The sequence below is a fragment of the Conexibacter sp. JCM 18997 genome (assembly GCF_055391915.1).
In genome coordinates this window covers 772578-827011 of sequence record NZ_AP043885.1, presented here as the reverse complement: position 1 = coordinate 827011, position 54434 = coordinate 772578, and the positions used below count along the sequence as shown (strand labels likewise).

Annotated in this window: 59 protein-coding genes (2 of these 59 cut by a window edge); 14 read left to right on the top strand and 45 right to left on the bottom strand. The window is 72.0% G+C overall.

Annotation, left to right across the window (positions count from 1 at the left end):
• A protein-coding gene (locus ACZ5UI_RS04265) for a tyrosine recombinase (RefSeq protein ID WP_464194562.1) crosses the window boundary here: on the bottom strand, positions 1 to 537 show its 5' portion. It extends 396 nt beyond the left edge of the window; 537 of the gene's 933 nt are visible here — the first part of the coding sequence; it begins with the start codon at positions 535 to 537; the stop codon falls past the left edge of the window.
• On the opposite strand from ACZ5UI_RS04265, the gene ACZ5UI_RS04260 reads away from it, so the two are divergent.
• On the top strand, positions 521 to 802 hold the full coding sequence (locus tag ACZ5UI_RS04260; protein WP_464194560.1) for a hypothetical protein: 282 nt from the start codon (positions 521 to 523) through the stop codon (positions 800 to 802). The genes ACZ5UI_RS04265 and ACZ5UI_RS04260 overlap by 17 nt on opposite strands.
• On the opposite strand, the gene ACZ5UI_RS04255 is transcribed toward ACZ5UI_RS04260, so the two are convergent.
• Genes ACZ5UI_RS04255 through ACZ5UI_RS04240 form a run of 4 tightly spaced genes read right to left on the bottom strand, consistent with a single transcriptional unit; the run spans position 790 to position 4537 of the window.
• Complete coding sequence (locus tag ACZ5UI_RS04255) at positions 790 to 1836, bottom strand: L,D-transpeptidase family protein (RefSeq protein WP_464194558.1); 1047 nt, start codon at positions 1834 to 1836, stop codon at positions 790 to 792. The two genes, ACZ5UI_RS04260 and ACZ5UI_RS04255, sit on opposite strands and share 13 nt — an antisense overlap.
• 57 nt (positions 1837 to 1893) lie before the next feature.
• Positions 1894 to 3051 carry an NAD-dependent epimerase/dehydratase family protein gene (locus ACZ5UI_RS04250; protein ID WP_464194556.1) on the bottom strand — a complete coding sequence of 386 codons (1158 nt, stop codon included), beginning with the start codon at positions 3049 to 3051 and terminating at the stop codon, positions 1894 to 1896.
• 4 nt (positions 3052 to 3055) lie between these two features.
• The gene (locus ACZ5UI_RS04245; protein ID WP_464194555.1) at positions 3056 to 3958 is read right to left on the bottom strand and encodes a lysophospholipid acyltransferase family protein; all 903 of its coding nucleotides are present in this window, start codon (positions 3956 to 3958) and stop codon (positions 3056 to 3058) included.
• A 12-nt stretch (positions 3959 to 3970) separates the two neighbouring features.
• Positions 3971 to 4537 carry a 5' nucleotidase, NT5C type gene (locus ACZ5UI_RS04240; RefSeq protein ID WP_464194554.1) on the bottom strand — a complete coding sequence of 189 codons (567 nt, stop codon included), beginning with the start codon at positions 4535 to 4537 and terminating at the stop codon, positions 3971 to 3973.
• A gap of 36 nt (positions 4538 to 4573) precedes the next feature.
• Here ACZ5UI_RS04240 and ACZ5UI_RS04235 point away from each other — a divergent pair, with 36 nt between their 5' ends.
• A complete protein-coding gene (locus ACZ5UI_RS04235; protein ID WP_464194552.1) occupies positions 4574 to 5485 on the top strand; it encodes an alpha/beta fold hydrolase in 912 nt (303 codons plus the stop codon).
• A complete protein-coding gene (locus ACZ5UI_RS04230) occupies positions 5482 to 6378 on the top strand; it encodes an alpha/beta fold hydrolase (protein WP_464194550.1) in 897 nt (298 codons plus the stop codon). Before ACZ5UI_RS04235 ends, ACZ5UI_RS04230 begins: the two co-directional genes overlap by 4 nt.
• On the opposite strand, the gene ilvD is transcribed toward ACZ5UI_RS04230, so the two are convergent.
• The 6 genes from ilvD to ACZ5UI_RS04200 all read right to left on the bottom strand — a co-directional run bounded on the left by ilvD (position 6365) and on the right by ACZ5UI_RS04200 (position 12460).
• Complete coding sequence (ilvD, locus tag ACZ5UI_RS04225; protein ID WP_464194548.1) at positions 6365 to 8053, bottom strand: dihydroxy-acid dehydratase; 1689 nt, start codon at positions 8051 to 8053, stop codon at positions 6365 to 6367. The genes ACZ5UI_RS04230 and ilvD overlap by 14 nt on opposite strands.
• Entirely contained in the window at positions 8050 to 8676 is a 627-nt protein-coding gene (locus ACZ5UI_RS04220; protein WP_464194546.1) for a hypothetical protein, read from the bottom strand. The genes ilvD and ACZ5UI_RS04220 overlap by 4 nt, the downstream gene beginning before the upstream one ends.
• A 14-nt stretch (positions 8677 to 8690) precedes the next feature.
• Entirely contained in the window at positions 8691 to 8882 is a 192-nt protein-coding gene (locus ACZ5UI_RS04215; RefSeq protein WP_464194544.1) for a hypothetical protein, read from the bottom strand.
• Between the two features lie 71 nt (positions 8883 to 8953).
• Complete coding sequence (gene thiD / locus ACZ5UI_RS04210; protein ID WP_464194542.1) at positions 8954 to 9778, bottom strand: bifunctional hydroxymethylpyrimidine kinase/phosphomethylpyrimidine kinase; 825 nt, start codon at positions 9776 to 9778, stop codon at positions 8954 to 8956.
• A 16-nt stretch (positions 9779 to 9794) separates the two neighbouring features.
• Complete coding sequence (gene dprA, locus ACZ5UI_RS04205) at positions 9795 to 10943, bottom strand: DNA-processing protein DprA (RefSeq protein ID WP_464194540.1); 1149 nt, start codon at positions 10941 to 10943, stop codon at positions 9795 to 9797.
• Positions 10940 to 12460 carry a YifB family Mg chelatase-like AAA ATPase gene (locus ACZ5UI_RS04200; protein ID WP_464194538.1) on the bottom strand — a complete coding sequence of 507 codons (1521 nt, stop codon included), beginning with the start codon at positions 12458 to 12460 and terminating at the stop codon, positions 10940 to 10942. The genes dprA and ACZ5UI_RS04200 overlap by 4 nt, the downstream gene beginning before the upstream one ends.
• A 178-nt stretch (positions 12461 to 12638) precedes the next feature.
• Here ACZ5UI_RS04200 and ACZ5UI_RS04195 point away from each other — a divergent pair, with 178 nt between their 5' ends.
• Complete coding sequence (locus tag ACZ5UI_RS04195; protein ID WP_464194536.1) at positions 12639 to 13007, top strand: YraN family protein; 369 nt, start codon at positions 12639 to 12641, stop codon at positions 13005 to 13007.
• Positions 13008 to 13021: 14 nt separating this feature from the next.
• Here the strand turns inward: ACZ5UI_RS04195 and ACZ5UI_RS04190 are convergent, their stop codons facing one another.
• The 8 genes from ACZ5UI_RS04190 to ffh all read right to left on the bottom strand — a co-directional run bounded on the left by ACZ5UI_RS04190 (position 13022) and on the right by ffh (position 18019).
• Positions 13022 to 13720, bottom strand: a complete 699-nt coding sequence (locus tag ACZ5UI_RS04190; RefSeq protein WP_464194534.1) for a ribonuclease HII — start codon at positions 13718 to 13720, stop codon at positions 13022 to 13024.
• Entirely contained in the window at positions 13671 to 14303 is a 633-nt protein-coding gene (gene lepB, locus ACZ5UI_RS04185; protein WP_464194532.1) for a signal peptidase I, read from the bottom strand. Before lepB ends, ACZ5UI_RS04190 begins: the two co-directional genes overlap by 50 nt.
• Positions 14300 to 14905, bottom strand: a complete 606-nt coding sequence (gene rplS / locus ACZ5UI_RS04180) for a 50S ribosomal protein L19 (protein WP_464194530.1) — start codon at positions 14903 to 14905, stop codon at positions 14300 to 14302. Before rplS ends, lepB begins: the two co-directional genes overlap by 4 nt.
• A 96-nt stretch (positions 14906 to 15001) precedes the next feature.
• Positions 15002 to 15679: a tRNA (guanosine(37)-N1)-methyltransferase TrmD gene (gene trmD / locus ACZ5UI_RS04175; RefSeq protein ID WP_464194528.1), complete on the bottom strand. Its 678-nt coding sequence runs from the start codon at positions 15677 to 15679 to the stop codon at positions 15002 to 15004.
• 8 nt (positions 15680 to 15687) lie between these two features.
• The gene (gene rimM, locus ACZ5UI_RS04170; RefSeq protein ID WP_464194526.1) at positions 15688 to 16113 is read right to left on the bottom strand and encodes a ribosome maturation factor RimM; all 426 of its coding nucleotides are present in this window, start codon (positions 16111 to 16113) and stop codon (positions 15688 to 15690) included.
• 55 nt (positions 16114 to 16168) lie between these two features.
• Positions 16169 to 16402, bottom strand: a complete 234-nt coding sequence (locus tag ACZ5UI_RS04165; protein ID WP_464194524.1) for a KH domain-containing protein — start codon at positions 16400 to 16402, stop codon at positions 16169 to 16171.
• Between the two features lie 12 nt (positions 16403 to 16414).
• A complete protein-coding gene (gene rpsP, locus ACZ5UI_RS04160; protein WP_464194522.1) occupies positions 16415 to 16654 on the bottom strand; it encodes a 30S ribosomal protein S16 in 240 nt (79 codons plus the stop codon).
• A 24-nt stretch (positions 16655 to 16678) separates the two neighbouring features.
• Entirely contained in the window at positions 16679 to 18019 is a 1341-nt protein-coding gene (gene ffh / locus ACZ5UI_RS04155; protein WP_464194520.1) for a signal recognition particle protein, read from the bottom strand.
• Positions 18020 to 18083: 64 nt separating this feature from the next.
• On the opposite strand from ffh, the gene ACZ5UI_RS04150 reads away from it, so the two are divergent.
• A complete protein-coding gene (locus tag ACZ5UI_RS04150; protein WP_464194518.1) occupies positions 18084 to 19310 on the top strand; it encodes a sensor histidine kinase in 1227 nt (408 codons plus the stop codon).
• 42 nt (positions 19311 to 19352) lie between these two features.
• Here ACZ5UI_RS04150 and ACZ5UI_RS04145 read toward each other — a convergent pair whose 3' ends face one another.
• From ACZ5UI_RS04145 to ftsY, 3 genes are read right to left on the bottom strand one after another with little or no spacing between them, the layout of a single operon-like run.
• Complete coding sequence (locus tag ACZ5UI_RS04145) at positions 19353 to 20321, bottom strand: SPFH domain-containing protein (RefSeq protein ID WP_464194516.1); 969 nt, start codon at positions 20319 to 20321, stop codon at positions 19353 to 19355.
• 21 nt (positions 20322 to 20342) lie between these two features.
• Positions 20343 to 20771: an NfeD family protein gene (locus ACZ5UI_RS04140; RefSeq protein WP_464194514.1), complete on the bottom strand. Its 429-nt coding sequence runs from the start codon at positions 20769 to 20771 to the stop codon at positions 20343 to 20345.
• 36 nt (positions 20772 to 20807) lie between these two features.
• Complete coding sequence (ftsY, locus tag ACZ5UI_RS04135) at positions 20808 to 21815, bottom strand: signal recognition particle-docking protein FtsY (protein ID WP_464194512.1); 1008 nt, start codon at positions 21813 to 21815, stop codon at positions 20808 to 20810.
• Between the two features lie 21 nt (positions 21816 to 21836).
• Here ftsY and ACZ5UI_RS04130 point away from each other — a divergent pair, with 21 nt between their 5' ends.
• Both ACZ5UI_RS04130 and ACZ5UI_RS04125 read left to right on the top strand, forming a co-directional pair.
• Positions 21837 to 22292, top strand: a complete 456-nt coding sequence (locus ACZ5UI_RS04130; RefSeq protein WP_464194510.1) for a GNAT family N-acetyltransferase — start codon at positions 21837 to 21839, stop codon at positions 22290 to 22292.
• A gap of 1 nt (position 22293) precedes the next feature.
• A complete protein-coding gene (locus tag ACZ5UI_RS04125) occupies positions 22294 to 23142 on the top strand; it encodes a transglutaminase family protein (RefSeq protein ID WP_464194508.1) in 849 nt (282 codons plus the stop codon).
• 188 nt (positions 23143 to 23330) lie between these two features.
• Here the strand turns inward: ACZ5UI_RS04125 and ACZ5UI_RS04120 are convergent, their stop codons facing one another.
• From ACZ5UI_RS04120 to rpmF, 5 genes are read right to left on the bottom strand one after another with little or no spacing between them, the layout of a single operon-like run.
• Positions 23331 to 26564, bottom strand: a complete 3234-nt coding sequence (locus ACZ5UI_RS04120; RefSeq protein ID WP_464194506.1) for a chromosome segregation SMC family protein — start codon at positions 26562 to 26564, stop codon at positions 23331 to 23333.
• Complete coding sequence (locus ACZ5UI_RS04115) at positions 26564 to 27250, bottom strand: ribonuclease III family protein (protein WP_464194504.1); 687 nt, start codon at positions 27248 to 27250, stop codon at positions 26564 to 26566. Before ACZ5UI_RS04115 ends, ACZ5UI_RS04120 begins: the two co-directional genes overlap by 1 nt.
• Positions 27250 to 27504 carry an acyl carrier protein gene (gene acpP, locus ACZ5UI_RS04110; protein WP_464194502.1) on the bottom strand — a complete coding sequence of 85 codons (255 nt, stop codon included), beginning with the start codon at positions 27502 to 27504 and terminating at the stop codon, positions 27250 to 27252. Before acpP ends, ACZ5UI_RS04115 begins: the two co-directional genes overlap by 1 nt.
• A complete protein-coding gene (plsX, locus tag ACZ5UI_RS04105) occupies positions 27504 to 28535 on the bottom strand; it encodes a phosphate acyltransferase PlsX (RefSeq protein WP_464194500.1) in 1032 nt (343 codons plus the stop codon). The genes acpP and plsX overlap by 1 nt, the downstream gene beginning before the upstream one ends.
• Positions 28536 to 28544: 9 nt before the next feature.
• Positions 28545 to 28745: a 50S ribosomal protein L32 gene (gene rpmF / locus ACZ5UI_RS04100; protein WP_464194498.1), complete on the bottom strand. Its 201-nt coding sequence runs from the start codon at positions 28743 to 28745 to the stop codon at positions 28545 to 28547.
• Positions 28746 to 28790: 45 nt separating this feature from the next.
• On the opposite strand from rpmF, the gene ACZ5UI_RS04095 reads away from it, so the two are divergent.
• Positions 28791 to 29633 (top strand): GNAT family N-acetyltransferase, encoded by an 843-nt coding sequence (locus ACZ5UI_RS04095; protein WP_464194496.1) that lies wholly within the window; start codon positions 28791 to 28793, stop codon positions 29631 to 29633.
• On the opposite strand, the gene ACZ5UI_RS04090 is transcribed toward ACZ5UI_RS04095, so the two are convergent.
• From ACZ5UI_RS04090 to ACZ5UI_RS04080, 3 genes are read right to left on the bottom strand one after another with little or no spacing between them, the layout of a single operon-like run.
• Entirely contained in the window at positions 29630 to 30157 is a 528-nt protein-coding gene (locus ACZ5UI_RS04090) for a YceD family protein (RefSeq protein ID WP_464194494.1), read from the bottom strand. The two genes, ACZ5UI_RS04095 and ACZ5UI_RS04090, sit on opposite strands and share 4 nt — an antisense overlap.
• Positions 30158 to 30186: 29 nt before the next feature.
• On the bottom strand, positions 30187 to 31815 hold the full coding sequence (locus tag ACZ5UI_RS04085) for an acyl-CoA synthetase (protein ID WP_464194492.1): 1629 nt from the start codon (positions 31813 to 31815) through the stop codon (positions 30187 to 30189).
• An 18-nt stretch (positions 31816 to 31833) separates the two neighbouring features.
• Positions 31834 to 32715: a hypothetical protein gene (locus ACZ5UI_RS04080; RefSeq protein WP_464194490.1), complete on the bottom strand. Its 882-nt coding sequence runs from the start codon at positions 32713 to 32715 to the stop codon at positions 31834 to 31836.
• A 61-nt stretch (positions 32716 to 32776) separates the two neighbouring features.
• Between ACZ5UI_RS04080 and ACZ5UI_RS04075 the strand changes: the two genes are divergently transcribed.
• Complete coding sequence (locus ACZ5UI_RS04075; protein ID WP_464194488.1) at positions 32777 to 34072, top strand: hypothetical protein; 1296 nt, start codon at positions 32777 to 32779, stop codon at positions 34070 to 34072.
• Between the two features lies 1 nt (position 34073).
• Here ACZ5UI_RS04075 and ACZ5UI_RS04070 read toward each other — a convergent pair whose 3' ends face one another.
• From ACZ5UI_RS04070 to rpmB, 7 genes are all read right to left on the bottom strand, one after another.
• Entirely contained in the window at positions 34074 to 34493 is a 420-nt protein-coding gene (locus ACZ5UI_RS04070; protein WP_464194486.1) for a hypothetical protein, read from the bottom strand.
• A gap of 83 nt (positions 34494 to 34576) precedes the next feature.
• Positions 34577 to 35041, bottom strand: a complete 465-nt coding sequence (locus tag ACZ5UI_RS04065; RefSeq protein ID WP_464194484.1) for an ATPase — start codon at positions 35039 to 35041, stop codon at positions 34577 to 34579.
• 17 nt (positions 35042 to 35058) lie between these two features.
• Positions 35059 to 35544, bottom strand: a complete 486-nt coding sequence (gene coaD / locus ACZ5UI_RS04060; RefSeq protein ID WP_464194482.1) for a pantetheine-phosphate adenylyltransferase — start codon at positions 35542 to 35544, stop codon at positions 35059 to 35061.
• Positions 35541 to 36071, bottom strand: coding sequence for a 16S rRNA (guanine(966)-N(2))-methyltransferase RsmD (rsmD, locus tag ACZ5UI_RS04055; protein WP_464194480.1), 531 nt, complete (start codon positions 36069 to 36071; stop codon positions 35541 to 35543). The genes coaD and rsmD overlap by 4 nt, the downstream gene beginning before the upstream one ends.
• Positions 36071 to 38017, bottom strand: coding sequence for an ATP-dependent DNA helicase RecG (locus ACZ5UI_RS04050; protein WP_464194478.1), 1947 nt, complete (start codon positions 38015 to 38017; stop codon positions 36071 to 36073). Before ACZ5UI_RS04050 ends, rsmD begins: the two co-directional genes overlap by 1 nt.
• 109 nt (positions 38018 to 38126) lie before the next feature.
• Positions 38127 to 39728: a DAK2 domain-containing protein gene (locus ACZ5UI_RS04045; RefSeq protein WP_464194476.1), complete on the bottom strand. Its 1602-nt coding sequence runs from the start codon at positions 39726 to 39728 to the stop codon at positions 38127 to 38129.
• Between the two features lie 61 nt (positions 39729 to 39789).
• The gene (gene rpmB, locus ACZ5UI_RS04040) at positions 39790 to 39981 is read right to left on the bottom strand and encodes a 50S ribosomal protein L28 (RefSeq protein WP_464194474.1); all 192 of its coding nucleotides are present in this window, start codon (positions 39979 to 39981) and stop codon (positions 39790 to 39792) included.
• A gap of 70 nt (positions 39982 to 40051) precedes the next feature.
• Between rpmB and ACZ5UI_RS04035 the strand changes: the two genes are divergently transcribed.
• A complete protein-coding gene (locus ACZ5UI_RS04035) occupies positions 40052 to 41470 on the top strand; it encodes a serine/threonine-protein kinase (protein WP_464194472.1) in 1419 nt (472 codons plus the stop codon).
• On the opposite strand, the gene ACZ5UI_RS04030 is transcribed toward ACZ5UI_RS04035, so the two are convergent.
• From ACZ5UI_RS04030 to ribD, 5 genes are read right to left on the bottom strand one after another with little or no spacing between them, the layout of a single operon-like run.
• Complete coding sequence (locus ACZ5UI_RS04030; RefSeq protein WP_464194470.1) at positions 41467 to 41805, bottom strand: hypothetical protein; 339 nt, start codon at positions 41803 to 41805, stop codon at positions 41467 to 41469. The genes ACZ5UI_RS04035 and ACZ5UI_RS04030 overlap by 4 nt on opposite strands.
• Positions 41806 to 41818: 13 nt before the next feature.
• Positions 41819 to 42247 (bottom strand): 6,7-dimethyl-8-ribityllumazine synthase, encoded by a 429-nt coding sequence (ribH, locus tag ACZ5UI_RS04025; protein WP_464194468.1) that lies wholly within the window; start codon positions 42245 to 42247, stop codon positions 41819 to 41821.
• Entirely contained in the window at positions 42244 to 43518 is a 1275-nt protein-coding gene (locus tag ACZ5UI_RS04020) for a bifunctional 3,4-dihydroxy-2-butanone-4-phosphate synthase/GTP cyclohydrolase II (protein WP_464194465.1), read from the bottom strand. The genes ribH and ACZ5UI_RS04020 overlap by 4 nt, the downstream gene beginning before the upstream one ends.
• Complete coding sequence (locus ACZ5UI_RS04015) at positions 43515 to 44099, bottom strand: riboflavin synthase (protein WP_464194463.1); 585 nt, start codon at positions 44097 to 44099, stop codon at positions 43515 to 43517. Before ACZ5UI_RS04015 ends, ACZ5UI_RS04020 begins: the two co-directional genes overlap by 4 nt.
• Positions 44099 to 45217 (bottom strand): bifunctional diaminohydroxyphosphoribosylaminopyrimidine deaminase/5-amino-6-(5-phosphoribosylamino)uracil reductase RibD, encoded by a 1119-nt coding sequence (gene ribD / locus ACZ5UI_RS04010; RefSeq protein WP_464194461.1) that lies wholly within the window; start codon positions 45215 to 45217, stop codon positions 44099 to 44101. Before ribD ends, ACZ5UI_RS04015 begins: the two co-directional genes overlap by 1 nt.
• 131 nt (positions 45218 to 45348) lie before the next feature.
• Between ribD and ACZ5UI_RS04005 the strand changes: the two genes are divergently transcribed.
• Positions 45349 to 46899 (top strand): TolB-like translocation protein, encoded by a 1551-nt coding sequence (locus ACZ5UI_RS04005; RefSeq protein ID WP_464194459.1) that lies wholly within the window; start codon positions 45349 to 45351, stop codon positions 46897 to 46899.
• 3 nt (positions 46900 to 46902) lie between these two features.
• Here the strand turns inward: ACZ5UI_RS04005 and ACZ5UI_RS04000 are convergent, their stop codons facing one another.
• From ACZ5UI_RS04000 to ACZ5UI_RS03990, 3 genes are read right to left on the bottom strand one after another with little or no spacing between them, the layout of a single operon-like run.
• Positions 46903 to 48402 carry a hypothetical protein gene (locus tag ACZ5UI_RS04000; RefSeq protein WP_464194457.1) on the bottom strand — a complete coding sequence of 500 codons (1500 nt, stop codon included), beginning with the start codon at positions 48400 to 48402 and terminating at the stop codon, positions 46903 to 46905.
• Complete coding sequence (locus ACZ5UI_RS03995; protein ID WP_464194455.1) at positions 48399 to 49952, bottom strand: ArnT family glycosyltransferase; 1554 nt, start codon at positions 49950 to 49952, stop codon at positions 48399 to 48401. The genes ACZ5UI_RS04000 and ACZ5UI_RS03995 overlap by 4 nt, the downstream gene beginning before the upstream one ends.
• Positions 49949 to 51673: a glycosyltransferase family 39 protein gene (locus ACZ5UI_RS03990; protein ID WP_464194453.1), complete on the bottom strand. Its 1725-nt coding sequence runs from the start codon at positions 51671 to 51673 to the stop codon at positions 49949 to 49951. Before ACZ5UI_RS03990 ends, ACZ5UI_RS03995 begins: the two co-directional genes overlap by 4 nt.
• Before the next feature lie 31 nt (positions 51674 to 51704).
• On the opposite strand from ACZ5UI_RS03990, the gene ACZ5UI_RS03985 reads away from it, so the two are divergent.
• The 3 genes in view from ACZ5UI_RS03985 to ACZ5UI_RS03975 are tightly spaced (each overlapping or abutting the next) and all read left to right on the top strand, a layout consistent with a single transcriptional unit that may run on beyond the window.
• The gene (locus ACZ5UI_RS03985) at positions 51705 to 52697 is read left to right on the top strand and encodes a glycosyltransferase family 2 protein (RefSeq protein WP_464194451.1); all 993 of its coding nucleotides are present in this window, start codon (positions 51705 to 51707) and stop codon (positions 52695 to 52697) included.
• Positions 52694 to 53317 carry a class I SAM-dependent methyltransferase gene (locus tag ACZ5UI_RS03980; RefSeq protein WP_464194449.1) on the top strand — a complete coding sequence of 208 codons (624 nt, stop codon included), beginning with the start codon at positions 52694 to 52696 and terminating at the stop codon, positions 53315 to 53317. Before ACZ5UI_RS03985 ends, ACZ5UI_RS03980 begins: the two co-directional genes overlap by 4 nt.
• A protein-coding gene (locus ACZ5UI_RS03975; RefSeq protein ID WP_464194447.1) for a lipopolysaccharide biosynthesis protein crosses the window boundary here: on the top strand, positions 53304 to 54434 show its 5' portion. Its footprint extends 111 nt past the window's final position; 1131 of the gene's 1242 nt are visible here — the first part of the coding sequence; the start codon lies at positions 53304 to 53306; its stop codon lies beyond the right edge, outside the window. The genes ACZ5UI_RS03980 and ACZ5UI_RS03975 overlap by 14 nt, the downstream gene beginning before the upstream one ends.

Sequence of the window (54434 nt, the reverse complement as noted above, 5' to 3'; positions counted from 1 at the left end):
CTGCTCGGAGTCGAACTCCACCGCCTCCACGTCCAGGCGGATGATCTCCTCGGCCCGCAGGCCACAGGCGTAGGCCAGCTCGAACAGCGCGCGGTCGCGCAGCTCCAGCGGCGTCGACGTGGGGATCCGGTCCAGCAGCGCGGCCAGCTCGTCGGGCTTGAGCACCCGCGGCAGCTTCTGCGCCTTCTTGGGCGACTGGACGAGGTCGGCGGGGTTCTGGGCCACGTGCCCGTGTTCGCGCATCGTTCGGTAGAACGCGCGCAACGCCGCGAGCTTGCGGGCCGTGGAGGTCGGCGCGAACCCGCGCTCGGTCAGCGTGGCCGCGTAGCGGCGCAGGATGCGCGTCGTCACCGCGGTGGGCTCGACCTGGGTCCCGGTCGCCCAGTCGGCGAACTGGGCCACGTCGGCGCCGTACTCGGCGCGTGTGCGCTCGGCCACGCCGCGGCGGCGCAGGTCGGCGTCGAACAGCGCGCGGGCGTCCAGCCAGGCCGGGCTGCCGGCACCCCTAGGCTGGTGCGTCGTGGCCGTCTTCTTCATCGACACCGGCACCGGTCAGGTCGCCACCCAACGCCAGCTCATCGAGGCGCACGTCGCCTCCGAGGATGGGCAGGTGCCGCGACCGTGGCATCGCATCCAGGGCACGGACGACGCGACCACCATGTGGTACGCCGTGATGCGCAAGCAGGAGAAGGGGATCTTCATCGGCAGCCTGGTGTTTCGCCACACGCCCCACCATGCCCTGCTCCTGGAGCGCGGCTGGCAGGAGGTTCCCGTCGAGGAGATGCGGGATCAGTCGATGTAGATCGGAGCGCCGACCGGGACCTGGTCGTAGAGCTCTTCGACGTCGGGGATCCGCATTCCGACGCAGCCGTGTGACGCCGCCGATCCGATCGTGCCGTAGGCCGACGGGTCGATGCCGTGGATGCCGGCGCCGTCGAAGATGCCCATCCAGCGCGCCTTGAGCGGGTTCTCGGGCGTGCCGCCCGGGACGACGGTGCCGGCCAGATCGCCGGTCCAGTCGGAGTAGGGCACGTTCCAGGCCGGGTTGACGGCCTTGTTCTGGATGTGGTACAGCCCGGCCGGGGTCTCCAGGCCCTGCTGCCCGACGCGCACGTCGTAGGTCTTGGACAGCTTCAGGCCCTTGAACAGGCGCAGCTTGAAGTTCGCGCGGTCGACGGTCAGCACCACCGGGTAGCTCTCGGCCAGGTCGGCGGTCGACGTCTTCGGGGCGACCTCGGCCACCTTCGCGGTGAAGGTGCGCTTGCCGCCGGGCTCGGTGATCGAGCGGCTGATCTTGCGCGTCAGCTTGTTGGAGCGCAGGACGGCGCCGTCCTTGCTCTGCGTGCCGGTCAGGCTCGTGTCGGAGTACTCGAGCGTCGCGTCGACGGGCTCGGTGTCGACCTTGTCCTTGATCCCGGCGACGAAGTCCGTGACCGCCGACTCGTCGTAGGTGACCTGCGCGGCGATCGTCGCGTTGACCTTGCCGCCGGTGGCCTCGCGCCACGCGTGCTGGATGACGTTGCCCTCTTCGCTGCGGCTGACGGCCTCGTCGACCCACTCGTCCACGTTGGCCTGGATGCCGGCCTGCTTGGCGGTGAGCTTGAACTTCTCCCCGTCGTACTTGACGGTGATCGGCTTGTCCAGCGGCGCGACCATCGCGTCCTGCACGGCGGTCCGCGCCTCGGCGGCGGTCATGCCGCTCACGTCGACGGTTCCGATCTTGACGCCGTCGGCGATCTTGTCCTTGGACTTGGCCGAGAAAACGGCCACGGCAACGGCCAGTCCACCGAGCACAAGCACGGCAACAGCGGTGACGATCATCAACGGTCGGCGCATCCCGCTGCGCAGGATAGATAAGCCGGAGGCCGCCTTACCAGGTTTGCAATCCGGTCGTCAGTCCGATTGGGCGCGTTCGGACTCTCGCTCCGGAATTGCGGCCTCGCGTTCGAGGGCGTCCAGCGACCGGCGCAGCTCGGCGATCTGCTCGCGCGACGGCCGCCAGTCGGCGTCCGCGTCGCGGCGCACGCTCGGGCTCCAGCGCAGGAAGTCCTCGACCTCGCGCTCGTAGCGGTACGGGCCCAGGCCGTCGCGCAGCAGGGGCGCCAGGCGCTGGTGCTCGCGCAGCTGCTCGACGGTCTCGCGGCTGGTGTGGCGCAGGCGGTAGCCGGTCGCCTTGAAGCGCCGGTTGTCCAGGCCGCGGCCGAAGCGCAGCTCGCTGAGCAGCTCCGGCGGGATGCGCACGCCCAGGCGCTTGGCGATGGGCAGGGCCAGGCTGGTCCCCCAGGGCGGCAGCAGCGGCGCGACCGGCTTGCCCAGCAGGCCGGCCACCTCGCTGAGCGCGAGCACGCCGTCGCCGGCGACGTTGAAGACGCCGGGCAGGTCGTCGGTGACCGCGTGCGTCAGGGCGCCGGCGACGTCCTCCTCGTGGACGAACTGCAGGCGCGGATCGAAGCCCAGGATCATCGGCACCACCGGCAGCGACAGCAGCTGCCCCAGCGACGTGCGCATGTCCGGCCCCAGCCCGTGGGCGAAGCGCAGCACGGTGACCGTCGTCTGCGGGTGCTTGGCGGCGAAGTCCCCGACCGACGCCTCGGCCTCGACGATGTCGCGCTCGATCGGCGTCTGCGGCGCGCGCTTGCGGCGCACGTCCTCGGTGAAGAACGCGGGGTCGTCCTGCTGGGCGCCGTAGTACAGCGCCGAGGAGCGGAACACGACCTTGCGCACGGTCGTGTCCGGCCCCGTGCACGAGGCCAGGATGTTCATCGTCCCGATCACGTTGTTCTCGTGCGTCTTGCGCGACGAGGTGGTGATCGAGTCCGTGACCAGGCGGGTGTCGACGACCGTGTCGATCTCGGCGCCCTGGACGATGCGGCGGATCAGCGTGTGGTGATCGGCGACCTGCACGAACTCCGTGCGCTCGAGCTCGACCTTGGGCGGCGTGCGGTCGATCCCGATGATCGCCTCGATGCTCTCGTCGGCCTCCAGGGCCTGGGCCATGCGCCCGCCCCAGAAGGTCGACAGGCCGGTGATGAGGACGCGACGCGAGGGCATCCAGTCAGCCGAGCCAGACGCTCTTGCGCTTGGCCAGCATGTCGAACAGCTCTTCCTGGATGCGCACGCGGATCTCCTGGGCGACCTCCTGGACCAGGCCGGTGTCCTCCCACGGCTCGCTGCCCATGTCGTCGGTGCGGATCGGCTCCAGGAAGCGGATCGAGAACTTCGCCGGCAGGAACGTCAGGCCCGCCGCGGCGCCCAGCCACGGGAACGTCGGCGTGATCGGGAAGTAGATCAGCCGGGTGAGCTTCTGGAAGGCGCCGACGTGGGCGAAGATCGGCTGGGCCTCCTCGGCGCCGACGACGGCGATCGGCACGATCGGCACGCCCGCCTTCATCGCCGTCTCCACGAAGCCGCCGCGGCCGAAGCGGCGCAGGCGGTAGCGGTCCTTGTAGAGCTTCTCGGAGCCCTTGCGGCCCTCGGGGAAGACGAGCGCGAGCTGGCCCTCGTCGGCCAGCAGGCGATGCGCGTTGGCCGGGTGGGCGGGGACGCAGCCGATCTTGCTGACCAGCATCGACAGGCCCGGGTAGCCCTTGAAGAAGTTCTCCACCAGGGGGCGCACGAGGCGCGGGTGCGGGTGCTCCTCCTTGATCGCCTTGGTGATCATGGCCGCGTCGGGCGGGAGCGCGCCGGCGTGGTTGGAGACGAGCAGCGCGCCGCCCTCGGAGGGCACGTGCTCGATGCCCTCGACCGAGACCCGGAACCAGATCCGGTAGTAGAACTCGAACAGGGTCTTGTCGAACAGATCCTCGATGCGCTCGGACTTGCCCCAGTCGTCCAGCTGGCGCTCGGGCTCGATCCCCGGCAGCAGGTCGCGCGGGTCGACGGTGGCCAGCGCGGCGCTCTGCGACGGGGCGTCGATGCTGCCGGTGGGCTCTTCGTAGACGGGCGTGTCCTGGGCCATCAGGCCGCGAGCCTACCCGCGAACGGCCGATCCGAGTACCGGCGCGAGCTTCGTCTCCAGCTCCGACCAGTCATCGGCGGCGATCACGTCCTCGACCTCGCACAGGTCGTGGTTCCACGGGTGGCGCAGCGTGGCGACGACGATGCCGACCTCCAGCGCCTGCTCGATGTTGCGCGGCGAGTCGTCGATCAGCACGTCGATCGCGATCTCCTGGCAGCGCGAGACCTTGTCGAAGGAGCAGTGCAGATCGTCGAAGGGCAGGTCCAGCTTGGTCAGCCACTGCTCGGTCGCCTGGTGGCAACCCTCCTGGCGGTGGCTGGTGATGTGGATGAAGTGGCCGGCGTCGTGCCAGCGCCGGACGGTCTCCACGGCTCCCGGGTACGGGTCGCCGGCCAGGATCGCCGCGTCGCTGTGCGTCTCGGCGATGCACACCTCGAGCTGCTTGGGCTTCAGGCGGGTGACGCCCCAGTCGAACTGCTCCTCGTAGGGCAGCTCGATGCCGAAGCGGCGGCGGGCCGCGTCGGACAGGCGGTCCCAGTAGTGGTGCAACGTTGAGTCGATGTCGATGGCGATGCGCATGTGTGGCGGCTCCCAGGGCGTATTCTAGAAGCGCGTATGAGCGGCTCCTGGCTGGACGTCGATTGGGCGCAGCACACCCGCTGGGTCGAGGTCGCCGGCGCGCCGGTCAACGTCGTCGAACTGGGCTCCGGCGACCCCGTGGTCCTGATCCACGGGCACTCGGGGGCCTGGCAGAACTGGCTCGAGCAGATCCCGGTCCTGGCCGCGTCCGGACGCCGCGTGATCGCCCTGGATCTCCCAGGCTTCGGCGCCTCGCCGCTCCCGGTCGAGCCGATCACCATGTCCGGGTACGCCCGCATCGTCGACGCGCTGCTGGCCCAGCTGGAGGTCAGCGCCGCGGCCGTCGTGGGCAACTCGATGGGCGGCTTCGTGGGCGCCGAGCTGGCGATCCAGTTCCCCCACCGCGTCGAGCGGCTCGAGCTGGTCTCCGCGGCGGGCGTGGCCACGAAGTACATCGGCTTTCCGCTGGCGGTCATGGCCCGCTACTCCGAGACGGTGATCGGCCGCGTCGGACCGCTGCTGACGCCGGAGGCCGCCCGCACCGAGCGCGTCGCCCGCCGCCGGCGGCTGCGGCGCCTGGGCTTCACGCTGCTGTCCCCGCATCCGGAGCTGATCGACCCGCGCCTGTTCTACGAGAACACGCTGGCCTCGGGGGCCAAGCCGGGCGCGGGACGCGCCGCGGCGGAGATCGCCCGCTACGACTTCCGCGACCGGCTGCCCGAGATCGCCTGCCCGACGCTGATCGTGTGGGGCGACCGCGACCGCATCGTGCCGCCGTCCTCGGCCGAGGAGTTCGCCCGGCTGATCCCCGACTCGCGCATCGTCGTCTTCGAGGACACGGGCCACGTCCCGATGATGGAGGAGCCCGATCGCTTCAACCAGCTGACGATCGACTTCCTCGACGAGCAGCCGGGCGAGGACGTGGACGACACCTCGGAGGCCGCGTGAGCGGCGAGTGGCTGGGCGTCGACTGGCACGCCCATCAGCGCTGGGTCGAGGTGGACGGCGCGCCCGCCGACGTGATCGAGCTGGGCGACCCGGACGGGGCGCCGGTGGTCTTCGTCCACGGGCTGGGCGGCCGCTGGGCCAACTGGCTGGAGAACCTGGTGCCGCTGGCCGACAGCGGGCATCGCGTGATCGCGATGGACCTGCCCGGCTTCGGCGCGTCCCCCATGCCCCGCGAGGACATCTCGATCCCCGGCTACGGCCGCTGGCTGGCGGCGCTGCTGGAGACGCTCGGCGTGCGCTCGGCGGCGCTGGTGGGCAACTCGATGGGCGGGTTCATCGCGGCGGAGGTGGCGATCCAGCAGCCGGCGCTCGTCGACCGGCTGGTGCTCGTGTCGGCCGCGGGCATCACGTCGGAGAAGCAGCGCTCCGATCAGCTGCTGGGCGCGCTGTACCGGGCCGAGGCGCTGTCGGCCTACCTGACCGGCGCCGTCGTCGCGCGGGCCGCCTGGCTGGCCCGCCGGCCCGCGTTGCGGCGCCGGGCGATGTGGTTCGTGGCCCGCCATCCGGAGAGCCTGTCCCCCGCCCTGGCCTACGAGCAGATCGCCGGGCTGGGCACGCCGGGGTTCCTGCCCGCGCTGGACGCCTGCAGCGACTACCCGATCCGCGACCGGCTGCCCGAGATCGCCTGCCCGACGCTGATCGTGTGGGGTCGCGACGACATGATCGTTCCCGTCCGCGACGCCGACGAGTTCGCGCGGCTGATCCCCGACGCGCGCAAGGTCGTGTGGGACGACACCGGTCACGTGGCGATGCTCGAACGGCCCGACGAGTTCAACGCGCTGCTGACCGAGTTCCTGGCCGGCGCGGTGCCGGCGGCCGCTACGCCGTCGTGACGGCGCCGCGCGAGGCGGTCGAGACGAGCTTGGCGTACTTGGCCAGGACGCCCGTGCTGTCGGGGCTGACCGGGGCGTCGTAGGCGGCCACGCGGGCGGCGATCTCCGCGTCGGAGAGGTCGACGTCGAGGCGCCGGTTGTCGACGTCGATCGTGACCATGTCGCCCTCGCGCACGGCGGCGATCGGGCCGCCCTTGTGCGCCTCGGGTGAGACGTGGCCGACGGTGAAGCCGTGGGTGGCGCCCGAGAAGCGGCCGTCGGTGATCAGCGCGACGCTGTCCCCCAGGCCGAGCCCGTTGATGGCGGCGGTGACCGCGAGCATCTCGCGCATGCCGGGGCCGCCCACCGGGCCCTCGTTGCGGATGACGACGATGTCGCCTTCGTTGAGGGTGCGGTGCGTGACGGCCTCCATCGCGTGCCCCTCGTCCTCGAACACGCGCGCCGGGCCGGTGTGCTTGCGGCGCTTGTGGCCGGCCAGCTTGACCACGCAGCCTTCGGGCGCGAGGTTGCCGCGCAGGATGGCCAGGCCGCCGGTGGCCTTCAGCGGCTGGTCGAGCGGGAGGATCACCACCTGTCCCTCGGTCTCGACGGAGGCGTCGGCCAACGCGCCGATCGTCGAGCCCAGCACCGACGGCGTGTCGCGGTGCAGGACCCCGAGCTCGTCCAGGCGCTTGGCCAGGACCGCGGTGCCGCCGGCCTGGTACATGTCGACGGCGTTGTAGCGGCCGCCGGGGCTGAGGTCGCAGATCAGCGGCGTGGACTCCGAGATGCGGTCGAAGTCGTCGATGTCCAGCTCGACGCCCATCTCGTGGGCGACGGCCAGCAGGTGCAGCACGCCGTTGGTCGAGCCGCCGCTGGCGGTGATCGCGGCGATCGCGTTCTCGATCGACTGCCGGGTGATCAGGTCGTGCGGGCGCAGGTTGCGGCGCAGCACGTCCATCACGAGCACGCCGGTGTCGTAGGCCACCTGGGCCTTGCTGGCCTCCTGGGCGGGCACGCCGGACGGGCCCATCGCGCTGATGCCCATCATCTCGAAGGCCATCGCCATCGTGTTGGCGGTGAAGTGACCGCCGCAGGCGCCGGCACCGGGCGAGGCGACGGACTCCAGCTCGTTGAGCTCCTCCGGGGTCATCGTGCCGGCGGCGACCTTCCCGACCGCCTCGAAGACCTCCATGATCGACACGTCCTGGCCCTGGAAGCGGCCGGGCGGGATCGAGCCGCCGTAGAGCATCACGCTGGGGACGTCGAGCCGCGCCAGCGCCATCACCGTGCCGGGGATCGTCTTGTCGCAGCCGCTGAGCGCGACGACCGCGTCGAACAGGTAGCCGCGCGCGGTCAGCTCGATCGAGTCGGCGATCACCTCGCGGCTGATCAGCGACGTCTTCATGCCCGACGTGCCCATCGTGATGCCGTCGGAGATGGCGATCGTGTTGAACTCCATCGGCGTGCCGCCGGCCGCGCGGATGCCCTCCTTGACCTTGGCGGCCAGCGCGCGCAGGTGGAAGTTGCAGGGCATCGCCTCGATCCACGTCGAGGCGACGCCGATGATCGGCTTGCCCAGGGCCTCGTCGTCGAAGCCGATGCCCTTCAGGTAGGTGCGCGCCGCCGCCCGCTCCGGGCCTTCGGTCAGCGCACGCGAGCGGTGCTTGAGGTCGAACGCGTCCGGCGGGCTCACGGAGCGGAGACGCTGCCGTGGCCGGTGCGGCGTTCGCGCGCGGCCCGCTGGCGCTCCCACTCCGACAGGCGCCACAGATCCCGCGCGACCTGCTTGGGATCGACCTGGCGCCCGGGCAGGTGCATGTTGGACTCGGAGATCAGCCGCCGCTCGTCGCCGGTCAGCGCCATCCACTTGGCCAGCGCGTCGTCGGAGTCGGGCAGGCGGGCCGAGCCGTACGGGCGCGTCTGGTCGGGGAACTCGACGCAGTACTCGTTCAGCAGCCGCCGCGTCTGGGGCAGGAAGGCCACGATCGGCTTGTGCGGGTAGATCAGGTAGGCGTACGGCGCGCCGTCCAGCGGCTGACGGGCCGCGCCGCGCCGCGGGCCGTCGGACATCGTGCCCCACACCCGGATGAACCCGAGCTCGCGGTACATGTCCCATTCCTCGGCGTTGACGCACGAGCGCAGCAGCTCACGGGCGCGCTGCTCGGCCCGCCGCTCGCGACCGGGGTCGTAGTCGAAGGAGGGCACCCGCGCCCGCCGCGCCTTGTGGCGCTCGATCGCCTCGGAGATCGTCGGCCACGACACCTCCCACAGCAGCGCGATGATCACGATGCCGGCTGCGCAGAGGGCCAGGATCATGACGCGGGGACGGCCTAGCGGCCGCCGGAGGCCTTCGGGAAGAAGATCACGCGCTCGGCGTCACGCGGCACCTCGGCGAAGTCGCGCACCATCTGCGCCTGTCGCCGTCCGGACCGCCCCGACGTGGGCACCGCGGCCCACATGCCCTGGTCCAGCTGCTCGCGGAAGGCGTCGATCAACGCGCGCTCCTCATCGGGCACTTCCACGTCACCTTCAGCGAGGAGAACCTCACCGTGACCGGGCTTCATCCTGAGCAGCCGCATACGCCTTGCCGCGATTATGACAAAGGGTCCAAGGGTTCACGCGTCAACCCGAGCACGTCGACCGGACCCGGACCGTGGCCGATGTCGCGCAGCCCGTCGCGCACCGCCTCCCCCGCCAGCCGCCGCGCGGTCCGCGCGGCCTCCACCAGCGCGTCGCCGTGCGCCAGCCGCGCCGCCAGGACCGACGAGTGCGTACAGCCCGATCCGTGCGCCGCCCCGCCCGGGTGGTGCTCGCCCGGGATCACGGTCAGCGTCTCCCCGTCGAACAGCAGGTCGCTGACCGTCTCGCGATGGCCGCCGGTGATCACCACCGCCCGCGGCCCGAGCGCGTGGATCGCCCGCACCAGCGCCTCGGCGCCCGCATCGTCCAGCGGCGCATCGGTCCTCGGCGCCCGGGCCAGCACCCGCGCCTCGGCCACGTTGGGCGTGACCACGGTGGCCAGCGGCAGGATCTGGTCGCGCAGCGCCTGCTCGGCGTCGGGTTCCAGCAGTCGCCCGCCCGACTCGGAGACCATCACCGGATCGACGACCACGGGCGTCCCCGCCGGCAACGCGCGCAGCGCCGCCGCGACCGCCTCGATCGTGGCCACCGAGCCGAGCATCCCGACCTTGACCGCGTCGACGCCGATGTCCTGGACCACCGCGTCGACCTGCCCGCGGATGATCTCCGGCGCGACCGCCGCGACCGCCCGCACCTCGACGGTGTTCTGCACGGTGATCGCCGTGATCGCGGTCATCCCGTGCACCCGGCAGCGCGCGAACGCCTTGAGATCGGCCTGGATCCCGGCGCCCCCGCCGGAGTCAGAACCGGCGATGGACAGGACGCGGGGAATCGCCATGGGGCGCGCAGCGTAGTCACGCCTGCTCCCCGAGCGTCGGCTCGTAGCGCCCGCCCACCACCCGCCGCACGTGCCCGGCGAGCTCGAGCTCGGCGAGCCCGGCCAGCGCGACCGTCACCGGGAAGCCGGCGGCGGCCAGCGCGTCCGCGGTCTGCGCGCCGCCGGCCAGGGCCTCGTGCAGCGCGCGCAGGTGCGCGGGCACGCCGGCGCCGGCCGGCCGGCGCCGCTGCCACGCGCCCACGCCACAGGCGACGTCCAGCGCGTCCTCGGCGTGGCGGATGACGTGGGCGCCATCGGCCAGCAACGCGTTGGGCCCGCGCGCCAGCGGCGACGTGACGTGGCCGGGCACCGCGCCCACGTCGCGGCCCAGATCCCGCGCGAACTCGGCCGTGATCAGCGACCCCGACCGTTCCATCGCCTCGACGACCACCGTCAGCCGCGACAGCGCGGCGATCACCCGGTTGCGCGCCGGGAAGCACCACCGGTGCACGGCGCTGCCCGGCGGCAGCTCGGAGATCACCGCGGCGCACCGGCGGAGGTCGCGGTGCAGTCGCTGCTTGCTGGGCGGATAGGCCCGCTCGGCGCCGGAGGCCAGCACCGCCACCGTGCTCGCGCCGCCCTCGAGCGCCCCCACATGGGCGGCGGAGTCGATGCCCAGGGCCATGCCGCTGACCACCGTCACGTCGGCGACGGCCAGCCCCCGGCCCAGCCCGCGCGCCACCTCGAGACCGTAGGAGGACGACCGCCGCGCCCCGACGACCGCGACGGCCGGCTGACCGGGAGCGGTCAGGGCGACGAACCGATCGACGTCGCCGGCGACGTGCAGCATCGCCGGTGCATCGGGCAGCTCGGCCAGCGTGGCCGGGTAGCGCGGGTCGTGGCGGCAGATGGCGGTCAGCCCGGTCGCCGTCAGGGCCGCCAGCGCCTCCTCCCGCCGAAATCGCCGGTAGGCCACGCCCACCGCCGCTGGTGCCGAGGCCGCCTGCATCAACCCGGCGTCGTCGAGCGCGAGCAGCAGCGGGATGCGCCCGCCGCGGGCGTGGCGGGCGATCTCGATGCGTCCGGCCAGCGCGCCCACGAGCCAGGTGCGCCGCAGGCACGGTCCGCAGGGCAGGTCCGTGTCGGGGTGGGGTCCCGAGGATGCGACCAACGCGAGCACGGTCATGCGGCCGCCTGGGCGTCGGAGACCTGCAGCTGCCGCAGGTTGATGGCCAGCAGGATGTCCGCGGACTCCACGCGCGCCCGTCCGTTGATGTCCGCGATCGTCCGCGCCACGCGCAGGATGCGGTCGTGCCCGCGGGCGCTGACGTAGTCGCGCTCGTAGGCGCGGGCCAGCACGTCGCGCGCCCGCGCCCCCAGCGGCACGAGCCGCCGCACCATCGACGGGTCCATGTGGGCGTTGCAGCTCACCCCGGTCCCCGCCAGGCGTTCGGCCTGACGCTCGCGTGCGGCCAGCACCGACGCGCGAACGGTCGCGGAGTCGGTCGTGGGCCCGCCGGCCAGCTGCGCCGCCGTCGGGCGCTGGACGTCGACGACCACGTCGAGCCGATCGAGCAGCGGACCGCTCAGCCGGCGGCGATGCCGCGCGTGGTCGCTCTCGGTGCAGCGGCAGCGCGCCTCGTCCGGGGCGAAGCCGCACGGGCACGGGTTCGTCGCCGCCACGAGCATCATGCGGGTCGGGAAGATCGCCGTGCGCTGCCCGCGGACGATCGCCACGTGGCCGTCCTCCAAGGGCTGACGCAACGCCTCCAGCGTGCCGCGATGGAACTCGCTCAGCTCGTCCAGGAACAGCACCCCATGGTGGGCGAGCGTCGCCTCGCCGGGTGTCGGCCCGATCCCCCCGCCGACGAGCCCGGACGGCGAGATCGAGTGGTGCGGCGCGCGGAACGGCCGGGCGGCGATCAAGCCACCGCCCCAGCGCGCGCCGACGACGGAGTGGATGCGCGTGACCTCGATCGCCTCCTCCTCGGTCAGCGCCGGCAGGACGCCCGCGATCCGGCGGGCCAGCATCGTCTTCCCCGTTCCCGGCGGTCCCTGCATGAGCAGGTTGTGCCCGCCCGCCGCGGCGATCGTCAGCGCCTCTACCGCAGCGCGCTGACCGAGGACGTCGGCCAGGTCCGGCGTGTCGTCGCGCTCGGGCGCCGGCGCGTGCGGGATCTCCGGCGCCGGCTCGAGGCCGCCCAACACACGGGCCAGCTGGCTGAGGCTGTCGATCGCCACGACCTCCAGCCCGCCGACCAGCACCGCCTCGGCCGCCCGCTCGCCGGCGACGATCAACCCGTCCAGACCGTGGCGGGCCGCGGCCTGGGCCACGGCGAGCGTCCCGCGGCAGCCCCGCACCGACCCGCTCAGCGACAGCTCGCCGTAGACCGCGTGCCGAGCGACCGCCTCCGCGCTGACCTGCCCGCTGGCCGCGAGCACCGCGCAGGCGATGGGCAGGTCGAACCCCGACCCGTTCTTGCGCAGATGCGCAGGCGCGAGGTTCACGACGATGCGTCGAAGCGGAAACTCGAAGCCCGAGTTCAGCAGCGCGCCGCGCACCCGCTCGCGCGCCTCGCGCACGGCCAGGTCGCCGAGTCCGACGATGACGAACGCGGGCAGCCCCGGACGGACGTCGACCTCGACGGCCACGGGCCGCGACTCGAGGCCGTCGATGCAGTAGGTGGTGGCACGAGCAAGCACGACGGCGACGCTAGATCGGCGCGTGTTACGGCGCACCACCAATCAGCCACGAAACACGCACGAAACCGCGACGACTTTCCGCGGCCGGCCGGGCTGCGCAAAGTCGTGGCACTTTCGTGCGCCTTCTGGCGCACTCTGGTGGTCCGCCGTAACACGAACACACGTACGGTCGCTGGGCATGTCCGACGACCCCCGACACCGCCTCGGCCGCCTCGGTGAGGACCTCGCCGCCGCCCATCTGCAGCGCCGCGGGTACGCGCTGGTCGCCCGCAACCACCGCACGCGCTTCGGCGAGCTCGACCTGATCGGCTACGACGGCCACACGTTGGTCTTCGCCGAGGTCAAGACACGGCGGGCCGGCTCGGGAACGCCGTGGGACGCGCTGGGCGAGACCAAGCGCCGACAGGTGCGGCGCATGGCCAGCGCCTGGTTGGCCGAGACCACGGACCGACCGCGTTCCGCGGAGCTGCGCTTCGACGCGATCGGGATCGTCATCGACGGCCAGGGCCGCCTCGTGCGCCTCGACCATCTCGAGGGCGCGTTCTGATGAGGATCGGACTCCTACAGCGCGAGCTGCTGGTACGCGGCCGACTGGAACGACAGTCGGTGCAGCGGCGAGACGCCAAGCCGCTGGATCGCCTCACGATGCTCGGGCGTGGAGTAGCCGACGTGCTCGTCGAAGCCCCAGCCGGGATGCGTGTGCGCGGCGCGGTGCATGAAGCGGTCGCGCGAGACCTTGGCGACGATGGAGGCCGCCGCGATCGCGGCGCTGGTGGCATCGCCGTCAACGATGTGCCGGCACTCCAGCTCGAAGTCCGCGCCCAGGGAGAAGCCGTCGCTCAGGCACAGGCACCCGGGCACGGCCACCCCGCGCAGCGCGTCGCGCAGCGCCGCGAGGTTCGTGCGATGCAGCCCGCGCTGGTCGATCCCGCCGGCGCAGCGCGACACGACGTGGACACGCGTGGCGATGCGCATGACCCGCGGGTAGAGCTCCTCGCGCGCCTCGTGGCTGTGCTGCTTGGAGTCGTTCAGCAGCGAGAGCGCGCGGACGTCCGACGGGCGCAGGCGCTCCAGGTCGAACAGCACCGCGGCAGCCACGAGCGGGCCGGCCAGGCAACCGCGACCGGCCTCATCCGCGCCCGCGACGAAGCGCCGCTCGAAGCGGCGATCGTGCTGGAACAGCCGCCGGCCACGCTTGGCCGGAGTGCGCTTAGAGGAGCCCGATGCGGTCTGGCGGCCAGTACGTCGCGAAGGCGCCACCGATGATCCAGTCTCGGGGGACGGGCCCCCAGAAGCGGCTGTCGTCGGACTCTCCACGGTTGTCGCCCATCATGAACCAGTGGTCGGGCGGAACCGTGATCTCGTCCATGAAGGTGCAGTCGCCGCCCACGCCGCATTCGTTGATGAACGGCTCGTCCTGGCGCTTGCCGTTGAGGATCACGTGACCGTTCTCGATCGCGATCTTGTCCCCGGGCCCGGCGACGACGCGCTTGATGTAGTTCGTGTCGAGCTTCTGCGCGGTCGGCTTGTCGCAGGGCCTCTCGGTCCCGCGACCGGCCTCAGGATCGCCGCACGTGTCCGACTCCGCCCCCTTGGGCGGGTGGAACACGAGGATCTCGCCGACCGACGGATCGCCGAAGTTGTTGCCGATGCGGTTGACCAGCACGCGCTGGCCGACCTCGAGCGTCGGAACCATCGACGGAGAGGGAATGCGATACGGCTTGACCAGGAAGGCCTGGATGCCCAGCGCAAGGCCGAGCGCTACCGCAATGATGATCGCCAGTTCGAGGAACCACGCGCCCGACCAGGGCTCGCGCTTCTTCTTCTTGGCGCTCGTGCTCACGCCTTCTCGTCGGCCGCCGTGTCGGCCTCAGGGGCCGCCTCGGCAGCAGGCTCCGCGGACGCCTCGGCATCGGGCTCCACGGTCTCCGTCGCGACCTCGGCCGGCGTCTCGACGGCTTCCGGCTCGGCCGCGATGGCCTCGTCGGCGCTGACGCCCTCGGCGTCGATCGCACCGGTCTCGGCGGCAGCTGCCGCCTCCGCCTCGGCCGCGGCGACCGGGTCATGAAGCAGACCCGGCTCGACGACCTGCTCCGGGCCGACGTAGCGACGCTCGCGCACGCGGGCCCGCTTGCCGACGCGATCGCGCAGGTAGTAGAGCTTCGCGCGACGGACGTCACCGCGGGCGGAGATCTCGATGCGCTCGATCTTGGGCGAGTGCACGGGGAACGTGCGCTCGACACCCACGCCGAACGACTGCTTGCGCACGGTGAAGGTCTCGCGGACGCCGTGACCCTGGCGCTTGATGACGACACCCTCGAACACCTGGGTGCGGCGGCGCGTGCCCTCGATCACCTGGAAGTGGACGCGGACGCGGTCGCCGGCCTGGAAGTTGGGGACCCGGCGCAGCTGAGCGCGCTCGAGGCTTTCGATGACGGTAGACATGAAGAGATTCGCGCAGGCCGTGGTTGTTGGCATGGACCGACCCGGCGGATCGCCCATGGTAGCGGAGCCGGGATCGAGTTCGCCGCGGGACGCCGCTCAGCTGCCGCCGCGCTCGCGGCTGCGATCGCGTCGCCACTGGCGCACATGGGCGTGGTTGCCCGACAGCAGGACGTCCGGGACCGCATGGCCACGCCACTCCGCGGGCCGCGTGTAGTGCGGGTACTCCGGATTGCCGCCCAGCGCTTCGGAGAACGACTCCTCCGCGGCGGAGTCCTCGTGGCCGAGCGCGCCCGGAAGCTTGCGGATGACCGCATCGCAGGCCACCATCGCGGCCAGCTCACCGCCGCTGAGCACGTACCGCCCGACGCTCAGCGTGTCGCTGGCCAGGTACTGGACGATCCGCTCGTCGAAGCCCTCGTAGCGTCCGCACAGGAAGGTGATCGCGGGTTCCGCGACCAGCTCGTTGACGTAGGCGTCGTCGAGCGTGCGCCCGCCAGGGGTCAGCGCGATGACGCGGCGCTGCTCGCGCACCGTGGTCGCGTCCTCGACGCCGTAGTGGCCGGCCAGCGCCTGCTCCATCACGTCGACGCGCAACACCATCCCGGCGCCGCCGCCGAACGGGGTGTCATCCACCTGACGACCCGACAGGGTCGTGAAGTCCCGCGGGTTCACGCAGGTCAGCCTGGTGCCGCCCTCGCTGGCGTTGCGGACGTGGCGCTGGGTGCGAAACCAGTCGAACCAGTCCGGGAACAGCGTGAAGACGTCGATGTCCATCGCCACGCCTACGCCTCGCCGAGGAAGGTCAGATCGACGTCGATCGTGCGGGCCGCGACGTCCACCGTGCGGACCGCGTCACGCACGAGCGGCACGAGCAGCGTCGAGGCGCCGTCGCGCTCGACCTCCAGCAGCTCGCACGAGGGGTACGCCAGCAGGCGCCGGACGACGCCGACGCGCCGATCACCGTCGACGACGATCGAGCCTTCCAGGTCGGTGGCCCAGTACTCGTCGGCATCGAGCGGGGCGGCGCGGGCGCGCGGGACACGCAGGTCGTGGCCGCGCAGCGCCTCGGCCGCGGTGCGGTCCGTGGCACCGGACAAGCGCAGGATCGGTCGCTGTGGGGTGCCGGAGCGCCGGACGACCGTGCGCTGGACGCCGTCGACCGTCACCTCGGCGCCGAGCTCGAGCAGCTCGGCGCGGGGACGCGACACGTGGAACGAGCCGTCCAGGCCGTGGGGCCGGCCGACGACGCCGACCGTGAGAAGCTCACTCGACGATGTCAACGAGGACGCGGCGGTTTTCTCTCACCGCGGCGGCCTTGACGACCGTGCGCAGCGCGTTTGCCGTGCGCCCACCGCGGCCGATGACCTTGCCGTAGTCGTCATCCGCGACGGCAAGCTCGAGGACGACGGTGCCGTCGTCCTCTTCGAACTGCTCGACCGACACACCCTCGGGCTCGTCCACGAGTCGGCGGGCGAGCTCCTCGAGCAACTCCTTCATCGATCGAGTGGGTTAGGCGATGCCTTGGATGCGCATGAGCTTGCGCACCGTGTTCGTCGGCTGAGCGCCGCGGTCGAGCCAGGCCTTGATGCGCTCTTCGTCGAGCACGATCGTCGACGGCTCGGTCTGCGCGTTGTAGTGACCGACGGTCTCGATCACGCGGCCGTCACGGGGGGACCGCTGGTCGGCGACGACGACGCGCCAGACGGGGTCCTTCTTCCCGCCGATGCGGGTGAGTCGAAGTCGAACCATAGAGCGCTAGAGCGTAGCGGGTCGCTACCGGCCCCCGCCTTGGCGCATCATCGCGCCGAGGTCGGGCATCTTGCCGCGTCCGAGCTGCTGCATGACCTTCTTCATCTGGCCGAACTGCTTGATCAGGCCGTTGACCTGCTGCACCGACGTGCCCGAGCCCTTGGCGATGCGCAGACGGCGCGAGCCGTTGATCACGTCAGGCCGGCGGCGCTCCTCGGTGGTCATCGACAGGATGATCGCCTGGATGCGGTCGATCTCGCGCTCGTCGACCTTGACGTTCTTGAGCTGGTTGCCGGCGAAGCCCGGGATCATCCCCAGCAGCGACTGCAACGGGCCCATCTTCCGCATCATCTTCAGCTGGGACAGGAAGTCCTCGAGGGTGAACTCGCCCTTGCGCATGCGGCGCTCGAGGTCCTTGGCCTGATCTTCGTCGAACTGGTCCTGGGCCTTCTCGATGAGCGACATCACGTCGCCCATGCCGAGGATTCGCTGGGCCATGCGATCCGGGTGGAACCGCTCGAACTGGTCGAGCTTCTCGCCCGTGGACGCGAACAGGATGGGCTTGCCGGTGACCGCCTTGACCGACAGCGCGGCGCCGCCGCGGGCGTCGCCGTCGAGCTTGGACATGACGACGCCGTCGAACTGGACGGCCTCGGCGAACTGCTCGGCGACGTTGACGGCGTCCTGCCCGGTCATCGCGTCGACGACGAGGAGGATCGAGTGCGGCTTGACGACCTTGCGGATGCGCACCAGCTCGTCCATCAGCTCGCCGTCGATGTGCAGGCGGCCGGCGGTGTCGACGATCAGGACGTCCTTGCCGTCCTGCTTGGCCCGGTCCAGCGCCCAGCCGGCGATGTCCACCGGGTCCTTGTCGGTGCCCTGCTCGTAGACGGTCGCGCCTGCCTGCGCGCCGACCTTGATGAGCTGGTCCACCGCGGCCGGGCGATACACGTCGCACGCGGCGACGGCGACCGAGGAGCCGTTCTCCTTGGCCAGGAGCTTGGCCAGCTTGGCCGTGGCGGTCGTCTTGCCCGAGCCCTGCAGGCCGGCCATCAGGATCACGGTCGGCGGGCGCGGCGAGAAGGTGATGCCCGCCGCGGCGCCGCCCATCAGATCGGCCAGCTCGTCGTTGACGATCTTGACGACCTGCTGGCCGGGGTTGAGCTGGCCCAGGACGTCGGCGCCGAGCGCACGCTCCTTGACCTTGGCGGTGAACGACTTGACGACCTTGAAGTTGACGTCGGCCTCGAGCAGCGCGAGGCGGATCTCCCGCATCGCCTTGTTGACGTCGTCCTCGGTCAGCGTGCCGCGGGCACGCACATCGGACAGGGTCGCCTGCAGCTTCTCGGAAAGGGCGTCGAACACGGAGGACCAAGAGTAGAGCTAGCCGTATGGGCGCGATCCAGCCTCGCCTCTAGCGTTGCCGCGGATGCTGCCGCTGCGCCGCCTGCTCTACCTGCTCCTGAGCTTCTGGCTTGGCCTGGCCTGGTTCATCGTCCTGGTGGTCGGGCTGTCGGTCGGCTTCAGCCTGGCCATCACGCTGATCGGGATCCCGCTGTTGATCGGGATGCTGTGGGCGATCCGCTGGATGGCCCAGATCGAGCGGGTGTGCGTCCACGGGCTGATCGGCGTCGACGTCAGCGCGCACTACCGGCGGCCGAAGAGCTCCGGGGTGGGCGCGCAGATCACGACGCGCCTGGGCGACCCGCAGACGTGGAAGGACCTGGTCTACCTGCTGGCGCAGTTCCCGCTGGGCATCCTGTGGTTCACGATCGCGGTGACGCTGGTGTCGGTGTCGGTCGGCCTGACCGCGGCGCCGCTGTACTTCTGGGCGATCCCGGACGGGATCGAGGCCGGCTTCTTCACGATCGACACGCTGCCCGAAGCGCTCCTCGTCGTGCCCGTCGGCCTGCTGGTGGGCTGGGTGACCTGGCACGTGGCCAACGGCCTGGGCGCGCTGCACGGCGGCTGGGCGCGGCTGCTGCTGGCCTCCAGCCCCGACCCCGAGCTGACCGCGCGCGTGGACGAGATGCGCTCCAGTCAGGCCCGCATCATCGAAGCGGCCGACGAGGCCCGCCGGCGGATCGAGCGCGACCTGCACGACGGGGCGCAGCAGCGGCTGGTCGCGCTGTCGCTGAAGCTCGGCATGGCCCGCAAGCGCATGGACAGCGGCGCCGACGGGGCGAGCGCGCTGGTGGCCGAGGCCCACGAGGAGTCCAAGCTGGCGCTCGTCGAGCTGCGCGACCTGGCCCGCGGGATCCACCCGGCGATCCTCACCGAGCGCGGGCTGGGCCCGGCCATCGAGGAGCTGGCCGCGCGGGCGCCACTGCCGGTCACCGTCGACGAGGTGCCGGCGGGCCGGATGTCGCCCAGCGCGGAGGCCGCGGCCTACTTCGTGGTGGCCGAGTGCCTGTCCAACGTGGCCAAGTACGCGCAGGCCGGCCAGGCGAGCGTGCGGGCGCGGCGCGAGATCGGACGGATCGTGGTCGAGGTCGCCGACGACGGGGTCGGGGGCGCGGACCCTGCGGCGGGCACCGGCCTGCGCGGCCTGGCCGATCGCGTGGAGGCGCTCGACGGCGCGCTCACCGTGCGGTCGATCGTCGACGACGGCACGACCGTGCGGGCCGAGATCCCGCTGACGTCGATCGTGGTCTGAGCGCGCGCGGCCGGTGGCCGGCCGCGCGCGTCGAGGCGCGCCTCAGTTCTCCGGCGGCGGGACCGCGCGCGGCGGCGCGGGCGGCGCCGGCGGGGCGGGCGGGGCGGGCGGCGTCGGTGGCGTCGACGGCGCGCCCCCGTTGGCGCCGAAGCTGCTCAGCTGCGAGCCGAGGTTGCCCAGCGCGTTGGTCAGCTCCGACGGGATCACCCAGATCTTGTTGGCGTCGCCCTTGGCGATCTGCGGGAGCATCTGCAGGTACTGGTAGCTGAGCAGCGGGCCGTCCGGGTTGCCGGCGTGGATCGCCGTGAACACGGTGTCGATCGCCTTGGCCTCGCCCTCGGACTGCAGGACGGCGGCCTCGCGGGCGCCCTGGGCGCGCAGGATGGCCGACTGCTTCTCGCCCTCGGCGGTCAGCACCTGGGACTGCTTGACGCCCTCGGCGGTGAGGATCGCGGCGCGCCGGTCGCGCTCGGCGCGCATCTGCTTCTCCATCGCCTCCTGGATGGAGGCCGGCGGCTCGATCGACTTGATCTCGACGCGGTTGATGCGGATGCCCCACTTGCCGGTGGCCTCGTCGAGCACCACGCGCAGGGCGGTGTTGACCTCGTCGCGGCTGGTCAGCGTCTGCTCCAGGGTCATGCCGCCGATCACGTTGCGCAGCGTGGTGATCGTCAGCTGCTCGATCGCCTGCAGGGGGTTGGCGACCTCATAGGTGGCCGAGCGCGGGTCGGTGATCGTGAAGTACAGGACGGTGTCGATCTGGACCGTGACGTTGTCCTCGGTGATCACCGGCTGGGGCTGGAAGGCCACGACCTGCTCGCGCAGGTCCAGGAGCGGCCGCACGCGATCGATGAACGGGATGACGATCGTCAGGCCGGGTTGCAGGGTGCGGCTGTAGCGGCCGAGTCGCTCGACGACGCCGGCGCGGGCCTGCGGAATGATGCGGATGGTCTTGGCCGCGACGAAGATCGCGAACAGGATCAGGACGCCGAGAACGATGAGCCCTGCCATGTGGTTCCCCTTTTCGAATGCCTAGCCGACGAGCGCCGTTGCGCCGCGGATTTCCATCACGTGGACCTTCTCACCGGCTTCGATCACGCGATCGTCGTCGAACGAGCGCGCGGTCCACACCTCTCCCCCGATGCGCACCGAGCCGTGATCGTCGTCGTTGTCGATGCGCTCGGTGACGATCGCGGTCCGACCGACGAGCGCCGCCGTGCCCGTGCGCAGCGCGGGCGGCATCTTCAGGTGGCGCTTGGCGATCGGGCGCAGGAACATCAGCACGAGCACCGACACCACCAGGAACGTCAGCGACGAGACGACCCAGCCATCGACGAACAGCGAGACGATCGCCGCCGCGACCGCGCCGACGGCGAACGGACCCAGGAAGAAGCTGACCGTCGCGATCTCCCCCACGGCGAGCACGCACGCCGCAATCACCCAGATCACCCACTCGTCCATGGCGTCAGGCTACCTGCCGGACACCAGGCGGGGCCATTAGGTGGCCAGGAGGGCGCGCGCGAAGTCGTCGGCGTCGAACGGGCGCAGGTCCTCGAGCGCCTCGCCCACGCCGATCAGCTTGACCGGGATGCCCAGCTCGCCGGCGATCGCCAGGGCGATCCCGCCCTTGGCCGTCCCGTCGAGCTTGGTCAGGACGATCCCGTCGACCTCGGCGGCCGCGGCGAACATGCGCGCCTGGCGCAGCCCGTTCTGGCCGGTCGTGGCGTCGACGGTCAGCAGCGTCTCGTGCGGCGCGTCGGGCAGCTGCTTGGCGATCACCCGCCGGACCTTCGTGAGCTCGGCCATCAGGTCGTCCTGGGTGTGCAGGCGCCCGGCGGTGTCGATCAGCACGACGTCGGCGCCCTGCGCACGGCCCTGGACGATCGCGTCCCAGGCGACCGCGCCCGGATCGGAGCCCTCGGGCCCGGTGACGATGCCCACCCCGGCGCGCTCGGCCCAGCCCTGCAGCTGCTCGGTGGCCGCCGCGCGGAACGTGTCGGCCGCGCCGAGCATCACCTTCTTGCCCAGCTCGTTGCGCAGATGCCAGGCGATCTTGCCCAGCGTCGTCGTCTTGCCGGTGCCGTTGACGCCGACCATGAGGATCACCGTCGGGTCGTGGCGCAGGTCGATCTTGTCGTCCTCGACGCGGGCGATGTCGGCCAGCAGCTCGGTCAGGCGCGCGGTCAGCGCCTCGCCGCCCACCAGCCCGCCGGCGTCGGCCTCCTGCTCGAGCTGACCGACGACCTTCGCCGTCGTCGTGGCGCCGACGTCGGCCATGATCAGCGCCTCCTCGAGGCGCTCCCACGTCTCGGCGTCGAGGTCGCCCTCGAACAGCGTCGCCTGGATCTCGGCTCCGAGCGCCTGGCGCGTCTTGGACATGTTCTCGCGCAGCCGGCGGAAGAACCCGCGCCGCCGCTCGGGCTCCGCCGCGACGTCCGCGGACGCGCTCGCGGCGCCCGGGCCGTCCTCGCCGGTGATGAACAGGTCTCGCCAGTCGCGTGCCATGGGGATGGGACCATAGTGCGCATGAACGTTCGCTCCGTTCCCGCCGACCAGCCACCGGCCAGCGACCTGATCGAGGCGATGATCAGCGACCTGATCCCCCTGTACGGGCGCATCGACGGGCCGCAGGCACCGACCGCCAGCCCGCGCGAGCTGGGACCGCCCGGCGGCGTCTACCTCGTGCTGGAGCGCGACGGCGAGCCGATCGCCGGCGGTGGCGTCAAGCGCCTGAGCGACGACACCGCCGAGATCAAGCGCATGTACGTCGTGCCCGCGGCGCGCGGCCAGGGCGTGGCCCGCGTGCTGCTCGGCGTGCTGGAGGATGCGGCGCGCGACCTCGGCTATGCGAAGGTGCGCCTCGACACCGGGCCCGGTCAGCCGCACGCGCGACGTCTGTACGAGTCGGCGGGGTATGTGCAGATCCCCGACTACAACGCCAACCCCCACGCCGATTACTGGGCGGAGAAGAGCCTGACCTGACGTGCGCTTCGAGATCTCCTACACCTCCGAGTACCGCTACGACCACCCGGTCGTCGGCAACCACAACCGCCTGCGCATGCGCCCGGTCTCGGAGGGCATCCAGCGCCGCGAGCACTTCGACGTGCGCGTCTCCCCGTCGGCCCTGTTCGAGGAGCACGAGGACATCTTCGGCAACCACGTCGTCGAGGCACTCGTGGCCGAGCCCCACCAGGAGCTGCGCATCGACGTCGACGCGCTGGTGGCCACCACGCTGCCGCTGCCGCCGCCCGAGGCCAACTGGCCTGACCTGATGGCCGAGCACTATCGCGAAGCCGCCGGGATCTACCGCTATGACCCGGTCCCACCGCAGGAGCTGCCCGACCTGGGCGATCTGCTCGCCGAGGTCCGCGGCGACACGCCCGCGGCGACGGCCCAACGGGTGATGGAGCTGATCCCGCAGCGCTTCGAGTACCGCGCGGGCGCCACGCAGGTCGACTCGACGATCGACGACTTCCTGGCCATCGGCGCGGGCGTCTGTCAGGACTTCGCCCAGGTCGGCTGCGCGCTCCTGCGCGCCCACGGCATCGCCGCGCGCTACGTCTCGGGCTACTTCTTCACCACGCCCGATGCCGACGGAGCCAGCGCCGAGGTCGACACCCATGCCTGGATCGAGGCGCTGCTGCCCGTCGCGGGCGGCGACGACGCCGTGTGGCACGGGATCGACCCGACGAACGCGATCGTCGCCGGCGAGAACCACGTGAAGATCGGCCACGGCCGCGTCTATCTCGACGTGCCGCCGATCGCTGGCACGTTCGCCGGCCGCGCGAGCAGCACGGTCGACGCGCACGTGCACATGCGCAAGCTGGACTGAGGCGGCGTCAGCGGCTGGCGGCGGCCAGCGCGACCGCGACCTTCAGCAGCGAGCTGCTGAGGCTGGGGCCGACGTAGACGACGCCGCGGTCTGTGTGGTGCGTCAAAGATGACATGTCCGTCATTTTCGCAGGCCGAGGGGCCGGCGAGAGCGACATGCGTCACTCAACTGACGAAGCGTTGTCTCAGTTAGGCGGCTTCGGCGGGAACTTCGCGCGGGAGGCGGCGGCTGACGACCTTGGAGACGCCGTCGCCGCCCATCGAAACGCCGTAGAGGGCGTCGGCGGCGTCCATCGTCTTCTTCTGGTGGGTGACGACGATGAACTGGGCGCGGTCGCGGTAGCGCGTGAGCAGCGACAGGAAGCGCTCGAGGTTGAGGTCGTCCAGCGCGGCCTCGACCTCGTCGAGGATGTAGAACGGGCAGGGCTTGGCCAGGAAGACGCTGAACAGGAAGGCGACGGCGGTCATCGACTTCTCGCCGCCGGAGAGCAGCGTCAGGCGCTTCATCGACTTGCCCGCCGGCGTGATCTCGATCTCGACGCCGAGCAGGTCCTCCTCCTCGCCGGGCGCGCCCTCCTCCTCGGCCTCGGCGGCCGCCTCGATCGCGTCCTCGGAGGGCGGCTCGTCCTCGTCCCGGGCGACGCCCTCGGCGCCGCCCAGCACCGGACGGGGACCGGAGTCCTCGCGCACCAGGCGCAGACGACCGCGGCCGCCGGGAAAGACGTGCTCGGCCAGCTCCTCGAAGTTCTTGGCCGCGGCGGTGAACGTCGCCTCGAAGGTCTCGCGGATCTCGCGATCGGTGTCGCGGATCAGCTGGCGCAGCTCGCGCAGCGCGGTCTCCAGGTCCCCGCGCTGGGTCTCCAGCTCCTCGACGTGCGCGACGGCCTCGGCGTACTCGTCCTTGGCCAGCGGGTTCACGGGCCCCAGCTGCTCGCGACGGCGGGCCAGGCGCTCGATCCGCGAGCGCAGCGACTCGGCCTCCTCGGGGGCCATCGGCTCGGCGGCCGGCTCGGGCTCGAAGCCGAGCTTCTCCGCCAGCTCGCCCAGCTCGTGCGTCGCCTCGGCGGCGCTGTCGCGCAGCTGCTGCGCGCGCACCTCGGCGCGGGTGACCTCCTCCCCGCGCTCGCGCAGCTGGGTCTGGATCTCGGCCTCGATGCGGGCGCACTCGCGCAGCTCGGTGGCCACGCCCTCGCCGGCGGCACGATCGGCGGCCAGCTCGGCCTCGATCGCCTCGACGCGGTTGGCCACGGCAGCGCTCACCCGGCCGAGCGTCTCGGCCAGCGCACGGGCCTGCGGCTCCAGCCGCTCGTCGGCCGCGCGCTGCGCGCGCAGGAACTCCAGCCGGCGCGCCCGCTCACCGCGCTCCCGCGCGGCCCGCTCGGCGGTGCGGCGCTCGGCCGCCAGCTCGCCCTCGACCTGCGCGCGGCGGACCGCCCCCGCGCCCTCCTGAGGCGCCTTGCGCCGCTGCTCGATCAGCCAGCCGGCCCGGCGCAGCTCCTCGGCCGCGGCCGAGCGCTCACGATCGGCCTGGCGCGCGGCCCGGTCGGCCTCCTCGCGGGCCACGTCGGCCACGGCGACGGCCTCGCCGGCCCGCTCGCCGGCGGCCAGCGCCGCCTGCTCGGCCTGCACGGCCGCCTCCGACGAGGCGATCAGCGCGTCGCGCTTGTTGCGCTCGGCCAGCACGCGCTCGGCCCCACCCGCGGCGACCTGGCGCAGCTCACCGGTCGACGGCGTCCACGCGCGGCCCGTCGCGGTGACCGCGGTGCCGGCGAACGCCTCGGGGACCTCGCCCAGCGCCTCGACCACCCACACGCCGGCCAGCAGGGCCAGCGCGGCGTCGGGTCCGCGCACCAGCGAGGCGAGCGGGACGGCGCCGGACACCGGGGGCGTGGCCGCGTCGGAACCCGCGGCCGTGCTCGATCGGTTGACCAGCGCGCGCCCGCCGTCGCGCCCCGCACGGTCCAGGAGCGCACCCCCGGCGGGAAGGTCCTCGACCAGCGCCGCGCCCAGCGCGCCGTCCAGCGCGGCGGCCAGCGCCAGCTCGTAGCCGGCGTCCACGGACAGCTCGCCCGACAGTGCCCTGGCGCCGCCCGGCGCGCCCGCGTGCGAGCGCAGGAACTGGTTGGCGGCAGCCAGCTCGGCGCCCACCCGGGCCGCCTCCCGCCGGGCCGCCTCGACGGCCTTCTCGGCCTCGCGCCGCTCGCGCCGGGCCGTCTCGGCGGCGGCGTCGGCCGTGGCCAGCGCCGCGCGCGCGGCGGTCACCGCGCCTTGCAGACCCTCGGCCTTGGCGGCCGCCTCGTCGCGGGCCACCGCCAGCGACGCCAGCTCGCGCTCCAGCTCGGCCTCGTGGTCGCGGTCCAGCGCGGCCAGCTCCTCCTCGAGCTGGGCGATCCGCTCGCGGCCGTCCTCGTCGGGCGCGTCCTGCGCGGTCTCGGCCTCCAGCGCGGCGATCTGCACCCCGCGGCGGGCGGCGCGCTCGGCCAGCGAGGTGGCGGTGTCGCTCGCGCGCTCCAGCCGCAGCTCGATCTTGTCGCGGGCGCCCCGGGCCGCGTAGACCCGCGAGGCCAGCGCCTCGCGCTGCTCGGAGCGCGCGGCCAGCGCGCGCTCGGCCTGCTCGCGGCGCTTGGCCACCTCGCCCAGTTTCCCGTCGGCCTCGGAGCGCGCGGCCTTCGCGGCGGCCGCGGCGGCCTCGGCCTCGACCAGCCCGGCGCGCCGGGCCCGCACGGCCTCACGGGCCAGCTCCCAGCGAGCCTCCAGCGACTGGCGCTCCAGGCGCTCGTGCAGCTCGGCCGCCTCGGCCTGGCGCTTGAGCGGCCGCAGCCGCGTGCGCGCCTCGCGCTCGACGTCCAGCGCGCGATCGAGGTTGTCCTGGGTGCGCTCGAGCTTGAGCTGCGCGCGGCGGCGGCGCTTGCGGTGCTTGCCCAGCCCGGCCGCCTCCTCGATCAGCAGGCGGCGGTCGCGGGGCTTGGAGGTGACGATCGCCTCGATCCGGCCCTGGGAGACGACCGAGTGCATCTCCTTGCCCAACCCGGTGTCCGACAGCACCTCGAGCACGTCGACCATGCGGCACTTGGCGCCGTTGAGGCGGTACTCGCCCTCGCCGGAGCGATCCAGGCGGCGCGAGATCGAGATCTCGCTCAGCGGCATCAGCTCCGAGCCCTCGCCGTTGTCGAGCACGAGCTCGACCTCGGCCGCGTTGCGCGCCTGCACGCCGCGGCCCCCACCGAAGATCACGTCCTGCATCGAGGCGCCGCGCACGGCCAGCGGGGACTGCTCGCCCAGGGCCCACAGCACGGCGTCGGTGACGTTGGACTTGCCCGAGCCGTTGGGCCCGACGATGACCGAGACGCCCGGGCCGAACTCCAGCCGCGTGCGGTCCGGGAACGACTTGAAGCCCTTCAGGGTCAGCGACTTGAGATGCATCAGGACGCGCCCTCGACCTTCTCGACCTGGTCCAACGCAGTCTGGGCCGCGGCCTGCTCGGCCGCCTTCTTCGAGCGCCCCGAGCCGACGCCGACGACCTCGCCGCCGACGGTGGCCCGCACCTCGAAGGTGCGGTCGTGCGGCGGGCCCAGCTCGGCGGTGACCTCGTACTCGACGACGTCGCCACCGCGGGCCAGGCGCTCCTGGAGCGTCGACTTGAAGTCCACCGGATGCTCGAGCGCCTCGGCCAGCTCGGGCTGGAAGGCCTCGACGACCGCCTCGGCCGTGGGCTCGTAGCCGACGTTGAGGTAGCAGGCGCCGATCACCGCCTCGGTCACCGACGCGAGCACGCGGTCGGTGGTGATGACCGTGGCGGCCGAGGGGCCGGCGGCCTGCGGCGCGGCGGCGTACAGGCGCTCCGGGATCCCGAGGCGCTCGGCCACGGCGACGCACGAGGTCTGCGACACGGCCTGGGCGCGGATCTTCGTGAGCCGCCCGGCGCCGAAGCGCTCCGCCTCCAGGCGGGGATAGAGATGCGAGGTGACGGCCAACCCGAGGACGGAGTCTCCCAGGAAGGCCAGACGGCTATAGGAGTCCGAGCGGCGCTCGGACCACGACGCGTGGGTGAAGACCTGCCGGTAGAGCTCCTCCGGCAGTTCCTCGAGGAGCTGCTGCAGCGCCTGCACTACGCGCCGACGCCGTGCGCCATCACGAAGTCCACCGCTTGACCAACGGTGAGGATCTTCGCCGCCTCCTCATCGGAGATGCGCACGCCGTAGCTGTCCTCGAGCTCCTGCACCAGGGTGTACAGGTCGAGCGAGTCGGCTTCGAGGTCCTCGCGGAACCGGGTCTCCGGCGCGATGCGCGCCGGGTCGACCTCGAGCTCGTCGGCGAGGTGCTCGCGGATGGCGTGGAAGATGTCGTCGCGGGTCGGGGCCACTAGTCGGTGACCGTAGCGGCGGCGTCGGACGGGGGACGCCGCAGCGCGCCCGCGGCCTCCATGGCGGCGAAGGTGCGCCCGACGACGTCCTCGTCGACCCCCTGGGCGGCGGCGCGGATGGCGTTGGCGAAGCCCACGCGCGTGAACCGGCCGTGCGGGACGACGCCGAGCTTGCGCAGGCCCAGCAGGTAGGCGCCGCCCGGCCCCTCGGGATCGAGCTCGTCGCGCAGGCCCCGCAGCGACGGGCGCAGCAGGGCGCCTCCGAGCTTCCCGCGCGACGACGAGGTCGCGCGCTCGCGGATGACCGCCAGCATGCGCTGCGAGACGCCCTCGATGAGCTTCAGCGTGATGTTGCCGGTGAAGCCGTCGGCCACGATCACGTCGGCGGCGCCGGTGGCCACCTGCGTGCCCTCGATGTTGCCCACGAACTCCAGGCCGAAGGACTGCTCGGCGCGCTCGGCCAGCAGCGCGTGAGCCTCGAGCACGAGCTCGTTGCCGCGCGTGGCCTCGGTGCCGTTGGACAGCAGGCCCACGCGCGGGCGCGCGATCCCCTGGCGCATCGTGACCAGCGCGGCGCCCATGAAGGCGAACTGGACCAGGTGGTCGGGGCGCACGTCGGCGTTGGCGCCCACGTCCAGCAGCGTCACCGGGTGCTCGGGCATGGGCAGCGGGAGCGCCAGCGCCGGGCGGAAGATGCCCTTGGCCCGGCGGATGTTGAACAGGCCCGCGGCCAGCGCGGCACCCGTGGATCCGGCGGAGACGAGCGCGTCGGCCTCGCCCTCGGCGACGGCCTTGGCGGCGCGCACGATCGAGGCGTCCGGCGTCGAGCGCGCGGCGGACGCGGGCTCGGGCGACTTGGCGATCGAGATCGGGGAGTCGACCACGGTCACGCCGGCGCCGACCTCGCCGATCGCCTCGGCGGGCCCGTAGATCAGGACCTTGATGCCCTCTTGCGCAGCCAGCATCGCGCCCTCGGCCACCTCACGGGGGCCGAGATCAGCGCCGTTGGCGTCGACCGCAACGGTCGCCAAGGGACCTCGCTAGTGCGTGTGATCGTGGTCGTGGTCGTGCACGTGCACGACCTCGCGACCTGCGTACGAGCCGCACACCGGGCACACGTGGTGCGGACGGCGCGGGCTGTGGCAGGTCGGGCACTCGTTGAACGACGGCGACGCGACCTTGTGGGTCGAGCGGCGCTTGTTCGTGCGGGAGTGCGACTGCTTCTGCTTCGGGACGGCCATGAGAGGACGCAGAGTAGCGCCTCCGCGACTTCGTACGCTCGAGGGATGGAGATCCGCCCCATGCGACCGGAGGACGCACCCCACGCCGCCGCCCTCGGCCGGACCGTCTTCGAGGCCCTCGACGAGGCCCCGCCGTCGGCCGCCGAGGCGCGCTTCCAGGAGCGTCGGCATCTGCATCTGATGCAGACCGACCCCGACGGCTGCTGGGCCGCGGTGGACGACGACGGACGGCTGCTGGGCGCCGGGCTGGGCATCCTGCGCGAGGGCCTCTGGGGCCTGTCCTTCCTGGCCGTCCAGCCCGACGTGCAGGCCCGCGGCATCGGGCGCCAGCTGCTCGAGCGCGCGCTGGCCTACGGCGCCGGGGCGCGCGGCCGGCTGATCCTGTCGTCGACCGATCCCAAGGCGATGCGCCGCTACGCCCTGGCCGGGTTGGACCTGGAGCCGTGCGTCGCCGGGTCCGGGATCGTCGACCGCTCCCAGCTGCCGGCCGCCCCTGCGGCGATCGTGCAGAGCGACGACGTCGAGGCGACCGCCGCGATCTCGCGCCACGTGCGCGGCGCCACCCACCACCTGGACATCCCCGAGTACCTCGACTACGGGATGCAGCTGTACCTGCACGGCGACCGCGGGTTCGTCGTGGCCGACGGCGAGACGGTCAAGCTGCTGGCCGCGCGCGACGAGCAGACCGCGACCGACCTGCTGTGGTTCGCGCTGGCGCTCAGCCCCAACGGCGGGACCATCGGCGTCGACTTCCTGACCGCCCGCCAGCAGTGGGGCATCCAGGTCGTGCTGGCCGCCGGGCTGGCCCTCTCGCCGGAGGGGCCGATCTTCAGCGCGGGTGACGTCGGGCCGCTGGCCCCGTACATCCCCTGCGGCGCCTACCTCTAGTTCAGATTGAGATCCCGCAGCGCGGCCCAGCGCGGGTCGGGCTCGCGCTCGTGGGCGTGCTCGGGGCCGGCCAGGTTCAGGTCGGCGCCGCACTCCGCGCACAGGCCCGCGCACTCGGGCTTGCACACGACCTGACGCGGGAGCTCCAGCGCGAGCGCGTCGCGCGCCCAGGCGGTCAGGTTCAGCACGTCCTCGCCGTCGACGTACGGGCTGGTCAGCTCCGGGTCGCCGCCGGCGTCGTGCTCGTGGATCTCGCGCGAGTCGACGTCGAGCACCGGGTTGGCCACGCCGAGGCAGCGCATGCACTGCCCGTCCAGCGTGGCCGAGAAGCGCAGGCGCAGCGCATACCCGCCGCCGGTCATCCGCGACACGTCCAGGATCACCGGAACCGCGTCCGGCGTCGCGAAGCGATCGCCCCACAGCTCGAGATCGTCGAGCGGGACCTCGAGATCCGTCACCCGGCGGCCCTCACCGGACGTCATCGAAAGGCGGGCCAGGTCGAAGGTGTCGGCGCGCTGAGACATGCCTCTCAGCGTAGAACCTGCCGCGGCCGTCAGGACTCGGCGGGCTCGGACTCCTGCTCGGCCAGCTCGCGCTTGAGCACCTTGCCCGTCGCGTTGCGCGGCAGCTCGTCCATCACGACGATCTCGCGCGGCACCTTGTAGCTGGCCAGGTTCTCCTTGACGTGCCCCTTGAGCGTGTCGGTGTCGACGTCGCTGCGCAGCACGACGAAGGCCTTCAGGCGCTGGCCGAACTGCTCGTCGTCGACCCCGATGACCGCGACCTCCTCGACGGCCTCGTGGGAGGCCAGCAGGTCCTCGACCTCGCGCGGGAACACGTTCTCGCCGCCGGACACGATCATCTCGTCGTCACGGCCGTCGATGAACAGGCGCCCGCCGTCGTCGAAGTGGCCCACGTCGCCGGAGGACAGCAGGCCGCCGACGTTCTGCTTGTGGCCGCCGCCGGTGTAGCCCTCCATGGCCATCTCGTTGCCGACGAAGATCCGGCCGGTCTCCCCGGCCGCGACCTCCTTGCCGTCGTCGTCGAGCAGCTTGACCACCGTTCCGCGCGGCGGGCGCCCGGCGGTGCCGGGGGCGGCGCGCAGGTCGGCGGGCGTGGCGATCGTGGCCCAGGCCACCTCGGTCGAGCCGTACAGGTTGTAGAGCACGTCGCCGAAGCGGTCCATGATCTTCGTGGCCAGCTCGCCGGGCAGCGCCGAGCCGCTGGCGGCGATCACGCGCAGCGCGCGCAGGTCGTACTTGTCCAGCACCTCGGGCGCCAGCTCGAGGATGCGCTGGAGCATCACCGGCACGACGACCAGGCCGGAGCAGCCGAACTGGGCGGTGGCGCTCAGCGCGCTCTCCGGTGTGAACTTGCGCCGCAGGACGATCGTCGACGAGAGGCTGATGCCGAGCATCCAGTTGGCGTAGCCCCACGAGTGGAACATCGGCGCGGCCACGTGCGTGTGCTCGCGCGCCTTGTACGGGATCCGGTCCAGGAGCGCGGCCACCGGCTCCAGCGACTCGGGCTGCTTGCGGTTGGCGCCCTTCGGCGTGCCCGTCGTGCCCGAGGTGAGGATCGTCACGCGGCCCTTCTGCTTGGGCGGGACGACCTCGGAGGCGTCGCCGCCCCGGATCAGGTCCTCGAGCAGCTCGTCGTCGTGGGGATCCTCGCCCTCGGTCCAGGCCACGATCCCGGTGCGGCCCTCGTGCGCGGGCGCGATGACCTCGGCGAACTCCTCGTCGTAGACGATCACCTTGGGCTCGTGGCGCTCGCAGACGTCCTTGATCTGGGGCGCCGAGAACATCGTGTTGAGGTACAGCGCGTGGGCGCCGAGCTTGGAGCAGGCGACCGTGATGTCGACCATGCCGCGGTGGTTGCGGCAGAGGATCGCGATGTGGTCGCCCTCGCCGATGCCGCGGTCGCTGAGCGCGTGCGCCAGGCCGTTGGTGCGCTCGTGGACCTCGGTGAACGTGAGCGACCCGAGATCGTCGATCAGCGCGAGCTGGTCGGGGTAGCGGATGGCCGACGTCTGGTACCCGGCGGCGGCCGTGGGACCCCAGCGCTGGAGCGCGAGCCCGGTGCGCAGGAGGCGATCGGGGCGCGTGGGCCGGAACACGCCGCGCTCCACCAGCGTCTTGGCCGTGAAGAGCTTGCGTGCAGCGGAATCGAGAACGTTCATATGACCCGGTTTCGGAGGTTAGTCCAGCGTCAGTCCCGGCGGGAGCTTGCCCTCGTCGATGAGTCCGTACACATCGGCGGCTCTACGCGGGTTGAGGTAGACGTGGCGCTGGCCCACGCTGGGCTTCTCCTGGAGCAGCCCGGACTCGATCAGCCGCTCGCCCACCTGCTCGGCCAGCTGCTTGTCGTTGCCGTGGAAGCCGCGGGCCAGATGGCTGAAGTCGGTGTGGTACCCGCCCCACTTGCCCATGCCGGCGAGGCGCTGGAGGATCCGCCGGGCCACCCGACGGGCCGGGTCGGGGTCGTCGTGGGGCCGCGTGGCCACGGTGCCGGGCGCGATCGCCGCCAGCACCGCCTCCTCCTGCTCGGCCACCTCGACGGGATCGGCGGGGTTGGCGCCCAGCGCGGCGATCGCCTCGGCCACGCGCAGCGGATGGGCCGCGCCGAGCGGCGGGCGCAGGTCCTTGACGTGGTCCAGGACGCCGCCGGGCAGCGAGATCGCGCGGGTGCGCAGGCGGTCGATGCGCTGCGCGTTCTCGTCGAAGGCCAGCGCGGCCAGCTCCACGTCGTCGCCCGGCCCGACCAGCACCAGGTGGCCGTCCAGGTCGCCGGCCTGCAGGTCGTGGGCGCCGGCGGTGACCAGCGCGCCGGCCAGCGCCGCGACGAGCAGCCAGGCGCGCTCGTCGACCTCGCGCGGATCGGCTCGCAGGCTGACCGGGACGGGCGCCACGGCGGTCAGGCCATGCTCGCCCCGGGCCACCGCGACGACGACGGGATCGGTCAGCCCGGCGCGCTTGTTGCGCAGCTCCCCGGCGCCCCGTTCCAGCTCGGCGTCCACGAGCGCGCGCAGGCGGGCCGGAGCGGGGTCCGTCTCGCGCAACGCGTCATCGATGGCCGTCATGGGCTGAGCCTAGGGAAACGCCTGCATTCCGTCTGATGTGGGGCTTACGGTGCAGAGTCCGATGGAGGCCGCACTCGCATTTCAGATCCCCCTTTCCGCCTACGTCCGCTTCACCGCGGGCGGCGTCGTGCTCGACAAGTACGAGATCAGCGACGAGACGGCGGTCAAGCTGCTGCGCGAGTCCGACGACCCCGGGGCGCTGCTGGCCGACATGGTCGAGATCGGCGCCCGCGTGCTCGATCGCGAGTCGACCGGCGCCAACGTCGAGTTCGTGCGCAACGAGCTGGAGAAGGTCGGGCGCGACATGGACCGCGACTTCTCCGACAAGGCGCGCACGGTGGCCGAGTTCTTCTCCAAGAAGGTCGACGAGGTCTTCTCCGACTCGGGCACGCTGACCCAGGCGCTGCAGAAGCACTTCTCCGAGGACTCCTCCAGCGCCGTGCAGCACCAGGTGCGCGCGGTCATCGCCGAGGTCTCCCAGCGCTCGCGCGAGGACCTCGTGCGCCAGTTCTCCGCCGCCGACGGCAACAACCCGCTGGCCGGGTTCCAGCGCGCGGCCCTGGCCTCGATGAAGTCGGCCGCCGACCAGCAGCACGCGCACCTGCGCGAGATGAACGAGACGATCGTCGGGCTGCGCTCCGAGCTGGCCTCGCTGAAGGCCGAGAAGGACAAGCACGCCGAGGTGTCCGCCGCCGAGGAGCGCGGCGCGGCCAAGGGGCGCACCTACGAGGAGTCCGTGTTCGAGGCGATCGACGCGATCGCCGTGGCCCGCGGCGACGATTGCGACGCGGTCGGCGACACGCGCGGCGAGGGCGGGCGCAAGGGCGACGTCGTCGTGGCCATCGACGCCTGCGCCGGCCCGGCCCGCGGGCGCATCGTCTTCGAGGCCAAGGACCGCAAGCTGTCCAAGAACCAGGCGCTCGAGGAGCTCGACGGGGCGATGTCGACCCGGTCGGCCGACTTCGGCATCCTGGTCGTGCCCTCCGAGGACGAGCTGCCCGCCCGCACGCATCCGCTGCGCGAGTACAACGGCGACAAGCTGTTCGTGGTCTACGACCCCGAGGACGGCGGCCGGCTGGCGCTCGAGGTGGCCTACGGGCTGGCCCGGGCGCGCGTGCTGATGTCCCGCGACGAGGCCGGCGGCCTGGACGTGGCCGCCGCGCGGGCCGAGGTCGAGCGGGCGATGGGTGCCATGGAGGACGTGCGGCGCATCAAGTCGCAGCTGACCAACGCGACGAACGGCATCGAGGCGGCCCGCGGGATCCTCGACACGATGGCCGCGGGCGTGCGGGCCCACCTGGCCGCGCTGGACGCGCTGCTGATGGTCGAGGCCGAAGCGGCCTCGGACCTCGCGTAGCTCAGGCCGCGAGGACGAGCGTGCGCGGCGTGTCGTCCAGACGCGCACGCAGGTGGCTGGCCTCGCCGGCCGACAGGAGCGTCGGGCGGGCGCCCAGCCACGGGGCGACCAGCGCGGCGGGCAGCACCTGCACCCCGCGGCGGCGGCCGCTGGGCAGGTCCACCGGGTTGCCGGCGATGGCCAGCATCGCGGTGACCTCGCCGCCGATGCGGCGGCGCTCGAGGTGCTTGGCCTGCGCCCAGGCGTGGATCAGACCGCGCTCGGGCACGTCGGCCAGCGTGTGACCGTCGAGCGCGTCGAGCGTCTCGATGACGAAGGCGCCCGCGGGACCGACCGCGACCAGCGGGACGGTGCCGATCGCCGTCGTCAGGTCGGTGACGGCACGCCAGCCGGGCAGAGCGTCGATGGCGGAAGCGAGCATGGTCGCCCCGATCATCGGCCGTAGGCCGCTGGACTTTATGGAGACGACGTTAAGACGCGACGGCGGCGGGATCCGCCGATCGTCTACGCCACTTCGGCCGGCTCGTCCTTGCCCTGCAGGCGCTCGCGGCCGCGCTGGACGGCGGCGATGAACTTCGAGAGGTTGACCTCGAGCGTGTTGAGGATCTCGTCGGCGTAGTCCTCGGCACCGAGGCGGATCTCGCGCTCACGGCCGCGGGCGTCCTCGATGATGTCCTCGGCGGCGCGCTCGGCCGCCTTGGTGACCTCCTCCTGGGAGATCAGCCGCTCCTGGCGCTCGCGCGCCTCCTTGACGATCCGCTCGGCCTCGCGCTTGGCCTCGGCGAGCATCTCCTGACGCTCCTTGACGATCCAGCGGGCCTGCTTGATCTCTTCCGGGATCGTGGCCCGCATCTGGTCGAGGATGTCGTAGATCTCCTCTTTGTCCACACGCACCTGGTCCGTCAGCGGTACGGGCTTGGCGTTGTGGACGAGATCGTCCAGCTTGTCGATGAGCACCAAGACGTCCATTGGCTTCCTTAGGTTCGTTAGCGGGCGAGCTCTTCCTTCAAGCGGCGGGCGACTCTTTCGGGAACGAGGCCGTCGAGGTCTCCACCGAAGGTGGCAAGCTCCTTCACCCCGCTGGAGCTCAGGAAACTGTACTGCGGGCTGGCCATGACATACACGGACTCGACGTCCTTGGCCTGGCGCCGGTTCAGATTGGCCATCTCCAGCTCGTACTCGAAGTCGGAGATCGCGCGCAGCCCTTTGATGATCGCGTTGGCGCCCACGCGGCGCGCGAAGTCGACGACCAGCACGTCGAACGGCTCGGCGGTCACGTTGGGCAGATGCGCGGTCGCGTCCTGGATGAACGAGAGGCGCTCGTCGATCTCGAAGACCGGCTTGGTCTTGCGCACCGACGCGTTGACGACGGCCACGACGACCTGGTCGAACAGCCCCGCCGCGCGGGTGATCACGTCGATGTGCCCGTTGGTGATCGGGTCGTAGCTTCCGGGACAGACGGCCTTGCTCATGGGGTGTCGTGAATCCTGATCAGGGTGTCGCCGTACTGGCGCTCGTCAGCGACCGCCAGCCCCGGCAGCGTCAGCGGCTCGCGCCGATCGCTCTCGCTGACTACCCGCGCGCCCGGGGCGAGCAACGGCGTCAGGTCGAGGTCCGGCCCGAGCCCCGCCGCGTCGCGGTACGGGGGGTCGAGGAACACCAGATCGTATGGCCCGCCCGCCGCGGATGCATCGCGGAGGAACGCGCGCACGTCGCGCTCGCGCACCTGCGCAACTGCACCAAGTGCCTGCAGATTCGTGGAGATCGCCTTCAGCGCGGCCGGCGCGCGCTCGACCAGCGTGGCCCGGGCCGCGCCGCGCGACAGCGCCTCCAGCGCCAACGCGCCAGAGCCGGCGAACAGGTCCAGCACCGCGGCGCCGTCGATCGGACCGAGGATCGAGAACAGCGCCTCGCGCACGCGGTCCGACGTCGGGCGCACGTCGCGGCCCGCGGGCACGACCAGCCGGCGCCCCCGCCACTGTCCGGCGATCACGCGCATCAGGCGGGGATCGGCAGGTCGAGCTCGGCCGCCCCGAAGCGCTCGCGCAGCCAGTCGGCCAGCAGGGCGTGCTCGGGCGCCAGCAGGTCGGGATCGGCGGCCAGCAGCGCGGCGGCGACCTCGCGGGCGCGGTCGAGCAGCGGCTCGTCCTCGGGCAGCCGCGCCACGGCGAACTCGCCGTAGCCCGACTGGCGCGTGCCGATCAGCTCGCCCTCCCGGCGCAGCTCCAGGTCGATCTCGGCCAGGCGGAAGCCGTCGGCGTTCTCGGCCAGCGCCTTCAGGCGGGCCGACTCCTTGGGGCCGAACAGGATGCAGACCGACGCGAAGCCGCCGCGCCCGATCCGCCCGCGCAGCTGGTGCAGCTGGGAGATGCCGTAGCGCTCGGCGTTCTCGACGAGCATCACCGTCGCGTTGGGCACGTCGATGCCCACCTCGATCACGCTGGTGGCCACGAGCACGTCGGCGCCGCCGCCGGCGAAGTGCGCCATCGCCTCCTGCTTGGCCTTGGGCCGCATCTGGCCGTGCAGCAGCACGAGGCGGAAGTCCGCCAGCTCGGTGGCGGACAGGCGCTCGAACTCGGCCGTCGCCGCCCGCGCCTGCAGCGCCTCGGACTCCTCCACCAGGGGACAGACGACGAAGGCCTGGCGGCCGGCCTTCAGCTCCTCGCGCATGCGCTCGTAGGCGCGCTCGCGCTCGGCATCGGTGGAGGCGACGAACGTCTGGATCGGCTTGCGCCCGCCGGGCAGCTGGTGGATCGCGGTGGCGTCGAGGTCGCCGAACTCGAGCAGGCGCATCGTGCGGGGGATCGGCGTGGCGGTCATGTGCAGCACGTGCGGTGCGAGATCGGCCGGGCCCTTGCCGTCGAGCGCGCTGCGCTGGCGCACGCCGAAGCGGTGCTGCTCGTCGACGACCGCGACGGCCAGGCGGTCGAACACGACGGTCGGCTCGATCAGCGCGTGCGTCCCGACCACGATCGACAGCTCGCCGCTGGCCAGCTTGCCCAGCACGTCGGCCCGCCGGGCCGCGGCGGTCGAGCCGGTCAGCAGCGCCGCCTGCACCATCTCCCCGCCCAGCAGCGACTGCAGCGTGGCGAAGTGCTGCTCGGCCAGCGTCTCGGTGGGCGCCATCAGCGCGCCCTGCATGCCGTGCTCCACGGCCCGCAGCAACGCGAACAGCGCCACCACGGTCTTGCCCGAGCCCACCTCCCCCATCAGCAGCCGCTGCATCGGGCGGGCGCGGGCCAGGTCGCCCTCGATCGCCTCCATCGCCGCCGTCTGGTCGTCGGTGGGCGCGAACGGGAGCGCGTCGGCCAGCCAGCGCGCGGTCAGCTCCCGCGGGCCGGCCAGCACCGGGGCGGCGATCGCCGCGTGCAGCGCGCGCCGGCGGGCGAACAGCAGCTGCGTGGCCAGCAGCTCGTCAAAAGCCAGGCGGGCGCGGCCCTGCCCGGAGCCGAAGTGCATGTCCATCAGCGCCGCCTGGCGGTCGGGCAGCCGCTCGGCGGCCCGCAGCCGTCCGGCCAGCGGCTCGATCACGTCGGCGATCGCCGCGCGATGCTCGCGCACCATCTCGGCCAGCTGGGTCGAGGTGACGCCCTCCGACACGCCGTAGTGGGCGATCCCGTCGACCGCCGCGCCGACGTCGGTGGTCTCCGAATGCGAGGAGACCTTGAACGCGTTGCGACCGTCGTACTTCCCGTACAGCGCGAGGCGGGTGCCCGGCCGGTAGCGACCGACGAGCCAGGGCTGGTTGAAGAAGACGACCTTCATCACGCCGGTCTGGTCGGCCACGGTGGCCTCGACCAGCGGCTTCATCCCGCGCCGGCGGACGGGCCGCGACGTGATCGAGCGCACCTCGACCAGCACGTTGGCCTGCTCGCCCGGCGTCAACTCGGCCAGCTGGCGGGCCACCCGGCGCTCGCGCGGGAGATGCCAGAGCAGGTCGCCCACCGTGTGCAGCCCGAGTGCGTCGAGGGCGTCCTGGACCTTCGGATGGGGGGCCTCGATCGGCGCGAGCAGCCGCGAGGGACGCGGGACCCGCGTCCTCGGGAGCGGTCCGCTATTCGGCGGCCAGAAGCCACCAGTAGGCGGGCTGTCCACCGACCTCGAGCTCCAGTTCGATGCCGTCAGGGGCCAGCGCGGCGACCGCGTCGCCATCCAGCGGGGCGCCGTCGCCGGCGATGCAGGTGACCAGCTCGGCGTCGCGCGACAGCGAGCGCAGCACGGCCTGCAGCGTCGGCCCGGGCTCGCCCCAGGCCACGATCTCCTCCTCGACGAACCCGACGGCGTCGCCGACGACGAAGCGCCCGTGTACGTCCTCGCGGGCCGCGGGCGCGACCGAGCCCAAGCGGATCTCCTTCAGCGCGTCGAGCATGGCGGCGGCGTTGTCGGCGGCGGCCCGGTCGGGCATCAGCGCGACGGCGGCGGTCAGGCCGGCCTGCTGGGAGCGCGACGGCACCACGCAGACGCGCTTCTCCGCCAGCTCGGCGGCGCGCTCGGCCGCCATGATCACGTTGGGTGAGTTGGGCAGCAGGACGACCTCGTCGGCGGGCGCGGCGTGCACCGCGGCCAGCAGCTCGTAGGTCGACGGGTTCAGCGTCGCGCCGCCGTCGAGCACCTCGACGCCGAGCGAGCGGAACAGGGCGTGCATGCCCTCGCCGGAGACGACGGCCACGGCGCCGCTGCGCGCGTTGGGCAGCCGCTCGGCGCGCTGGGCCACCTGCTCGTGCATGTCGGCCACGTCCAGGCGCGAGACCTCGCCGGCGTCGGCGAACAGCGCGGTCGCCGCGCTGGGGTCGTCGGTGTGGACGTGGACCTTCAGCGTGAACGCGTCGCCGACGACCAGCACCGAGTCGCCGATGCCCTCCAGCCGCGGGACGAAGGTGCCCCGGTCCAGGCCGCGGCCGGTGACGGCGAAGTTCGTGCAGTAGCGATAGGTCGAGGACGCATGTTCGTCCGGCGCGTGGCGCAGCGCGGGCGCGTGATGGTGCTCGAGCGCCGGCCCGTCGGTGCCGCGCAGCGCGGCGACGATGCCGGCGAAGATGATCGTCACGCCGTAGCCGCCGGAGTCGACGACGCCGGCCTCGCGCAGCGCGGGCAGCAGCTCGGGACCGCGGCGCACGGACTCCTCGCCGGCGGCGATCGCCCGCTCGAGGATGTCGGCCAGCGCCGCGTTCTGCTCCTCGGCGGTGGCGCCCGGCCCCAGGCGCGGGTCGGGCATGTGGGCCAGCTCGCGCGCGGTGAACGAGGCCATCTCGCGCATCACCGTGAGCATCGTGCCCTCGGCGGGCTCGCGCACGGACGTGTAGCCGCGGTCGGCCGCGCGGGCCATCGCCGCGCCGATCAGGACGGGATCGACCAGCTCACCGGGGCGGGAGATGAGCTCCTCGGCCGCGCCGCGGATCAGCTGGGAGAGGATCACGCCGCTGTTGCCGCGCGCACCCAGCAGGGCGGCGCGCTGCACGCGCTCGATGATCTCGTCGCGCCCGATGTCGTCGATCGACCGCTCGCCGGCCTCCTGGGCCAGCTGGTCGACCTCGGCCAGACAGGCGCGCAGCGTCAGCGCCATGTTGTCGCCCGTGTCGCCGTCGGCGACGGGGAACACGTTGAGGTCGTTGACCTCCTGCCGGCGCGATTCGAGGTGCGCGAGAGCGCCTTCCACGACGGCGCGGAAGCGGACCAGACTCGATTCAGTCGACGGCGCGGCCACGAAGGCTGCGCCGCTAAAGGGCCTTGGTGACCTTGCCCGCCTTGAGGCAGCGGGTGCAGACGTAGACGCGGTGGGGCGCCTTGTCGATCAGCACGCGAACCTTCTGGAGGTTCGGGTTGAAGCGCCGCTTGGTCGCGACCATCGAGTGAGAGCGGGAGTTGCCGAACGCCGGCCCCTTGCCGCAGGAGTGACAGACCTTTGCCATGACGGATGAGGAGCATAGCGGCTGCCGTGTTCGGCTCCCGGCCGCGCCGGGTAGGGCAACCCGGATCCGCATGGACCCGTCTCTGCCTGCCCGCTACCAGGAACCCCGTCGCATCGCCGCCGGCGGGATGGCCACCGTGTACGCCGCGCAGGACACGCTGCTGGATCGCCAGGTGGCCATCAAAGTCCTGCATACCCACGTGATCGGGGACGCCGACGCGCGCGAGCGCTTCGCGCGCGAGGCGCGGGCGGCCGCGCGCCTGTCGGACCATCCGCACGTGGTCACGATCTACGACATCGGCGAACAGGACGGCACCCCGTTCATCGTCATGGAGCTGATGACCGGCGGATCGGTGGCGGACCGCCTGAAGGCGCCGGAGCCGATCCCGGCGGCGACGGCGCTGCGCTGGCTGGAGGAGGCGGGATCGGCGCTCGATCACGCCCATCGGCGCGAGATCGTGCACCGCGACGTCAAGCCGGCCAACCTGCTGCTCGACCAGCGCGGCCGCCTGGCCGTGGCCGACTTCGGCATCGCGCGCATGGCCACCGACAGCGCGGGGCTGACCCAGACCGGGCTGGTGCTGGGCACGGCCGCGTACCTGTCACCGGAGCAGGCGCTGGGCCGCCCCGCGATCGCCGCCAGCGACCGATACGCGCTCGCGGTGGTCGCCTTCGAGCTGCTCACCGGCCAGCGGCCGTTTCGCGGCGACACGGTGGCCGCTCAGGCCCGCGCGCACGCCGAGACCGAGCCGCCGGCGGCGTCGGAGGTCAACCCGTCGCTGCCCCGAGCGGTCGACCGCGTGCTGCGTCGCGGCCTGGACAAGGACGCGGCGTTGCGCTGGGGCACGTCGGGGCGCTTCGTGGAGGCGCTGGAGGACGCGCTGCACGAGGCGCCGACGCGCGCGATCCCCCAGCCCGAGCGGGTCGAGCGGCCCCAGCGGCGCCACATCCCGACGAAGGTCCTGGCCGGCGCGGCCGCGCTGATCGCCGGTGCGGCGATCGCCGCCTTCGCGCTGAGCGGCGGCGACGACGAGGGCACGCCCGATCGGGTCGCGGCCGAGACGGGCACCAACCAGACCGCCGCCTCCAAGGCCGCCAAGAAGCCCAAGCCGAAGACCGTCACCCAGACCGAGACGCAGATCGTCACCGAGACCACGCCGCCGCCGACCACCACCACCGAGGCGACGCCGCCGCCCGAGACGACGCCGCCCGCGTCCGGCGATCCGGCCGACCTCCAGGCCCAGGGCCACGAGCTGCTGGTGGCCGGTGACGCGGCCGGCGCGATCCCCGTCCTGCAGCAGGCGGTGGCCAACTGCCCGATCTCCCAGACCGATCCGTGCGCCTACGCCTACTTCGACCTGGGCCACGCGCTGCGGCTGGCCGGGCGCTCGGCCGAGGCGATCCCGGTGCTGGAGACGCGCCTGCAGAACCCCAACCAGCGCGGCACGGTCGAGGCGGAGCTGCGCGCGGCGCAGCAGGAGGCCGGCTAGCGCTTGCTGGGGACGCGCTCGGGCTCGCGCACCGGGCGTCGGGCCGGGCGCGGGTAGCCGTCGGCCAGCCGCTCGCCCTCGCGCAGGCGCACGCCGGAGCGATCGGCGCCGGGCAGCGGGAGCGCCCCGCCGCCGCCGCGCGGATCGCCCTCGTTGGGCCCGATCGTCGGCGGTCCGCCGTCGTCGTCGCCCGGCCACCAGTCGCGCACGTTCTCGCCGCTGTCGCGCACGAGCATGTAGATCAGCGCCATCCCGCCCAGCACGTGGACGAACAGCGTCAGGCCGATGGCCACGAGCTGCCCGGTGGTGGTCGTCGAGAACGGAAGCACGAGCATCGGGATGGGCAGGCTATCGAGCCGCGGTCTGTTCCTTGACCGCGATCAGCGCGAGGATCGCGTCGGCGGCGTGGCGGCCGCTGTCGCGCTTGTCGCCGCCGGAGCGCGCGAGCGCCTGATCCATCGAATCGACGGTCAGCACCCCGAACGCGCAGGGGACTCCGGTGCGCAGCTGCACGTCCTGGATCCCGCGGGCGGACTCCTGGCAGACCCAGTCGTAGTGGTCGGTCTCGCCCCGGATCACGGCGCCCAGGCAGGCGACGCCCGCGTAGCGGCCGGTCTCAGCGGCGAGCTTCGCCGCCATCGGCAGCTCGAACGCGCCCGGCACGTCGTAGCGCTCGACCTCGGTGATCCCGCCCTCCGCGAAGGCCGCCCGCGCGCCGTTCTCCAGGCGCTGGGCCAGGTCCTCGTAGAAGCGGGCCACGCACAGCGCGACCCTCACGTGGCGCGGTCCCGCTCGTGCTCGGCGCGGAGCATGTCCTCGTCGACGTCGACACCCTGGTGGTGGAGGATGTGGCCCATGCGGTCGGCCTTCGTGCGCATGTAGTCCTCGTTGTAGGGATTGGGCAGGTGCTCGATCGGGATCTGCTCGCTGACCGACAGCCCGTAGCCCTCCAGCCCGAGGATCTTCTTCGGGTTGTTCGTGAGGATCTTGATCGAGGACAGCCCCAGGTCGTTGAGGATCTGGGCGCCGATGCCGTAGTCGCGCAGGTCGGCGGGGAGGCCGAGCTGCAGGTTGGCGTCGACGGTGTCCAGGCCCTGCTCCTGCAGCTTGTAGGCGCGCAGCTTGTTCAGCAGGCCGATGCCCCGGCCCTCCTGGGCCAGGTAGAGCAGGACGCCGGTGCCCTCGCGCTCGATCATCGACAGCGCGGACTCCAGCTGCTCGCCGCAGTCGCAGCGCAGCGAGTGGAACACGTCGCCGGTCAGGCACTCCGAGTGCACGCGCACGAGCACGTCGTCGCGCCCCTCGACATCGCCCTTGACCAGCGCGACGTGATGCTTGTCGTCGACCAGCGAGCGGTAGCCCACGGCCACGAAGTCGCCGAACGTCGTCGGCAGCACCGTGGAGACGACCCGCTCGACCAGCTTGTCATGCTTGCGCCGGTAGGCGATCAGATCGGCGACCGTGATCATCTTCAGCCCGTGGCGCTCGCAGTAGCCGACCAGGTCGTCCACGCGGGCCATCGTGCCGTCGTCGTTCATGATCTCGCAGATCACCCCGGCCGGGTTCAACCCGGCCAGCCGGGCCAGATCGACCGCCGCCTCGGTCTGCCCCGTGCGCTCCAGCACGCCGCCCGGCTTGGCCTTCAGCGGGAACACGTGTCCGGGCTGCACCAGATCGCGCGGCGCCGACTCGGGATCGATCGCCACCTGGATCGTGTGCGCGCGATCGGCGGCGGAGATGCCCGTCGTCACGCCCTCGCGGGCCTCGACGGACACGGTGAACGCGGTCTCGAACGCGGACTCGTTCTTGGCCGCCATCAGGTCGAGGCCCATCTCCTCACAGCGCTCCGGCGTCAGCGTCAGGCAGATCAGCCCGCGCCCCTCCTTGGCCATGAAGTTGATCGCGTCCGGCGTCGCGAACTGCGCCGCCATCGTCAGATCGCCCTCGTTCTCGCGATTCTCGTCGTCGCAGACGACGACCATCCGCCCCGAGCGGATGTCCTCGATCGCCTCGGCGACGGTCGCGAACGGCGTTGTGCGACTCATCATCGGGCCACCAGCTTCTCGACGTACTTGGCGAGCACGTCCACCTCCAGGTTCACGGGTCGCCCGACTGCGGCGGCCCCGAGCGTCGTCCGCTCGAGTGTCTCGGGAATCAGGGATACGGCGAAGGAGTCGTCGGAGACCGCGCTGACGGTCAGGGAGATGCCGTCGACGGCGATCGATCCCTTCTCGACGACGTAGCGCAGCAGGCCGGGGTCGGCGTCGAAGGTGACCACCCGGGAGAAGCCCTCCGGGCGCACCTCGCGGACGGTGGCCACGCCATCGACATGGCCCTGCATGATGTGGCCGCCCAGGCGCGCGTCGGCGCGCAGGGCCAGCTCGAGGTTGACCGTCGAACCGGTCTGCAGGCCGGCCAGCGACGAGCGGCGCAGCGTCTCGTTCATGACGTCGGCCCGAAACCGCTCGCCGTCCGGGCCGACCGCGGTCAGGCAGACGCCGTTGACGGCGATCGAGTCGCCCTCGGAGAGCTGACCGGCGAGCGTCGTGCGCACGGCCAGGCGGACGCCGTCGGGCGTCTCCTCCACCCGCGTCACCACACCGAGGTCCTCCACCAGGCCCGTGAACATCACCACTCCTTCAGGCGAGCCTTGACGAGGATGTCGCGGTCGATCCGCTCGCAGCTCATGGTCAGCGCCCGCGTGGCGTCGGCGATGCGCTCGACGCCCTCGCCCTCCAGCGGATCGCGCGCGGCGCGACCGCCGACCAGCAGCGGCGCCAGGAACAGGCGCACCTCGTCGATCTCGCCCGCGTCGAAGAAGGCGCCGGCCAGGTGCGGCCCGCCCTCCAGCAGCATCGAGGTGACGCCCAGGTCGCCGAGCTGCACGAGCGCCGAGCGCACGCGCGCGGGCTCGTTCTCGCCCGAGGCGACGACGATGTCGGCGCCCGCCGCCTCCAGGCCCTCGAGGTCGCGCCGGTCGGCGGCGCGGGAGACGACGACGGTCAGCGGAACCTGGGACGCGGCGACCACGAGCTTGCTGTCCAGCGGCAGCCGGGCCTGCGAGTCGAACACGATGCGCCGCGGCTGGCGCACGACCCCGTCGATGCGGGCGGTGAGCTGGGGGTCGTCGGCCAGGGCGGTGCCGACGCCGACGCCGACCGCGTCGACCGATGCGCGCCAGTGGTGGGCCAGCAGGCGGCTGGACTCGCCGGAGATCCACTTGGAGTCGCCGGTCGGGGTGGCCACCTTCCCGTCCAGCGTCATCGCCGACTTGAACAGGATCCACGGGCGCCCCGTGCGCGCGTGCTTGCGGAAGGCCTGGTTGGCCAGCCGCGCGCGGGCGGCCAGCTCGCCGTCGGCCACGACCACGTCGATGCCCTCGTCGCGCAGGATGCCCAGGCCCCGTCCGGCGGCCTTCTCGGACGGGTCGTCGGAGGCCACGACGACGCGCCGGATGCCGGCGTCGACGATCGCCTGGGTGCAGGGCGGCGTCTTGCCGTGGTGGGCGCAGGGCTCCAGCGAGACGTAGATCGTGCCGCCGCGCGCGGCCTCGCCGGCGGCGGCGATCGCCTCCACCTCGGCGTGCGGACCGCCGTAGCGCAGGTGCGCGCCCTCCCCGACGACTGTCCCGTCCCGAACAACGACGGCTCCGACGTTCGGGTTCGGTGTGGCCCGTCCCGGATACTCCTCGGCCAGATCGATGGCTCGCGAGAGGTGGAGCAGGTCGGTGTCGGTTGTCGACGGCATGCCGGATCCTGGAGGATACGCCCCCTCAAGCTCAGGCCCCTCTCGACCGATGTTGCTCGGAACCCTTGTCCGTCCCCACGAAACCAAGGCCAAGTTCTGTGAAGCCACCCTCACCCCGCGGGAGCGCCCTGTTGGGCGCCGCCCTGTCCACCGTCGCGCTTGGCCTCGTCGTTCCGGCCATCGCGGATGCCGCCGGCACCCGCACGACGTTCCTGCTGTCGCGGTCGGCCACCGGCGGATATCCGGACGGCCCGTCGCGCAACCCCGCGATCTCGCACGATCAGCGGATCGCGCGCCTGATGGCCTACGAGTCCGACGCGACGAACATCCTGCCCGGTGACACCAACGGGCAGACCGACGTGTACGTCGTGCAGCGCGCCCAGCCGTGGGGCGTCAACGGCACCGAGTGGATCATCGGGCCGACCGTCCTGGCCTCCGTCGGCGCCGCCGGCGAGCCCGCCAACGGCCCGTCGTCGCTGCCCTCGCTGGACGGCGATGCCAACCACGACCCGCACTGCGTGGCCTTCATCTCGTCGGCCTCCAACCTGGTGGCCAACGACACCAACGGCCAGCCGGACGCGTTCGTGCGCGACCTGCGCACCAACACGACGACCCGCGTGTCGGTCGGCTCCAACGGGGAGCAGGCCAACGGCCCGACCACCGAGGTCTCGATCGACGGCGCGTGCGAGCGCGTCGCCTTCACCTCGCAGGCCACCAACCTGGCGCTGACCAAGACGGCGCGGGCCAACTGGCAGACCGCCCGCACCGCGCAGGGCAACGGCCTCAAGCAGGTCTACGTGCACATCATCAGCGGCTCGGGCGCCGACGCCGGCTTCTCCGGCCTGACGTTCCTGGCCTCCTCGAGCAAGTCGGGCGCGGCGGCCAACGCGGACGCCAGCGAGCCCGCCTTCGCGCGGGCCGGCAAGGCGGTCGTGTTCAGCTCGCGGGCCTCGAACCTGACGCGCGGCGACGGCAACGGCCAGAGCGACGTGTTCGAGCGCACCTTCGCGCGCTCGTTCAAGCGCAGCGGGAACGGCAACGGCGTCCAGACGCTGGGCTTCAACACCGTGCTGGTGTCGACCTCGACGAACGGGCGCACGTCGGGCAACGGCTCGTCGTCGAACCCGGACGTCTCCGACGACGGCAACTTCGTCGCCTTCCAGACGACCGCGTCGAACATCCTCCCCGGCGACTCCAACGGCGCGCAGGACATCGTCGAGATGGACCTGTCGGGCGATCTGGCCCGCCGGATCCCGCCGACCTGCGCCAAGGCCGGCAAGCGCGTCGTCTGCGCGGCGTCGAAGTCGAAGGCCACCGCGCTGGCCAACGCCGAGTCGTCCAACCCCTCGATCACGGGGGCCGGCGAGTTCGTGCTGTACGACTCGATCGCGACGAACCTGAAGGAGTCGTCGAGCATCAAGGACGACAGCAACGGCGTCCGCGACATGTTCCTGTGGAACCGCCCGACCGGCAACGTGTCGCTGGAGTCGCGCTCGAGCCCGCCCCCCGGGCAGGTCAAGGGCAACTACCTGAACGTCGCCTCGGAGCGCCCCGCGACCTCGTCGCGCGGCAACTACGTGGGCTTCGTCTCCCAGGGCGCGGACATCGATCTGGTCCTCGGCAACCCGGGTCTCCCGGCGCCGTTCGACCTGGTCTACGTCCGCTACCTCGGCGTCCAGTAGGTCTCAGCCAGTCGGGGTGCTGGTCTGCTGTGGGCGACATCTCGCCCACACCGACCAGCGCCCCTGCTTGGCCACCTTGTGGAAGCTGCCGAGCTTGACGTTCGACCACCACTTGGCCGAGGCCGAGCCGCCCGTGCCGATCGACCGGCGCGCGGCCGACGGCTCGAACTGGAACGTCTTGCCGATCAGCAGCAGCCCGTACTTCGGCGGGTTGTTCTGCTGGATGGACGCCTGCAGCGCCCGCTTGGGCAGCCCCGTCTCGTAGCGCACGACCGGGATCGCCGAGTGCGTCGGCGTCGTGATCGGCCAGCAGTTGCGGTTCTGCATCAGCGGCACCACCGCGGGGTCGTCGAGGACCGCGAACAGGTCGCGGTGCTGCTCGCCGACGAACGTGGCCTGGTGCATGATCGTCTTGCGGTCCTTGTTCAGCTGGGGCAGCTGGCGGACGATCGCCGCCACCGAGATGACCGCGACGACGATCGCGGCGATCTTCAACCAGCGCTCGCGGGCCACCGTCCACCCCGCGACCGACACCGCGACGCACAGCGTCAGCAGCAGCGACGGGATCGTCAGGTAGCGCGGGATCGCCGACAGGCCCGCGGCCACGATCAGCAGGAAGGTCAGCAGCCCGAGCAGGCCCAGCGCCAGCGGCACGAGCGCGCGCTTGCGCAGCAGCGCCAGCGCGAGCAGGAACCCGAGGCCGCCGACGCCGAAGTTGATGATCTTGTCGGTCGCGCCCAGGTGGTCGGGGATCAGGCCGATCGCCTCGAAGACCGTGCGGTTGCGCCCGAACTGACCGGCCACGTCGCGCGTCTCGGTCAGCGAGTACAGCGGCGCGTGCTCGACCAGCGTGTCCGCGGCCAGCCACAGCACCGGTGCGGAGGCGACCAGCAGGGCCAGGCGGAAGAGCTGCGGCCGCGTGCTCACCGGGATCAGGTAGAGCCAGTAGACGCCGCTGATCAGCCAGGCCTCGGGGCGCAGCAGGCCGGCGAGGGCGAGCAGCACGAGCACCGGCCAGCCCGATCTGGGTCGGCGCAGCTCGTAGGCGGCGGCGCCGAAGACGAGCACGTAGAAGGGCAGGTCGGCCATCGCGCGCAGCGCCAGCAGCTCGACGTCGGTGCGCAGCAGCACGGCGGCGACGGCGATCAGCGCGATCAGCGAGCCGAACAGGCGCTGCGTGAAGCGGAAGATGATCACCAGCAGGCCGACGAACAGCAGCAGCGAGGCGAGCACGAGCAGGCGGTCGCCGTCGGTGCCGAACGGCGCGGCCAGCCACCCCACGAACGTGGCCAGCGGGTGCGGGGTCGGCGGGCGGAACGTGTGGTAGTCGGGCAGCCGGCCGTCGAAGACCTGCTGGCCCCACACGAGCGTGTAGTAGGTGTCGTAGTTGGGATAGGTCGGCCGGGTGACGAAGACGACCAGCGCGCCGACCACGCCGACGCAGACCAGCGCCCAGCCCCACGCGGCGTTCCAGTGGCGCTCGAACCGCTCGGCGATCGTCATGGGCAGTCCGCGAGGTGGTGGATCTCGACGACCGGGCCCGGGCGCTCGAAGGCGGAGGGCCGGTAGTTGAACGAGTCGTCGTAGGAGAAGCGCACGGGGCCCTGGCCCTGGCGATACGGGCTGAAGGTCACGGTTTGGTCCGTCGCGGCGTCGAGCGCCTGGTAGTAGCGGTAGGCGTTGCCCAGGCCGGCCGACAGCCCACGGTCCTTCTGGTGGCTGCCCACGACGACCCAGCAGTAGCCCTGGGTGCGGTACTGGTCGACCAGCTGGGGCGTGAGGTTCTTCTCGTAGGCCTGGTAGGGCCGTGGCACCGGCCACTTCTCGAAGCGCTTGGGGACCCAGTTGGCCGGCACGAAGGGCTCGACCACGATCTTCGAGCCGGCCGGGATGTTCTGGGTCATCCAGCCGCGGGCCAGCGTGCGCGTGTCGGCGCGGCCGAACACCCGGTCGATGTGCACGGACGCGGCCAGGCCCTGACCGCAGAGCAGCACGGCGAACAGGCCGGTGAGGATCGCCGGTCGCCAGCGCAGCCGGTCGATCAGGGCCACCGCGCCGATCGCGGCCAGGATGCACAGCGACGGGTAGATCGGCATCAGCCAGCGGCCGAAGTGGCGCGTCTGGGTCGACATGTACAGCCAGAAGAGGATCGGGAAGACGACCAGCAGCAGCGCGAGCTTCCAGTCGCGCCGGATCAGCACGACGCCGCCGCCGATCGCCGCGATCAGCGGGACCCACCCCAGGCCCCAGGTCATCGAGCCGAGGTAGTACCACCAGCCGGGCAGCTCGTCCTGGCCCAGCTTCGTGGTGCCCGCCTGGCTGGACTGGCCGGAGACCTGGCTGCGCAGCTCGCCCGGGTGCAGCACGCCGAAGGGGTTGAGGATCGCGAAGGCGGCGAAGAAGCAGGCGCCGGCGATGACCAGGCCGATGAGCGCGCTGCGCAGCTGCGTGCGGTCGTCGTAGACGCGCAGGGCGGCGGCGATCAGCAGCATGACCAGCAGCGCGCCGGCGGTGTACTTGACGGCGCAGGCGACGCCGATGGCCGCGCCCGCCCAGACCCAGTCCGCGGTGCGCCCGCGGCGGTAGACGAACAGGCAACCGACCAGCCCGACGACCACCGGGGCCATCGTGACCGCGTCGTTGAGCGCGTGCTTGGAGTAGAAGACCGGCAGGAAGGCCACGGCCATCACCGCGGCGCCGAGGATCGCCGCCGTCCGCCGGCGCGTGAACTCCCACGCCGCCCAGTAGACGAGCCCGATCACGCCGGTCCCGATCAGCGCGACGACGATCCGCGCGAGCTCGAAGCGGTCGCCCGCGCCCAGGCCGACCTTGTACAGGACGAACAGCAGGTACGTCAGCGCCGGCGGGTTCTCGAAGTAGCCGGGGTTCAGCGACCCGCCGAGCATCTCGACCGCCTTGGGGACGAAGTGCTCGGCCTCGTCACTGTTGTAGACGTAGGGCAGGTCGTGGTCGATGTTCCACAGCCGCAGCAGGAGGCCCAGCGCGAGGATGCCGGCCAGGGCCAGCCAGGTGGTGCGATGGCGCGTGATCACTGCAGGGCGGGGGTGCCGGCGCCGACCTCGGACGTGCCGTACTGCTGGACGCAGTCGCGCAGGCGGTAGATGTTGATCTCGGGCCCCGGGCGCTGGTAGGCCGGCGAGTAGTAGTTGTAGGACAGGTCGAAGTTGAACGGCTGCGGGGTCGCGCCCACGCGCAGCGGGCTCACGTGGAAGACGCGCTTGGACTCGGCGCGCAGGCGGTCGTAGTATGCGTTGGCCCGCGCATCCCGGGCCTGCGTGGAGCGGCCGGCGATCAGGCTCATCGTCATGACCAGGCAGAAGCCGTTGCGGCGGTAGGTGTCGATCACCGCGGGCGACAGCGTGCGCCCGTACTCGATGCGCGTCTCCTTGATGTCCCGCGCGAACGCGCGCACGAACTGCTTGCGGTGCGGGATCCGCTCGCCGTTGGAGCGCCGCAGCTGCCAGTACCAGCGCGCGGGCACGGCCGGCTCGATGATCACCCGCAGCGACGGCTTCTCGTTGTCGACCAGCCAGGCCCGCGCGGCGTCGCGCGTGTCGGTGTGGCCGAGCACGGCCATCGAGCGCGTGCCGGCCGCGAAGCCCTGCCAGACCAGCAGGACCGTGGCCACGGCCAGCGTGACCGGCACCAGCCGGGCGGGCAGGCGCCGCAGGGCCGCGACGCCCTGGATGACCGCGTAGCCACCCAGCAGGGCGAGCGCCGGGTAGCAGGGCAGCAGCCAGCGGCCGAAGTAGCGCTCCTGGGTGGCCAGGTACAGGAACAGGACGATCGGGAAGATGGCCAGGATCGCGGCGCGGGCGCGGTCGCGCCGCCACAGCAGCACGAAGCCGGCGACCGCGGCGATCAGCGCCAGCCAGCCCAGGCCCCAGAGCAGGCTGTTGCCGTAGTAGACGAAGCCGTTGTCGTACTCCTGGCCGTACTTGGCGATGCCGCCGGCCAGATCGGCCTGGGCCCGGAGCTGACGCTCCGCGGTGGAGAAGTCCAGGAAGAAGAACGGGGTGGTGATGAAGAAGGCGATCAGCGTGGCGGCGACCATCGCCCCCAGCGAGATCAGCCGGTTGCGCACGACCGCCTTGGACAGCGGCCAGGCCAGCGCCAGCAGCGGCGCGAGCAGCACCAGCCCGGCGGTGTACTTGAAGCCGACCGCCACGCCCACCGCGAGGCCGGCGCCGGCGGCCCAGCGCCAGGTCTGGCGCTCCTGCAGCCGGATCGCGCACCACAGCGCCAGCACGACCGGCAGCAGCGTGCCGGTGTCGGTCACCGCGATGCGCGAGTACGCGATGGCCAGGAACGAGAAGCACAGGATCGCCGCGCCGATCAGCCCGGTGCGCCGGTCGAACAGCGAGCGTCCGACGGCGTACACCCCGGCCACGCCGGCCATGCACAGCAGCGCGGCGACCGACCGGCCGATCTCGTAGATGCGCGTGGGGTTCTCGCCGTAGGCGTCGATGACGTTGCGGAAGTCCCCGAAGATCCAGCCGTGGCCGAAGTACAGCCGCAGCGCCACCTCGACCAGGTAGGTGAAGGCCGACGGGTTCTGGAAGTAGCCCGGATTCTGGTCCCCGGCCAGCATCTCCACCGCGCGGTTGGTGAAATGCGACCCCTCGTCGGCGTAGTAGACGTACGGCAGCCCGTAGTCGTTGTTGTGGAGCCGGAGGAACAGCCCGACCGCGAGCATCAGGGCCAAGAGGGCGAGGGCGGGCCCTTCCTGGCGCAGGCGTTGGCGGCGAGTCATGGCCACGGCACGGTACCGTCCAGGGCCGCCGATGAAGCTCATCATCCAGATCCCCTGCTTCAACGAAGAGGAGCAACTCCCCGCCACGCTGGCCGATCTGCCGCGTGATGTCGAGGGCTTCGACCGGGTCGAATGGCTGATCATCGACGACGGCTCGACGGACCGCACGATCGAGGTCGCCCGCGCCGCCGGCGTCGACCACATCGTGCGCCTGACGAACAACAAGGGCCTGGCCGCCGGCTTCCAGGCGGGCCTGGACGCGTGCCTGAAGCTGGGCGCCGACGTGATCGTCAACACCGACGCCGACAACCAGTACTCGGCGCTGGACATCCCCAAGCTCGTCGGCCCGGTGCTGGCCGGGCACGCCGACATGGTCGTCGGCGACCGCCAGGTCGAGACGATCGAGCACTTCTCGCCGCTGAAGGTCTCGCTGCAGCGCCTGGGCTCGTGGGTCGTGCGCCAGGCCTCGGGCACCGACGTGCCCGACACGACGTCCGGCTTTCGGGCCTACAACCGCGAGGCCGCCCTGCAGATGGCCGTCGTCTCGCGTTACACGTACACGCTGGAGACGATCATCCAGGCGGGCAAGCTGCTGGTCGCCACCGATCACGTCCCGATCCGCACGAACCCCAAGACGCGCGAGTCGCGGCTGTTCCCGTCGATGTGGTCCTACGTGCGCCGCAACGCGCTGGCCATCTTCCGCATCTACAGCCAGTACGAGCCGCTGCGCATCTTCTGGTCGATGGCCGCGCTGATCGGCGTGCTGGCCGTGATCGTGTGGGCGCGCTACCTGTACTTCTACATCGACGGCGACGGCGCGGGCCACGTGCAGTCGCTGATCCTCGGCGCCGTGCTGTTCAACGCGGCGCTGCTGCTCGGCGCGCTCGGGGTGCTGGGCGACCTGATGGCCGCCAACCGGCTCATGCAGCAGCGCGTGTTCGAGCGCGTGCGCCGGATCGAACTGCAGCTGGAGATCCCGCCCTCGCACTACGAGCCGGGCAACAAGGAGACCGCGAACGTATGACGCCGTCCGTCACCGTCGACGCCGAGGGCACCGTCACCGGCAACACGTACGACAAGTACGGGTCGACCAACCCGGTGGTCAAGCGGCTGATGGCCGGCTTCGAGCGCACGCTCGAGGAGCTCTTCGCGCAGGCCAAGCCGCAGACGCTGCTGGACGTGGGCTGCGGCGAGGGCGTCCTCGTGCAGGAGTGGGCCAAGCAGATCCCCGGCCGCGTCGTCGGGATCGACCTCGAGGATCCGCACCTGCAGGCCGAGTGGGCCAAGCGCCAGGTGCCCAACCTCGAGTACAAGATCATGAAGGCCGAGAACCTGCCGTTCGCCGACAACGAGTTCGAGGTGGCCACGGCGATCGAGGTGCTCGAGCACGTGCCCGACGCGCCGCACACGGTGGCCGAGATGGCGCGCTGCGCCTCCAAGTATCTGCTGGTGAGCGTCCCGCGCGAGCCGCTGTGGCGTGGCCTGAACATGGCGCGTGGCGCCTACTGGAAGGACCTCGGCAACACGCCGGGCCATCTCAACCACTGGTCGAAGCGCTCCTTCGTCCAGCTGTTGAGCCAGCACGGAACGGTGGTCGAGGCGCGGTCGCCCTTCCCCTGGACCATGCTGCTTGTCCGGCTCTAGCTACGGACGTGGCGCGCGGATCCTGAGCATCGGGATCGCCGCCACCGGGGTCTTCACCTTCGCCTACTTCGCCGTCGCCTCGCACGTCGTCGGCGAGGTCGAGGCCAAGAGCCTGGACGTGCTGTGGTCGGTGATGTTCGTCGTCATCTCGGTCATCTACCGGCCGATCGAGCAGCTCCTGTCGCGCACGCTGGCCCGCAACCGGGCGCTGGGCATCCACCGCCACGCGCTGCGCACGCCGATGCTGCTGCAGGCGACGTTCGCCGCGCTCTTCCTGGTCATCGCGCTGGCCCTGCGCGGGCCCATCCAGGACGACCTGTTCGACGGCTCGGCCACGCTGTACTGGGTCTTCACGCTGGGCACGCTGTTCTACGCGGCGTCGTACTTCGCCCGCGGCTGGCTGGCCGGACATCAGCAGTTCGGGCTCTACGGCGGGCTCGTGCTGATGGAGTCGATCTCCCGGTTCCTGTTCCCGCTGGCGGTCGCGGTGGGGATCGCGTCGGGCGAGGACGTCGTCGCGCTGGGCATCGCCGCCGCGCCCGCCCTCTCGCTGTTCGTCGTCCCGCTGGCCTTCTCCCGCCGAGATCCCGCCTTGGACCTGGATGCCGAAGAGGTCGCCGAGGGCATCACCGCGGCCGAGTCGACGAGCTTCGCGCTGGCGGTCGCCGGGATCATGCTGGCCGAGCAGACGCTGCTCAACGCTGCGGTCCTGACCACCGAGATCACGGCGTCCGATGCGGCGCTGGCCGGCATCGTGTTCAACGTCTTCCTGATCACGCGGGCGCCGCTGCAGCTGTTCCAGGCCGTGCAGACGTCGCTGCTGCCGCACCTGACCGGGCTGGAGGCGACCGAGGGACACGAGGCGTTCGCGCGGGCGATCCGCCTGACCATCCTGGTCATCGGCGGCTTCGCCGGCGCGGTGGCCATCGGGCTGCTGGCCATCGGGCCCTGGGTGATGTCCCACGTGTTCGGCCAGGACTACGACTACGGCCGCGTCGGGCTGGCGCTGCTCGGCATCGGCATGGGCTTCCACCTGATGGCGGGAACGCTGAACCAGGCCAAGCTGGCTCGAGGGCAGGCCGGTCGCGCGGTCATCTGCTGGGCTGCGGTGGCCGTG

Coding starts and splice junctions, on each gene's coding strand:
- ACZ5UI_RS04255 (WP_464194558.1), bottom strand. CDS start 1,836: ATGCGCCGACCGTTGATGATCGTCACCGCTGTTGCCGTGCTTGTGCTC.
- ACZ5UI_RS04250 (WP_464194556.1), bottom strand. CDS start 3,051: ATGCCCTCGCGTCGCGTCCTCATCACCGGCCTGTCGACCTTCTGGGGC.
- ACZ5UI_RS04245 (WP_464194555.1), bottom strand. CDS start 3,958: ATGGCCCAGGACACGCCCGTCTACGAAGAGCCCACCGGCAGCATCGAC.
- ACZ5UI_RS04240 (WP_464194554.1), bottom strand. CDS start 4,537: ATGCGCATCGCCATCGACATCGACTCAACGTTGCACCACTACTGGGAC.
- ACZ5UI_RS04235 (WP_464194552.1), top strand. CDS start 4,574: ATGAGCGGCTCCTGGCTGGACGTCGATTGGGCGCAGCACACCCGCTGG.
- ACZ5UI_RS04220 (WP_464194546.1), bottom strand. CDS start 8,676: ATGATCCTGGCCCTCTGCGCAGCCGGCATCGTGATCATCGCGCTGCTG.
- thiD (WP_464194542.1), bottom strand. CDS start 9,778: ATGGCGATTCCCCGCGTCCTGTCCATCGCCGGTTCTGACTCCGGCGGG.
- dprA (WP_464194540.1), bottom strand. CDS start 10,943: ATGACCGTGCTCGCGTTGGTCGCATCCTCGGGACCCCACCCCGACACG.
- ACZ5UI_RS04195 (WP_464194536.1), top strand. CDS start 12,639: ATGTCCGACGACCCCCGACACCGCCTCGGCCGCCTCGGTGAGGACCTC.
- rplS (WP_464194530.1), bottom strand. CDS start 14,905: ATGTCTACCGTCATCGAAAGCCTCGAGCGCGCTCAGCTGCGCCGGGTC.
- trmD (WP_464194528.1), bottom strand. CDS start 15,679: ATGGACATCGACGTCTTCACGCTGTTCCCGGACTGGTTCGACTGGTTT.
- ACZ5UI_RS04165 (WP_464194524.1), bottom strand. CDS start 16,402: ATGAAGGAGTTGCTCGAGGAGCTCGCCCGCCGACTCGTGGACGAGCCC.
- rpsP (WP_464194522.1), bottom strand. CDS start 16,654: ATGGTTCGACTTCGACTCACCCGCATCGGCGGGAAGAAGGACCCCGTC.
- ACZ5UI_RS04150 (WP_464194518.1), top strand. CDS start 18,084: ATGCTGCCGCTGCGCCGCCTGCTCTACCTGCTCCTGAGCTTCTGGCTT.
- ACZ5UI_RS04145 (WP_464194516.1), bottom strand. CDS start 20,321: ATGGCAGGGCTCATCGTTCTCGGCGTCCTGATCCTGTTCGCGATCTTC.
- ACZ5UI_RS04140 (WP_464194514.1), bottom strand. CDS start 20,771: ATGGACGAGTGGGTGATCTGGGTGATTGCGGCGTGCGTGCTCGCCGTG.
- ftsY (WP_464194512.1), bottom strand. CDS start 21,815: ATGGCACGCGACTGGCGAGACCTGTTCATCACCGGCGAGGACGGCCCG.
- ACZ5UI_RS04130 (WP_464194510.1), top strand. CDS start 21,837: ATGAACGTTCGCTCCGTTCCCGCCGACCAGCCACCGGCCAGCGACCTG.
- ACZ5UI_RS04120 (WP_464194506.1), bottom strand. CDS start 26,564: ATGCATCTCAAGTCGCTGACCCTGAAGGGCTTCAAGTCGTTCCCGGAC.
- rpmF (WP_464194498.1), bottom strand. CDS start 28,745: ATGGCCGTCCCGAAGCAGAAGCAGTCGCACTCCCGCACGAACAAGCGC.
- ACZ5UI_RS04095 (WP_464194496.1), top strand. CDS start 28,791: ATGGAGATCCGCCCCATGCGACCGGAGGACGCACCCCACGCCGCCGCC.
- ACZ5UI_RS04090 (WP_464194494.1), bottom strand. CDS start 30,157: ATGTCTCAGCGCGCCGACACCTTCGACCTGGCCCGCCTTTCGATGACG.
- ACZ5UI_RS04085 (WP_464194492.1), bottom strand. CDS start 31,815: ATGAACGTTCTCGATTCCGCTGCACGCAAGCTCTTCACGGCCAAGACG.
- ACZ5UI_RS04080 (WP_464194490.1), bottom strand. CDS start 32,715: ATGACGGCCATCGATGACGCGTTGCGCGAGACGGACCCCGCTCCGGCC.
- ACZ5UI_RS04075 (WP_464194488.1), top strand. CDS start 32,777: ATGGAGGCCGCACTCGCATTTCAGATCCCCCTTTCCGCCTACGTCCGC.
- ACZ5UI_RS04070 (WP_464194486.1), bottom strand. CDS start 34,493: ATGCTCGCTTCCGCCATCGACGCTCTGCCCGGCTGGCGTGCCGTCACC.
- ACZ5UI_RS04065 (WP_464194484.1), bottom strand. CDS start 35,041: ATGGACGTCTTGGTGCTCATCGACAAGCTGGACGATCTCGTCCACAAC.
- coaD (WP_464194482.1), bottom strand. CDS start 35,544: ATGAGCAAGGCCGTCTGTCCCGGAAGCTACGACCCGATCACCAACGGG.
- rsmD (WP_464194480.1), bottom strand. CDS start 36,071: ATGCGCGTGATCGCCGGACAGTGGCGGGGGCGCCGGCTGGTCGTGCCC.
- rpmB (WP_464194474.1), bottom strand. CDS start 39,981: ATGGCAAAGGTCTGTCACTCCTGCGGCAAGGGGCCGGCGTTCGGCAAC.
- ACZ5UI_RS04035 (WP_464194472.1), top strand. CDS start 40,052: ATGGACCCGTCTCTGCCTGCCCGCTACCAGGAACCCCGTCGCATCGCC.
- ACZ5UI_RS04030 (WP_464194470.1), bottom strand. CDS start 41,805: ATGCTCGTGCTTCCGTTCTCGACGACCACCACCGGGCAGCTCGTGGCC.
- ACZ5UI_RS04020 (WP_464194465.1), bottom strand. CDS start 43,518: ATGATGAGTCGCACAACGCCGTTCGCGACCGTCGCCGAGGCGATCGAG.
- ACZ5UI_RS04015 (WP_464194463.1), bottom strand. CDS start 44,099: ATGTTCACGGGCCTGGTGGAGGACCTCGGTGTGGTGACGCGGGTGGAG.
- ribD (WP_464194461.1), bottom strand. CDS start 45,217: ATGCCGTCGACAACCGACACCGACCTGCTCCACCTCTCGCGAGCCATC.
- ACZ5UI_RS04000 (WP_464194457.1), bottom strand. CDS start 48,402: ATGACGATCGCCGAGCGGTTCGAGCGCCACTGGAACGCCGCGTGGGGC.
- ACZ5UI_RS03990 (WP_464194453.1), bottom strand. CDS start 51,673: ATGACTCGCCGCCAACGCCTGCGCCAGGAAGGGCCCGCCCTCGCCCTC.
- ACZ5UI_RS03985 (WP_464194451.1), top strand. CDS start 51,705: ATGAAGCTCATCATCCAGATCCCCTGCTTCAACGAAGAGGAGCAACTC.
- ACZ5UI_RS03980 (WP_464194449.1), top strand. CDS start 52,694: ATGACGCCGTCCGTCACCGTCGACGCCGAGGGCACCGTCACCGGCAAC.